Origin of the sequence: Streptomyces curacoi, assembly GCF_001513975.1 — a bacterium.
GTDB lineage: Bacteria > Actinomycetota > Actinomycetes > Streptomycetales > Streptomycetaceae > Streptomyces > Streptomyces curacoi.
In genome coordinates, this window is the sequence record NZ_KQ947997.1 from 1 (window position 1) to 57,671 (window position 57,671).

A 57,671-nucleotide genomic window follows, 5' to 3' on the forward strand; every position below is an offset into this window, starting at 1 on the left:
CCCTGTCGTTCGGATCAGATAGGGCCTACTTCTCCGCCGGTACCGCGAGGGCCGCTTCGGACTCGGTGTCCGTGGCGGCCCTTTCGCCTGCCGGGGCGGAGTCACCGATCGTCAGCAGCGTGTACAGGACGCCTCCCACCAGCCCCGACAGCAGGAAGCTGCAGTCCACCCCGCCGGTCAGGCTCAGCAGCGGCCCCTCGTACGACGGCAGTGCCACCGCCAGCACGCCGACCGTCGCGCCCAGCGTCCACGAGACCGTCGCCTGGATGTTCCAGCCGCCGCGGAACCAGTAGATCCCGCCCCGCGCACGCCGGTTGAACACCTGGAGCGCCTCCGGGTCGTACACCCCGCGGCAGCGCGCGAAGCCGATGAGGGTGATGACCGCCCAGGGGGTGCCGATCGCCGTCAGCAGCAGGACGAACGACGTCATCGCGTCCTGCGCCGTCGAGGCGTAGTGGCCGACGAAGACGCAGATCGTGGCGACGACCGCGACCGCGTACGTGGCCTTCGCGCGGGAGGCGCGCGGCAGGATGGCGTCCAGGTCCAGGCCCATGGAGTAGAGCATCAGGCCCGCGTTGCCGACCGAGCCGGCGGAGGCGGCCAGGAGCAGCGGCAGCAGGTACCAGGTGGGGGAGGCGTCGACCAGCGGGCCCGCGTAGTCGAGGGCCGCCCGCGCCGCGTACGCCGTGAAGGTGCCGAACAGCTGCGGGACCAGCAGGCCGAGGATCAGGCCGAGCCAGGTCGCGTGCAGGACCCGGCGGGAGGAGTGGCGGGCCGGGGAGATGTAGCGGGTGTAGTCGCCGAGCAGGGTGATGAAGGCGATGGGGCCGGACAGTCCGGCCGCCACCATGGCCAGCAGCCACGTCGGCCAGAACCCGCCCAGCAGATAGCCGCCCGCCTCGGGCAGCGCGGCGGTGGTGAAGTGGGGGGCGTAGGCGATCACGCCCAGGACCAGCAGTGCCGTCATGCCGATCGCCAGGACGCGGGACATGGCGAGCAGTACGCGATAGCCGTACACCGCGCCGGCCACGGTCGCGGCGGCGAGGAGCGCGTAGACGACGCCGTACGACACGTCGTTCGCCGGTATGCCGAACATGCGGCCCAGCACGCTCACCATCACATCGCCGCCGATCCACACCGTCAGCGCGGAGTAGCCCAGCGCCAGCAGCAGGCCGACGACCGAGCCGACCAGGCGGCCCCGGACGCCGAACTGGGCGCCGGAGGACGTGGACAGGTTCGTCGCGGTGCGCAGGGAGATCAGGGCGAGCGGTGCGGTGAGGGCCGTGCCGACCAGGGTGCCCACGACGATCGAGGTGACCGACGCCCACCAGTCCAGTCCGAACGACGGGGGCAGCCAGCCGAAGACGATCACTCCGAGACAGAGGTTGGACCCCAGCAGGATCGAGACGAGGTCCCGTGGGCCACTTGTGCGTTCCTCCTCGGGGATGGTGTCGACTCCGCGCTGTTCCATCGGCATGGCAGGTCTCCTTCGATCGGCCGCCAGAGTTAGAGCGACGTTCAATGTGTGGGATGGTTGTGGCCGAGTCAACACTTCGGAACCGGCGATTTCGTTTTTAGAGTGATGCTCTAATGTGGGGGAGGCAAGGAGGTGCCCACGGCATGAGACTGACTCCCACGGAACGTGACCGGCTGCTGCTCTTCGGAGCCGCGGAGCTGGCCCGCGCGCGCCGCGCCCGCGGCCTGCGGCTCAACGTGCCGGAGGCGACCGCGCTGATCGCGGACACCGTCTGCGAGGCCGCCCGCGACGGCGCCCGGCTCGCGGAGGCCATCGAGCGCGCCCGGTCGGTGCTCGGCCCGGACGACGTGCTGCCGGGTGTCGCGGACGTCGTGACCGAGGTGCATGTCGAGGCGGTCTTCGACGACGGTTCGCGGCTCGCGGTCGTCACCGACCCGATCGGCCAGGGCCTCGGGGACCGTGCCCCGGGTGCGCTGCTGCCGGGACCCGAGCACGCCGAGCCCGAGGCGGTCGTACGGCTGACGGTCACCAACACCGCCACCGTGCCGGTCTCCGTCACCTCCCACTTCCACTTCTTCGAGGCCAACCCGCGCCTCGACTTCGTACGGGAGCGGGCCTACGGGATGCGGCTCGCCGTGCCCGCCGGGTCGTCCGTGCGCTTCGGACCGGGGGAGAGCGCCGAGGTCGGGCTCGTACCCATCGGCGGTCACCGGATCGCGATCGGTTTCGCGGGGCTCGTCGACGGGGCGCTGGACGCCCCCGGCGCCCGCGAGGAGGCACTGCGCCGCGCCGCCGCCTGCGGCTACCTCGGCGTACCGGAAACACCTGAGCAGGAGGTCGAGCGATGAGCCGCCCAGGAGGCCACCCCGCCGAGGCCCGCCGCCTCACCCCCCACGAGTACGCGGCCACCCACGGCCCCCGCGCCGGCGACCGGATACGCCTGGGCGACTCCGGCCTGACCATCCGCGTCGAGTCCGACTCCCAGCGCTACGGCGACGAGTTCCTCGCCGGGTTCGGCAAGACCGCGCGGGACGGGCTGCACCTCAAGGCCGCGGCCGTCCGGGAGACCTGTGACGTCGTGATCAGCAATGTGGTGGTGATCGACGCGGCGCTCGGGATCCGGAAGGTCTCGATCGGGATCAGGGAGGGCCGGATCTGCTCGATCGGGCGGGCCGGGAATCCCGACACCCTCGACGGGGTCGACGTCGTGGTCGGCACGGGCACGTCGATCGTGTCCGGCGAGGGGCTCATCGCCACCGCCGGAGCCGTCGACACCCACGTCCACCTGCTGTCGCCGCGCGTCATGGAGGCCTCGCTCGCCTCCGGGGTGACCACGATCATCGGGCAGGAGTTCGGACCGGTGTGGGGCGTCGGGGTCAACTCGCCCTGGGCGCTGCGGCACGCGTTCAACGCCTTCGACGCCTGGCCGGTCAACATCGGCTTCCTGGGGCGCGGTTCGTCGTCCTCGCCGGCGCCCCTGGTCGAGGCCCTCGCCGAGGGCGGGGCGAGCGGGTTCAAGGTGCACGAGGACATGGGCGCCCACACCCGGGCGCTGGACACCGCCCTGCGGGTCGCCGAGGAACAGGACGTCCAAGTGGCCCTGCACAGCGACGGGCTGAACGAATGCCTGTCCGTCGAGGACACCCTCCGCGTCCTGGAGGGCCGCACCATCCACGCCTTCCACATCGAGGGCTGCGGCGGCGGACATGTGCCGAACGTCCTGAAGATGGCCGGCGTCCCGAACGTCATCGGCTCCTCCACCAACCCCACCCTGCCCTTCGGCCGGGACGCGGTCGCCGAGCACTACGGCATGATCGTCTCCGTCCACGACCTGAAGACCGACCTGCCCGGCGACGCCGCCATGGCCCGCGACCGCATCCGCGCCGGGACCATGGGCGCCGAGGACGTCCTGCACGACCTGGGCGCGATCGGCATCACCTCGTCCGACGCGCAGGGCATGGGACGCGCCGGCGAGACGGTCCGCCGTACCTTCGCGATGGCCGGGAAGATGAAGGCCGAGTTCGGCGCCCCGGACGACCACGACAACGAGCGCGTCCTGCGCTACATGGCCAAGCTGACCATCAACCCGGCCATCGCCCACGGCCTCGCGCACGAGGTGGGGTCGCTGGAGGTCGGCAAGCTCGCCGACATCGTGCTGTGGCGGCCGGAGTACTTCGGGGCCAAGCCGCAGCTCGTGCTGAAGGCGGGCTTCCCGGCGTACGGCGTGGTCGGGGACCCCAACGCCGCGACCGACACCTGCGAACCCCTCGTCCTCGGCCCGCAGTTCGGTGCGTACGGCGCCACACCGGCCGACATCTCGGTCGCCTTCGTCGCCCGGGCCGCCGTCGAGCAGGGCCATGACTCGATGCCGACGCGCAGAAGAAGGGTCGCCGTCCGGGGCACCCGCGGCATCGGACCCGCCGACCTGCGCCTCAACTCCCGTACCGGAGCGGTCGACGTCGACCAGCGCACCGGTCTGGTCACCCTCGACGGCGAGCCGCTGCGGTCCGAGCCGGCCGAGTCCGTCTCCCTCAACCGCCTGTACTTCCTATAAATGTCACAGCCTGTAAGGATCACTCATGTCTGCTGCCGACGACGGCTTCCGTATGCCCGCCGAGTGGACCCCGCACGAGCGCACCTGGATGGCGTGGCCGGGCCCGAACGCGACCTTCGACGACGCCGAGGACCTCGCCGCCGCACGCATCGCCTGGGCCGCGGTCGCCCGCGCGGTGCGCCGCTTCGAGCCGGTGACCGTGGTGTGCGGACCCGGCCAGTCGGCGCAGGCGCGGACGCTGCTCGGCGACGGCATCGAGACGGTCGAGCGGGAACTCGACGACGCCTGGATGCGGGACATCGGCCCCACCTTCCTGACCAACGGCAAGGGTGAACTCGCCGCCGTCGACTGGACGTTCAACGGCTGGGGCGCCCAGGACTGGGCCCGCTGGGAGCACGACGCGAAGATCGCCGCCCATGTCTCCGACCTCGCGGGCTCGGTGAAGACGTACGCCTCGGAACTCGTCAACGAGGGCGGTGCCATCCATGTGGACGGCGAGGGGACCGTCCTGCTCACCGAGACGGTCCAGCTCGGCCCGGAGCGCAACCCGCACTGGACCCGCGAGCGGGTGGAGGCCGAGATCCACGCGCACCTCGGCACCCGCAAGGCGATCTGGCTGCCGCGCGGCCTCACCGGCGACTACCCCCCGAACGGCTTCGGCACCCTCGGCCACGTCGACATCGTCGCCGCCTTCGCCCGCCCCGGCGTGGTCGTCGCGCACCACCAGCCGGACCCGGCCCACCCCGACCACGAGGTGACCAAGGAGGTCATCGGCCTCCTGAAGTCGGCGACGGACGCCCGCGGCCGCCGCCTGGAGGTCGTCGAGGTGCCCGCCCCGACCGTCCTGGAGGCGGACGGCAACTGGGCCGACTACTCCTACATCAACCACTACCTCTGCAACGGCGGCGTGGTGCTGTGCGGCTTCGACGACCCGCGCGACGAGATCGCGGCCGGGATCTTCCGGCGGCTGTTCCCCGAGCGGACGGTGACCCTCGTCGACGCGCGGACGATCTTCGCGGGCGGCGGCGGGATCCACTGCATCACCCAGCAGCAGCCGAGGGCGACCGTCAGGTAGAACGTACGGGTGGATGTACTGACCTGCGTCACCTGCGGAACACGGCTGACCGAGCCGCTGGACCTCCCGCCGGAGCTGCCGCCCCGCCCGGCGTACGACGGCCGCGAGAACCCCGACGGCTCCCTGCACGCCCCGGCGACCGTGCCGCGCGGGAGGTACGCGGTGGACCCGGAGGCGTGCGGGGCGCCGTATGTGCCGCATCCCGACCCGGAGTGGGTCGGGGCCGCCCACCCGGGCAACGGGGCCATGGGAGACCCCGACGGGCAGGGCTTCCTGATGTCCGCCGGCCCGCGCGACACCCTGGTGGTGCACCCCGAGGACACCCGCGGGTGGCTCTCCGCCAACCCGGCCGTGCGGGAGATCGGTTGCCGCGGGGTGCCCGGGCGCGAGGGGCCCAACGAGGTGTGCGCGGAATGCGGGGCGGTGGTGGCGACCCTGTTCGCCGAGTGCTCCGGCCCCTACGAGACGCATTTCCTGCCCGACGCCGTACGGGCGGAGTCCGCGTGAGCGCGCCGGGCGCCCGCCGCCGCACCCCCGCCCCGCCCCGCGAGGACGTCCTCGCCGCCGCCATGACGATGATCGCCGAGCGCGGCCTGGAGAAGCTCACCATGGCGGCGCTCGGCCGAGCGGTCGGCATGAGCAGCGGCCACCTCCTCTACTACTTCCACTCCAAGGACGAACTGCTGCTGCGGACCCTGGAGTGGAGCGAGGGCCGGCTCGGCGCCGAGCGCGGCCGGCTGCTGACCCGGGGCTCGGCGACGGTCCGCGAACGGATCGACGCCTACGTCGACCTGTATGTCCCCGACGGCCACCGCGACCCGCATTGGACCCTGTGGCTGGAGGTCTGGAACCGCTCGCAGAACGCCGACGACGACGCCCGTGACCGCCAGGCCGCCATCGAGGGCGCCTGGCACCGGGACCTGGTGGCGCTGCTCGCGGAGGGGGTGTCGAGGGGCGAGTTCCGGGCGGTCGACCCGGACCGTTTCGCCGCCCGGCTGCGGGCGCTGCTGGACGGCTTCGCCATCCATGTGGCGATCGGGCTGCGCGGGACCGACCGTGGCCAGATCCTGTCGCACGTACGGGAGTTCCTCGACGAGTCACTGGGGCGGCCGGGGCTCGCGGACGCATGACCGGCCGCCCGGGTTGTACGTAAACGAGCGGATTGACCCGGGGTTCCTGATGCGATTGCATCCGTGTGAGCCCTCGGCGCGGGGGCGGGGGGAACGACAAGGTTTCGGGGGACCGTGTCCAGCGCCGCGCGCGAGGAGCACACAGGGGGAACTTCCATGCGTCACGCACACCGCACCGTCCTGAGCGACCACCGGATCACCGTCCTCTTACCGGAAGCGAGGTGACCCGGTGCGACGCCTGACCACCGGCGCGATCCTCGCCGCCGCCCTCGTCCTCACCGCCCTGCCGACCGCCGCAGCCGACGCCGACGCCGGCGTCCAGCGCATCAGCACCGGCTCCGACGGCACCCAACTGCCGGTCCCCGCGTCCGGCGGCACGGTCAGCGCCGACGGGCGCCACGCCGCCTTCACGGCCGCCGACCCCTCGGGCGGCCTCGACAACAACCGCGTGTACGTCAAGGACCTGCGCACCGGCACGCTGACGGCGGTGCCCGAGGAACTGCAGTACACCCGGAACGCGATGATCAGCGCGGACGGCCGCCGCGTGGTGTACGACAACGGCAACCGCTACTCCAAGCCGTACGTCCATGACCGCGTGACCGGAGAGACCCGCCAACTGTGGCCCGCGCAGCCGCCCGACGACGGCTTCTACGAACTGGGCGGCGCCAAGGCGCTCAGCGCCGACGGCCGGCACGTGGCGTACACCGTCGGCAACCGGCACGGCTTCCAGTACGCCCGCGTGCTCTACGTCCACGATCTGGCCACCGGCACCGACGAGCCGGTCTCGCCGCTCCCGCCCGAGGGCGCGATCGACGGCGCCGCCCTCGACGCGCACGGCCGCACCGTCGCGTACACCGTGTTCCTGCGCCTCGACCAGACCTCGGTGCACCGCGTCCACGTCCTGGACCGCGAGACCGGCGAGCGCCGCCTCATCGCCGAGGGACCCGCCGGCACCGCCACCGGCACCGTCCATCTCTCCGCCGACGGCCGCCGCCTGCTCCACCACGTCCGCACCGCCGACGGCACCACCCAGGCCCGCCTCCACGACCTGCGCACCGGCCGGTCCACCCCGGTCGGCCCCGCGGGCGCCACCGCCGTCGCGGCCGACCGCACCGCCCGCCATGTCCTGCTGGCCCGGGACGACGCCCTGACGCTGCTCGACCTGCGCACCGGCAGGGAGCACCCGGTGGCCGCCGACGGCACCGCGCGGGCCGGTTCCGTCACCCGCCACGGCCGCTCCGTCGTCTTCACCTCCACGGCCGCCGACCTGGTCCGGGACGACACCAACGGGATGCCGGACGTGTTCATCGACCACATCCACTGACCGACAACCAGCACCGCAACAGGGGGAACAGATCTTGTACGCCAGCACACGCACCACGCTCGCCGCCGCCCTCGTCGCCGCCACGGTGGCACTGACGGGGACGTCGGCGAACGCCGCGCCGCGCGTCCCGTCCACCGAGCGGGTCACGCTGTCGCCGACGGGGGAGCAGGGCGACGCCGACTCGTACGGGCCGCAGCTCAGCGCCGACGGCAGGTTCGCGGCCTTCACGGCCAACGCGGCCAACCTGGTGCCCGGCGACACCAACGGCCACGCGGACGTCTTCGTGCGCGACCTGCGCAAGGGGACCGTCGAGCGGGTCAGCGTCAGCTCGGACGGCGCCCAGGCCGACAACCCCTCGTCCCTGCAGGCCATCAGCGCCGACGGGCGGTACGTCCTGTTCCGCTCCAACGCCCGAAACCTCGTCCACTGGGACACCCCGCCCGCGAACGCCGCGGCCGACGACATCTACCTCCACGACCGGCGCACCGGCAGCACGAAGCGGATCAGCGTCGCCTTCGACGGGGGCTCCGCCCACGCGGCCGGCGCCCATATGTCGGCGAACGCCCGCTACATCGCCTTCAACGCCAAGGCCGACCGGATGGAGGAGGGCGCGCGCGACCTCTTCGGAGCCGTGTACGTCTTCGACCGCCGCACCGGCAGGACGGAGCGGATCAGCAACCCGGACCGCCCGGACAACCCCGCGCTCTTCCAGGACATGAGCGCCGACGGCCGCTATGTGCTGTACACACAGCTGGTGCCGCGCAGCTCGTTCGGGGTCACATGGGTCCACGACCGCCGCACCGGCACCGAGGAGCGGGTGAACGTCAAGGCCGACGGCTCCCCGGCCCAGCGGTACGCGCTGCCCGCCTCGCTCTCCGCGGACGGCCGCACCGTCGCCTTCGAGAACTGGGACGAGGACCTGGTCCCCGGCGGCACCCCCGAGGGCGCGTCCGACATCTATGTCCGCGATCTGCGCACCGACGTCACCCGGCGGGTCGACACCGGCTCCGACGGCGAGACCATGCCCGGCCGCCCCGTACTCAGCCCCGATGGCCGCCACCTGGGCTACGAGGCCACCCCGCGGCTGCCGGACGGAAGGCCCGGCCCGGCCAACATCTACCTGCGCGACCTGCGCACCGGCACCACCCGCCTGGCGGGCGAGTCGGTCACCGGCGGACCCGTGACGGACGCCTCCGTCGCGCTGTCCTCGCTGAGCGCGGGCGCCGAGCGCATCGGCCTCGGCAGCAGCTCGTCCCAGCTCGTGCCCGGCGACACCAACGGCAGCAACGACGGCTTCGTACGCCGCCTGCGTTGATCAGCACAGTGTTCGCATCCTGAGACGGACGGTGAGCACGGGGCGGGACTGTGCCAGACTGCCTCCGTGCTCTCGTTCGCCATGATTATTGGCAGCAGGCGCGCCGGTCCGCAGTGACCGCCACGTACGACCAGGTACGGGCGGACACCGTCGTCCTCGACCCGCGCGCAGACCTCTCGCACCCGCGAGGGGTTTTTCTGTTTCCCGGCCCACCCGCAGCCGGGCGGAGAGCGCGAGGGACCATAGGTGGGGGCGGTGGAGCCGGTCATTCCGGTAGACCGAGATCCGACACAGGAGCCTTACGACCATGACGGTAACCAGCGAGCTCGACGACTCGTTCCACGTCTTCGACACCACCCTGCGCGACGGCGCCCAGCGGGAGGGCATCAACCTCACCGTCGCCGACAAGCTGGCCATCGCCCGTCATCTGGACGACTTCGGCGTGGGCTTCATCGAGGGCGGCTGGCCCGGCGCCAACCCGAGGGACACCGAGTTCTTCGCCCGCGCCCAGCAGGAGATCGACTTCAAACACGCCCAGCTGGTCGCCTTCGGCGCGACCCGCCGCGCGGGCGCCAAAGCCGCCGACGACCCGCAGGTCAAGGCACTCCTGGACTCCGGTGCCCCGGTGATCACCCTCGTCGCCAAGTCCCACGACCGCCATGTCGAGCTCGCCCTGCGCACCACGCTGGACGAGAACCTGGAGATGGTCCGCGACACGGTGTCGTATCTGCGCCAGCAGGGCCGCCGCGTCTTCGTCGACTGCGAGCACTTCTTCGACGGCTACCGCGCCAACCCCGAGTACGCGAAGTCCGTCGTCCGTACGGCGTCGGAGGCCGGCGCGGACGTCGTCATCCTCTGCGACACCAACGGCGGCATGCTCCCCGCCCAGGTCCAGGCCGTCGTCTCCACCGTCCTCGCCGACACCGGTGCCCGGCTCGGCATCCACGCCCAGGACGACACCGGCTGCGCGGTCGCCAACACCCTCGCCGCGGTCGACGCGGGCGCGACCCACGTCCAGTGCACGGCCAACGGCTACGGCGAGCGCGTGGGCAACGCCAACCTCTTCCCGGTGGTGGCGGCCCTGGAGCTGAAGTACGGCAAGAAGGTCCTCCCCGAGGGCCACCTGCGCGAAATGACCCGCATCAGCCACGCCATCGCGGAGGTCGTGAACCTCACCCCGTCCACCCACCAGCCCTACGTCGGCGTCTCCGCCTTCGCGCACAAGGCCGGCCTGCACGCCTCCGCGATCAAGGTCGACCCGGACCTGTACCAGCACATCGACCCCGAGCAGGTCGGCAACACCATGCGGATGCTGGTCTCCGACATGGCCGGCCGCGCCTCCGTCGAGCTCAAGGGCAAGGAACTCGGCATCGACCTCGGCGGCGACCGGGAACTGGTCGGCCGGGTGGTCGAGCGGGTCAAGGAGCGCGAGCTCAAGGGCTACACCTACGAGGCCGCCGACGCCTCCTTCGAACTCCTCCTCCGCGCCGAGGTCGAGGGCAAGCCGCTGAAGTACTTCGACGTCGAGTCCTGGCGCGCGATCGTCGAGGACCGCCCCGACGGCACCCACGCCAACGAGGCCACGGTCAAGCTGTGGGCCAAGAGCGAGCGCATCGTCGCCACGGCGGAGGGCAACGGCCCGGTCAACGCCCTCGACCGCGCCCTCCGGGTCGCCCTGGAGAAGATCTACCCCCAGCTCGCCAAGCTCGACCTCGTCGACTACAAGGTCCGCATCCTGGAGGGCGTCCACGGCACCCAGTCCACGACCCGCGTCCTGATCTCCACGTCCGACGGGGCGGGGGAGTGGTCGACGGTAGGCGTCGCCGAGAACGTCATCGCGGCCTCCTGGCAGGCCCTGGAGGACGCCTACACCTACGGCCTGCTGCGGGCCGGGGTGTCGCCGGCGGAGTAGCCGCACGGGCCGCCCGGGGGTGGGTCGCGCGGCCCAGCGCGACGGGGTGCCCGCAGCTACGGACGCTGTGCCGACGCGTGGATGGGGCGCGTACCCCCGCGGTGCCGCAGTCGCCGACGGCGGGAAGGGGACGTGTCGGGGGGTGTCCGCCCGCAGTGACCGGCGTCAACACGCGGCACCTCTTGGCCCAAGGGGGCCGCCGGTCCGAGGACGGACACCCCCCGGCGCGGCCCCGACCCACAACCGCACCGCAGGCGCTACGCGCACCCCCACCCAACCCCCACAGGCCGCCGCAGGCATCACACGCGAACCCCCGCCCACCCGCAGGGGCTATTGCAACCGCCGCATCTCACTGCGTGCCCGACCAGGTGAACGTCGCCGACGTCTTGCCCGGCAGTGAGTAAGTGGCGTGCTGCGAACCCCAGTTGATCGTCACCGTCCTCGCGGTGGAGGCGTCGTTGTAGGCGATCAGCGCCTTCGAACCGTCGGGGTTGCGCCACGCCACGTTGGGCACGGACGACGACGCCGTGGAGGCGATCCGCTGCGCACCCGGCCGTACGAACTTCGTCAGGTGGCCCATCGTGTAGTACTCGACGGTGTAGTCGACCTGGCCATGCCGGGAGTCCCCGTTGTGGACCGTGATCAGGCCGTCGCAGACCCCGCAGCCGCCGTTGTGCGGCCCCCGGTTCTGGTCCACCGCCAGCGACCACTTCGTCACCGACTTCGCCCAGTTCCGGGTGTAGTCGATGATGTTCATCATGTCCTCGCGCTGCTGGTTGGCGATCCAGGTGCCGCCCGAGTGCTCGGTGCCGAAGGCGTCCAGCTGCGGGTACCGGTCGTGCACCTGCGTCTGCTTGGCCACGTCGCCGCCGTAGCCGTGCCAGGCGATCCCGCCGAAGTTCGGGTGGGAGCGGATCGCGCCGTCGTCGACGGTCTGGGCGGCGTACGCGTCGTAGGTGTCCCAGTTCCAGTCGTGCGCCAGCACCTTCGTCGACAGCCTGGCGCTGCGCAGCTTCGGCAGGAGCTCGTTCTTCGTGAAGTACGCCAGCCCGCTCGCGTTCCAGCTCATCGACGGATAGCCCGAGCAGCAGGTCGGCTCGTTCTGGGCGGTGACGTACGAGACCGGGATGCCCTGGGCCTGGTAGGCCTGCACGTACTTCACGAAGTACGAGGCGTACGCCCCGTAGTACTCCGCCTTCAGCCAGCCCCCGTTGAGCTGCCCGCTGTCCTTCATCCAGGCGGGGGCCGTCCACGGCGAGGCCATCACGGTGAGCGAGGGATTGAGCTGAAGCGCCTGCTTCGTCAGCGGCACGACGTCCTGCAGATCGTGGGCGATCGAGAACTCGGACAGATCCGGATCGGTCTGCCCGGCCGGCATGTCGTCGTAGGTGTACCCGAAGCGGGCGAGGTCCGACCCGCCCATGGGATTGCGCAGGAAGGACAGCCCGATGCCGTCCGTCGGGGAGAACAGCTTGCGCATGGTGGCGTCCCGCGTGGCCTGGGACAACGCGCCGCTGCCGTCCATGAGCCAGGCCGCGGTGTCCGTGAACGACGCGCCGCCGCCGGTGAAGGTCTGGTAGCGGGTGTTCTCGTCGACGGTGATGTTCTCGCCGCTGCCGCCGGAGCCCGCCTGGAAGGCGAAGGGCGTCTGCGGCTGGAGTCCGCGGACGACATGGCGTCCGCCGGTGTCGTCCGTCGTGGTGAGCCAGGGGGTGATCTGTTCGCCCGCGGCCTGCGCGGGTGTGGCCGCCGAGAGGCCGGCCGTGGTGAGGAGCCCGGCGAGGAGCAGCCCGAGCGTCCGAGTGGATCTCCTCATGGAGCGCCGCCCTTCTGAGGTGGGGGATGGGAGGCGTGCGAGGCGTGAGTAAATGGCGGCTTCGTCACCGCGTCAAGGGGTCGCGCGTTCATTAGCTGAAAGGACAACACGGCTGATCCGGCCAGGAGTTGAGTGCGCACCGGCCCTGACGTGAAGTCTTGACGCCAACGCGGGCCGCCAGTTAACTCAAGGCGTGAGGTAAGTCATAAGTGGACCATGAGAGTCGAGGGACGTTCCATGCGAAGAACCGCCCTGCTCGCCTCCGCCGCCCTACTCACCACCCTGCTGCCGCTCACCGCCGCCGCCCCCGCGTCCGGCGCCCCCGCGTCCGGCGCCGACGACCCCGCCCCGGTCCCCGTCGACCGCTTCGAGGGCGAGGTCCCCTTCGCGAGCCCGCCCGCCGAGGGCATCTTCACCTGGGGCAGCGACAACGACGATCCGCCCGCCCTCCGGCTGACCGCCCGTGACGACGCGCCCGAGGGCGAGAAGGTCCTCTCCGGCACCTACGACATCAGCGGCTACGGCGGCTTCACCCACGACTTCGCCTTCGCCGAGCCCGCCCACGACTGGTCCGCCCACAAGGGCATCCGCTTCTGGTGGGACGGCCGGAACAACGGCAGGAAGATCGCCTTCGAACTCAAGGACGGCGGCGCCGACGGCGAGGCGTCCGAGCTGTGGACGACCTCCTTCACCGATGACTTCACCGGCTGGAAACAGATCGAACTGCCCTTCACCGACTTCACCTACCGCACGGACTACCAGCCCGTCGGCGGCATCGACCACATCCTCGGCCTCACCGAGACCTGGGGGTACGCCATCACCCTCCCGGTCGGCGTCAAGGGCGAGTTCGCCATGGACGACGTCGAACTGTACGGAAAGGCCGACCAGTCGCTGAAGGCATCCCTGCGCACCGACTCCGCCGTGTACCCCACCGGCGAGGGCGGCACGGCGACCGCGCGGCTCACCGTCGCCACCACCGGCTCCGCCCCCCTCGCCGAACCCGTCACCGTCACCTACGAGACGGCCGCGACCGGCACCGCCGACCCCGGCGAGGACTACACCCCGGTCCAGGGAACCGTCACCTTCCCGGCCGGCACCGCCTCCGGCGCCACCCGAGAGATCCGCGTCCCCACCCGCGAGGACAGGTCCGCCGAGCCCGCCGAGACGATCCCGCTGAAGCTGACCGTCACCGGCGCCAAGCCCCCTGCCGAGACCCCGCAGGTCGTCGTCGACGCCCATGGACTGCCGTATCTGGACAGCAAGTTGCCCGTGCGGAAGCGCGTCGCCGATCTTCTCTCCCGCATGTCCCTGGAGGAGAAGGCCGGCCAGATGACCCAGGCCGAGCGCGGCGCCCTCACGGCATCCGGTGACATCGCCACCTACGCCCTTGGCTCGCTGCTCTCCGGCGGCGGCTCCACTCCGACGCCCAACACCGCCGAGGCCTGGGCGAAGATGATCGACGGCTTCCAGCTCCGGGCGCAGGCGACCCGCTTCCAGATCCCGCTGATCTACGGCGTCGACGCGGTGCACGGCCACAACAACCTGGCCGGCGCGACGATCATGCCGCACAACATCGGACTCGGGGCGTCCCGCAACCCGGGGCTCGCCCGCCAGGCGGGCGCGGTGACGGCCGCCGAGACGCGGGCCACCGGCATCCCCTGGGACTTCGCGCCCTGCCTGTGCGTCACGCGGGACGACCGGTGGGGACGGGCGTACGAGTCCTTCGGCGAGGACCCGGCGCTGGTGGAGTCCATGGCGACCGTCATCCAGGGCCTCCAGGGCAGGCCCGACGGCCGGGACCTGGACCGCGCCGACAAGGTCCTCGCCACCGCCAAGCACTTCGTCGGCGACGGCGGCACCGAGTACGGCTCCTCCACCACGGGCACGTACACCATCGACCAGGGCGTCACCAAGGTCACCCGGCGGCAGCTGGAGGCCGTCCACCTCGCCCCGTACGAGACGGCCGTCGAGCGTGGCGTCGGCACGGTCATGCCGTCGTACTCCTCCCTCGACCTCGTCGGAGACGGCCGGGGACCGGTGAAGATGCACGCCCGTGCCGACATGATCAACGGCGTCCTCAAGGACCGTATGGGCTTCGGCGGCTTCGTGATCAGCGACTGGCAGGCCATCGACCAGATCCCCGGCGACCAGGCCTCCGACGTCCGGACCTCGGTCAACGCGGGCCTCGACATGATCATGGTGCCGTACGCGTACAAGGACTTCCACGCGACGCTGGTCGACGAGGTGAGGGCCGGCCGGATCGGCGAGCGGCGGATCGACGACGCCGTGTCCCGCATCCTCACGCAGAAGTTCCGGCTCGGGCTCTTCGAGAAGCCGTACGCCGACACCAGCCGGGCCGCGCAAATCGGCTCCGCCGAGCACCGGGCCGTGGCGCGGCGGGCGGCGGCCGAGTCGCAGGTGCTGCTGAAGATACGCCCGCAGCTGATCGACGACGAGCGGCTGGCCGCGATCGACGCGCTGGTCGCCTCGTGGCTGCCGGGCACGGAGGGCGACGGAGTGGCGGATGTGCTCTACGGGAAGCGGCCCTTCACCGGGCAGCTCCCCGTCACCTGGCCGAAGAGCGAGGCGCAGCTGCCGATCAACGTCGGGGACGCGGCGTACGACCCGCGCTTCCCGTACGGCTGGGGCCTGACCACGCTGACCAGGGTGCCCGAAGGCGGTGCCGCGACCCTGAAGGCACTCGGCATCGCGGCCGCGGCCGCCGAGAAGGCCGGGGCGCGGGAGGCGGGGCGCGCGCTCGTCACCAAGGCCCGGTTGATCGTCCAGCAGAGGGCGGGCACGATGATCGCCGAGGCGGTGGCCAAGCCCTTCGCCGAGGCCGACCGGCTGCTGCTGACGGGCCGGTACGGGGCGGCGGTGGAGAAGCTGAGCGCGGCCTACCAGGCCGCCTGAGCCGTCGCACGGCGCCCGGACGCCGTAGGACGCCGGTCCCGGTGGGATTTCCGCCCACCGGGACCGACGCTTTTGCCCCGCCCATCAGGTAGCGTCGAAGGTATGAGGACTCCGTTGTTCCGGGGCCTCATGCGCTTGCTGATCGTGCCGGTCACCGCGACGCTGGCGGTGCTCATGGCCGGCGCGCCCGGCGCACATGCGGCCACGGACCTTTCCCAGGTCGCCGAGGCGCTGCGCGACGGTCCTGTGTACGTGGACCCCGCCGCCTCGGACCAGCTGTCGTCGGCCGACGCCGAAGCGCTCGCCGACAAGATCGAGGACGCCGACAAGCCCGTCTTCATAGCGGTTCTCCCGGCCGATCAGCCGACCGAGAACCTCCTGATGAACCTCCGTACCGAGACCGGTGTCACGGGCCTGTACGGCATCCGCGTCGGCGAGCGCTTCGACGCGGGAGCCGACCCCTCCGTGCTCTCCGTGCAGGCGGTGAACAACCTGGTCAGGTCGGTACAGACCGCCGGTGACCCCAAGGCCCAGCTGAACGACTTCGTCGACTCCGCACTGCGCAACGTGCGCGGCACGGCACCCGCCGGCTGGAGCGACGGCGGGGGCGGCGGCGTGGACGTCGGCGGACTGATCGCCGCCGGCGCCGTGCTGGCGGCGGGCGGCGCGGGCGCCTACGCGCTGGTCCGGCGCAACCGGCGCCGCCACGAGGAGGAGCAGCGGGCGGCGCTGGAGCGGCTGAGGGTCGTGGTCGACGAGGACATCACCGCCTTCGGCGAGGAACTGGACCGACTGGACTTCCACCCGGCGGAAGCCGGCGCCGACGACGCGATGCGCGCGGACTACGAACACGCCCTGGACGCCTACGAGAAGGCGAAACGGCTGATGGACTCCGCCCGCAGGCCGGAGGAGGTCAAAGCCGTCACCCAGGCCCTGGCGGACGGCCGCTTCTCCCTCACCCAGCTGGCCGCCCGCCGGGAGCACCGGCCCCTTCCGGAACGCCGGCCGCCGTGCTTCTTCGACCCGCGCCACGGTCCGTCCGTCACCGACGCCACCTGGACGCCGCCGGGCGGAGCCCCGCGTGACGTCCCGGTCTGCGCGGCGGACCAGACCCGCCTCGCCGACGGCCGCGACCCCGTGGTCCGCGAGGTGGACACCGAGTACGGCCGCCGCCCGTACTGGGAGGCCGGCCCGGCCTACGGCCCCTGGGCCGGCGGCTACTTCGGCGGCGGCCTCCTCCCGGGCCTGCTCATCGGCACGATGCTGGGCAGCATGATGGCCACCCCGGCCTACGCGGCCGACTACGGCGCGGGCTACGGCTACGGCGCCGACGGCTACGAGGGCGGCGACGTCTCGGGCGCGGACTTCGACGCCGGGGGCTTCGGCGGTGGGGACTTCGTAGGCGGCGACTTCGGCGGGGGAGGGTTCGACGGCGGAGGCTTCTGAACGAGCGCGGCGCTCCGACGGGCCTCGGCGGCCTCCGCGGGGGCGTCGGCGCGCTCGTAGGCATCCGCGGCGGCGCTCCAGGCGGCCTGCGCCTCGCCGGGCCGGCCGGTGCGGGACAGAAGCCGCGCGATGTTGGTGTGGGTGCCGGCGGCTCGGTACCAGTCGTCCGCCTTGACGAGCAGGGCGATGGCCCGCCGGAAGGCCTTGAGCGCGGCACCGGTGTGTCCCAGCTCCTCCAGGGCGCCGCCGAGGTTGTTCCAGACCATGCCCTCCGCCGGGACGTTGCCCTCGTCGGCGTGGATCGCACGAGCCTGGAGATACGCCCTCTTCGCTTCACGGTGACGGCCCAAGGCGCCCAGGACCATGCCCTCGCCGTTCCAGCCGCCGGCGGCGGCGTCCCGGTCGCCCATCACGGTGAACATCTCCCGGGCCCGAACGAAGGCGTCGAGGGCCACGTCGAACCTTTCGAGCTCGTACGAGACACTGCCGATGGCGTTCCAGGCCATGGCCGCCCCATGAGGGACGCCCAGCTCACGGTAGATCGCGAGGGCCTGCAGCGACGCGTCGACCGACTCCGCGAGCCTGCCCAGCACTCTGAGGGCGTTGGCGTGGTGCGTCCAGGCCGACCCCTCGTGCATCCGGTCCCCGCACGCGGCGGCCGCTTCGCGCGCCGCCCGCGTCACCGTCACCGCCTCCTCGAAGTGGCGGCGTCGATGCAGGTAGTCGGTCAGGCTCAGGCCCAGCAGCACGACGTGTTCCGCGCAACCGGGCTCCCGTGCCCAGGCGGTGGCGGCCACCAGACCCGGGCGCTCGGCGTCCAGCCACGCCAGCGCTTCGCCGCGGTCGCGGAACAACTCGCGGGCGGAGTCCGCCCGCTTCCGCGCACTCCTGGACTCGTGCCGTGCGGGGTCGGCGGACTGGGTGAGCAGCGCGAAGTGGGCGAGCAGCCGGGCACGTGCGGCGGCGATCTCCCGCTGGGCCTTCGGCTCCCCCTGCCCGACACCGCTCGCATACGCCCGAACCAGATCATGCATCCGCCACCGCGTCCCGTCCGGCGACGCGGTGACCAGCGAGGCGGCCTCCAGGTCCTCCAGCAGTCGCAGCACGGCGGACTCGGTGCCGTCCATCAGCACGGCCGCGGTCCGCGTGCTCACGTCGTTTCCCGGGGCCTGACCTAGCAGCCGGAACAGCCGGGCCTGATCCGGCCCGAGGCGCGCGAAGCTGACGTCGAACACGGGACGCAGCCCGCGCTCGCTGCCGCCGCCGTGACTGAGCGCCCCCAGCAGGTCCTGGGCCGCACGCAACTCTGCGACGAGCGCGGACACCGGCCGGCGCCTGCGGCGGCGCAGCTGGGCCGCGGTGATCAGCAGGGCGAGGGGCAGATGGCCGCAGAGCGCACACAGCGCGCGCAGGGCGTCGGGCTCGGCGGCGGCCCGGTCGTCCTCGGGGTCGGTGCCCCGCAGCAGCCGCTCGACCAGCGCGGCCGCCGCGTCCGGCGCCAGCTCGCCGAGCCGGACCAGCCGGGTGGGCAGCCAGTCGAGGGTGTCGCGCGAGGTCAGCAGGGTGCGATGGTCGCCCTCGCCCGGCAGGAGCGGTTCGACCTGCGCCGGGTCCGAGGCGTTGTCGAGGACGAGGAGCACCGGCTCACGCCGGGCGAGCTGTGAGCGGTACAGGGCGTACTGGTCGGCGGGCGCGGAGGGCACGTCCGTGTCCCGTACGCCGAGGGCCCGCAGCAGCGACCGTACGGCCCGGTCGGCGGTGACCGGCGTGCTGTCGTAGCCGCGCAGGTCGACGAAGAGGGTGCCGCCCGGGAACCAGCCCCGTTCACGCGCCACGTGGGCCGCGTACACCGCGAGCGCCGTCTTGCCGATACCGCCGAGCCCGGCCACGGCGGAGACGAGCACGGGTTCGCCGTCGTGCCCCGCGCCCGGGGCGAGCGCGGCCAGCAGCCGTTCGACGTCCGCGTCGCGGCCGGTGAAGGCGGCCGGTCTGGCCGGCAGCGCGGCGGTCGCGGTGGGCGCGGAACCGTAGTGGTGGTGCTCCTCCTTGCCGGTGACGGGGCCGTGGTAGGTGCCCCCGCTGAACTCGACGTGATCACCGCTCCTCACGCCTGGCACCAACCCCCGTGTCCGTACCGCCACTTGACCGTTCCGGACGCTATCTCATCGGGCGGCGAGGCTCCCGGCAAACGCAGGCGCCGCAGGAACAGCAGGAACAGCAGGAACAGCACGGCGGGCCCGGCATCCGAAGACACCGGGCCCGCCGTGCTGACGGTCAGAGGTGCTGACGGGTCAGCAGTACTGACGGGTCACAAGCGCTGACAGGTCAGCGTGGGAGACGTCAGAGGGAGGACGCCGCCGAGGCGATCGCGGAGGCGAAGGTAGAGACCTCGGTGTAGACGCCGGGGGCGTTCGGCCGGGCGCAGCCTATGCCCCAGCTGACGATGCCGACCTGGATCCAGGCGTTGTTCGCGTCCCGGCGGAACATCGGGCCGCCGGAGTCGCCCTGGCAGGTGTCGACGCCGCCCGACGGGAAGCCGGCGCAGATCTCCTCGTTCGCGATGAGGCCGCTGTAGCCGCTGTAGGAGCGGCACTGGGCGTCGCTGACGAACGGCACGTTGGCCTTGAGCATGTAGCGCTGCTGGGCACCGCCCTCACGGGCCGCGCCCCAGCCGGCGACGGTGAAGGTGCCGGTGTTGTACTGCGTGGTGGTGGCGATCTTCAGCGTGGGCAGGTTGATCGGCTGGGCGAGCTTGATGAGCGCCCAGTCCTTGCCGCTGCCGTTGTAGCCGGGGGCGCGGTACACGTACGTGGAGCGGACCTGGACCCGGCCGCTGGTGGACTGCAGGTCCACGACGCCGGCGGTGGCCGTGATGCCGGTGTTGGGGCCGGTCGAGCCCACGCAGTGCGCGGCGGTGAGCACGATCTGCTGGGTGTAGAGCGCACCGCCACAGCCCATGGAGAGCCGGACCATGAACGGGAACTCGCCCTGGGTGGCACGGGTGCCGCCGACGACGCGCGAATCGGCGGCCTCCGCGGCCGAGACGGGCTGCAGGCTGACGATCGCGAGGGCGGCTGCGCCGAGGGCCGCGCATCTCTTGAGCGCGGTGAGAAGCTTCTTCAACGTGATGCCTTCCGTGGGGGGTTGGACATGCGAACGTGGAGAGCGCTGAAACCTCAGGGGCGTGCCACACCGGGCGAGAAGGTAAGGGGATCGCCTTTTGTGTGACATGCGCCGGTCAAATCCGTTGCTGGATTATGGGAATTCGGGGAGCGCCCGGGCAAGGGGCCAAAACCGGCCACGCCGTTCAGGGCGTGGGCCTGACGGCCCGGCACCGCCGGGCGTACCGCTCCCCGGCCGCATGCCACCAGCCAGGTGGCGAGGGGCAGTTGACGACGGCGGTCGGCTGAGCCGGATGCAGGCCCAGCCGCCACAGGGCACCGGCGTCGACATGGACCGTGATCCACGCACGCCGACGCCCATCGGGCCCGGGCCCGCACACGCGATCCCAGCGGACCTCGCCCGCGTCGAAGGGCATCCCGTAGATGCCGCGTTCACGCAGTCAGGCGCGAACGGCGGCCAGGGGCTCAGGGCACCCCTGCGCGATCTCGTACGAGGCGGCGCGCGGCCGTGAGACCGGCCCCCGCGTCCCAGCCGGCGACGACGACCCATGCGGAAGACGCCGGGACAGTGCGGTCATGCCGACGACGATGCCCGAGTACGACGCCTGCCCGCGCCCCGATGGCGCCGCGCGGCCAGCCCGCCCGCCAGGCCCGCCGTCACCAGGGCCAGCGCGACCAGCGCGGCACTGACCCACAGGGGCGACCGGTACCCGAGTCCCGCGCCGATGGCCGTACCCCCGACCCACGGCCCCAGCGCCGCGCCCACATTGAACGCGGCGGTCGCGAAACCGCCGGCCAGCGTCGGCGCGCCCGGTGCGGCGTACAGCACCTGGGAGATGAGCGTGGACCCGACCCCGAAGGACAGGGCGCCCTGCACGAAGACGAGGCCGAGCGCGGCGGCCGGATGCGAGGCGCCGAGCGCGAGGGCGCCCCACCCGAGGCACAGGGCGAACCCCCCGGCGGTCAGCAGGAGCCCGGGCCGCCGGTCGGCGAGCCGGCCCCCGACACCGACCCCCACGAACGATCCGGCACCGAACACCGCGAGCACGACGGGCACCCACCCGCTCGCGAGCCGGGTCACGTCCGTGACGAGAGGCGCGAGATAGGTGAAGGAGCAGAAGGTCCCCGCGTTCACGAGTGCGCCGAGCAGCAAGGTCACCAGCAGCCGGGGCCGGCGCAGCGACCGCAGCTCGCCCCGCAGCGAGGCCGGGGCGGAGTCACCGGTGCCGCCCGGCACCGACCTCGCCACAGCCACCACCGCCGGCACGGACACCAGCGCCACGGCCCAGAACGCCGAACGCCAGCCCCAGAGTTGACCGAGCACCGCCCCGGCGGGCACCCCGACCACACAGGCGAGCGTGACCCCGCCCAACAGCACGGACGTCGCCCGGCCCTTGGCGTCCGGCGCGACCATCCCCACGGCGGTCACGAGGCCGACGGCCAGGAACCCGGCGTTGGCCAGCGCCCCGACGACCCGGGTGACGACGAGGACCGCGAAACTCCCGGTGACCGCCCCGACGACATGGACGACGAGGAACGCGACGAGGAACCCCAGCAAGGCCCACCGCCGGGACCACTTCCTGGCCAGCACCGCCATGAGCGGTGCGCCGACCACCATTCCCACGGCGAAGGCAGAGGTGAGCGCCCCGGCCGCGGGCACCGAGACCCCCAGATCCCGCGCGATGTCCGGAACCAGCCCGGACAGCATGAACTCGGACGTGCCCTGGGCGAAGACGGCAAGGCCCAGCAGATGTAGAGCGAACGGCATGAAGAAACTCCGCAACCCGAAGTCGGCGTCAAGAACGGCAGCTTGGGACGGCCGTCCGGCAGCGGTGACGACTACGACGGCTTACGGAGTACGCGGAGCGGAGAACCGGAACGCGAGCCCGTCAGCCCGACATCACAGGCAGCCACCGGAGAGCCGGTGGCCGGAGTCTGGAGGCTTCGGGACTGGACACGGAGGCAGATTACGGGGACCGGGCGGACCGACTCCACCGCTTTTCTCCCCACGGGGAACAGGGGCCGGCCCCGGCGCTCGTGCAGACCGGACACAGGCCTTCATATGGCCAGCCCCTCACAGGACCCCATCTGATCTCCATCCAGCCCCGCACAGGACCGGATCTGACGTCCGTCCAGCCCTCATATAGGACCGGATCTGACCTCCATCCCGCCTACCGTGCCCGTATGACCCCCTCCGACGGCACCGAACCCCTCGCCTTCGCCTCCCCGGCGGCTCTGGACACCTGGCTGACCGCCCACCCCGCCCCCCAGCACACCGGTCTCTGGGTCAAGGTCGCCAAGAAGGGCTCGGGCATTCCCTCCGTCACGGCCGCCGACGTCAATGACGTGGCCCTCTGCCACGGCTGGATCACCGGTCAGCGCAAGGGGCTCGACGCCGCGTACTTCCTGCAGAGGATCACCCCGCGCCGGCCGGGCAGCCTTTGGTCGATGGTCAATGTGCGGCGGGTCGAGGAGCTGACGGCCGCCGGCCGGATGCGGCCCGCCGGCCTCGCGGAGGTGGACGCCGCGCAGGCGGACGGCCGCTGGGCGGCGGCGTACGAGTCGCAGAGGAACGCCACCGTCCCCGACGACCTCGCGACCGCACTGGAACGGAACCCGCGGGCGCGGGCCGCCTTCGACGGGCTCGGCAGGACCGATCGGTACCTCGTCATCGTCGACCTGCTGAGGGCGCGTACGCCACAGAACCGGGCCGCTCGGCTCGCCGGGGCGATCGAGAGGCTGGCCGGCAACGGGTGACGGTCAACTCACCTGCCGGAACCGGCCGTTGAGGTGCGGGACCGAAGTGAGTGAAGCGTGCCCATGACATGATCGGCCCTGAATCGATCCGGAACCGGGTGGGGGGCCGAGCGTGTGGGAGACGTCGGTGTACGGGCCGCTCGGCTGGGGGCTCGGCGCGGTGAGCGCGCTGGTCGTGTTCCTCGTGGCGCGGGCCGCGCTGCGCCATGCGGCCGCGCGTCCGCCCCGGCCGGTGAGTGCTCTGGCCGACCGTCTCGTCCGGCCCCGGCCCCGGGCCGCCGTCCGGATGCACCGCGCCGCGCTGGCGGTCCGCCGTCGGTACGCCCCCTCCGCGCTCCCCGGCCGGCCCGAACGCGCCGCCCGGCGTGACGCGTTGGTCGAGGCCGAGCGGGCGGCGCGGGCACTGCGGGCCGCCTGCGCGGCATCGCTGGTGATCCTGCTGCTCGGACTGGTGCCGGCGGCGGCGGTTCTCGCGGTGTGGGCGGTCTGGCTGGCGTGGGTCCCGTGGGCTCCCTCTCCGGCAGAGGTCTCGGCGACACTCATCACCTTCCGGGACGCCATGCTCTCCGCCGCCGCCCTGGGTGCGGCCACGGGGCTGGTGTGCGCCGGGCTCGTCGCGCTGACGAGGGACCTTCGGCGGATCACCGTACGGCGTCCCGGGCCCCCGGTGGTGCCCGCCGTGGCGGCCCTCGTCGCCGTGGACGACGGTCTGCGGACGCCGCCCTTCCGACTCGCCCGGGCGGTCGGCGAGTTGTGCCGGGCGCTGGAGGCGTATGCCGAGCGCGGCGGCCATGCGCCGCATCACGAACGGTGGGTGGACCTGACCGTCCACGCGCGAGCCGTCGGGCGGGCCCTGCACGAGGCCGAGGGAGCCGTCTGGAAGGACCCCGACGACGCGCTGCCGCGTCTGGTCCTGCTGCTCGGGACCGTCAACGACCGCATCCACGACCGGCGCTGGCTGACGCTGCTGGACGACGCCGATCTCCCCGTGGCGCCACCCGAGCCGGAGGCGCCCGCGTCCGCGGGGGAGCCCGGGACGCGCCCCGGCAGGTGGTCCGGCGTCGTCCAGCAGGCCGCGGTCGTCCTGCCGGCCGTGGCCGCGGTGGGCGCCCTCGTCTTCTCGACCATCACGGTGCAGCAGACCAACGACAACCTGCGGATCGCCGAACAGGACACGGTCGCCAACCGTTTCAACACGGCGGCGGGCAATCTGGCCCACCGATCACCCAATGTCCGCCTCGCGGGCCTGTTCCTGCTGGAGCGGATCATCCAGGACTCGCCCCGGGACCAGACCACCATCCTCCAGCTGCTGTGCTCCTACGTCCGTGACCATGCCCCGGCCGATCCGTCGCGGCCCGCCGTCGGCCGGCGCTGGGAGGACGTGGCGGAGGATGTGCGGCAGGCCGTCATCATCATCGACACCTACGGTGACAACGGCGTCGCCTACGACCTCAGCGGGGTGCGGCTGCCCGGGCTGTCGCTCCTCATCGACCTCGGCGGGTTCGACTTCAGCGGAGCGCAACTGCCGGGCGCGGACTTCATGCATGCCAACCTCTCCCAGGCCGTCCTGACCGACGCCGATCTGCGCGGTGCGGACCTGAGAGGCGCGGATCTGAGCTATGCCTTCCTGGACGGCGCCGATCTGCGCGGCGCCCTCCTGGACGGCGCCGTCCTGACCGACATCACGTACTCCTCAAAGACCCGGTGGCCGGAAGGCTTCAAGATTCCCAAGACCACCGGCCTGCTCGGTTCATGACCGAGCACCCGCCCTCCTGAGACGGGGGGCGGGTGTGCTCAGCCGGGGGGCGGGGGAGGCGGCGGTGTCGCCGAGGGATCACGCGTTCCTGATCGCCGAGATGTCGAAGTTCAGCTTGATCTTGTCGGAGACCAGCACCCCGCCCGTCTCCAGCGCCGCGTTCCAGGTGAGGCCCCACTCGGAGCGCAGCAGCTGCGCCTTGCCCTCGAAGCCGACGCGCTCGTTGCCGAAGGGGTCCTTCGCGGCGCCGTTGAACTCCAGGTCGATGGTGATCGGCTTGGTCGTGCCGAGGATCGTCAGGTCACCGGTGATGCGGTAGTCGTCGCCACCGAGGGCCTCCGCCCTGGTGGAGCGGAACGTCATCGTCGGGAACTCGTCCGTCTTGAAGAAGTCCGCGCTCTTCAGGTGACCGTCGCGGTCCGCGGAGCCGGTGTCGATGCTGTCCATCTTGACGTCGATGGACGCCGTGGACGCGGACGGGTCGGCGCCGTCCAGGTGCAGCGAGCCGCTGAAGTCGAGGAACTTGCCCTTGACGTTGGTGACCATGGCGTGGCGGACGGTGAAGCCGATGGTGGAGTGGGCCGCGTCGATCGTGTAGTCGCCGGTCAGGGCGGTCAGGTCGGTGTGCGCCATGACGTGCTCCTTCGATTGATGTTGAATCTTTAACTACCTCAACGCGACCCACCGTAGACCTATTCCGTTCAATGTTCAACATCATCCGGGGTGTGTCCGTGGTGTCACGCTTCGTATGGGGTATGGGCATGAGCATGACCCTTACGCGCCGTGCCTTCCTGTACGCCGCCGCCCTCACCGCGACCCTGGCCGGAGGGGCCGGGACCCCTGCCCGAGCGGCAGCCGCCCCGGATCCCTACGACACCCTCCGCCTGCGCTGGCTCGACATCGCCCTCGGCACCGGCTACGACCCCACCGCGCAGCCGTACGCCTCCCGCCTCACCGAGACCGGCACCCTCGCCCGCGGCTTCCAGGCCACCATGGCCCCCACGCCCACCTCCCTGTGGCCCGGCCACCCCTACGACCCGCCCGCCGGTATCACCCAGAGCTACAGCCGCCTGTGGCGGATGGCCCAGGCCTACGTCCAGCCGGGCACCGGCTCCACCGGCGACCCGGCCCTCCTCGCCGACGTCCTGCGCGGCCTCGACCACCTCTCCGCCACCGTCTACAACCCCTCCACCACCCGCTACGGCAACTGGTGGGAGTGGCAGATCGGCAGCCCCCGCCTGCTGATGGACCTCACGGCCGCCCTGTACGACCACCTCACCGACGCACAGCGAGCCGCCGCCTGCGCCGCCGTCGACCACTTCGTCCCGGACTCGATGCTCACCGACTACTCCGGCACCTCCACCGGAGCCAACCGCGTCGACCTGTGCCGCAGCGTCGCCCTGCGCGGCATCCTCGGCCGCGCCCCGGCCAAGATCGCGCTCGCCCGTGACGCGCTCTCCCCGGTCTTCCCGTACGTCACGAAGGGCGACGGCCTCTACGCCGACGGCTCGTTCGTCCAGCACACCTGGGTCGCCTACTCCGGCACCTACGGCCAGGTCCTCCTCGACGGCCTCGGCCGCCTCTTCGCCCTGCTCGCCGGATCCGAGTGGGAGGTGACCGACCCGAACAAGCAGATCGTCCTGGACGGCGTCGAGCGGGCCTTCGCCCCGCTCATCCACGACGGCTTGATGATGGACAGCGTCAACGGCCGCGCCATCAGCCGGGGTTACCTCAAGAGCGACGACCGCCGCGTGATGCGCAGCGACCACTTCCACGGCCAGGGCGTCATCGCCGCCATGGCCCTCCTCGCGGGCGGCGCGAGCGCGGCGGAACGCGAGCGCTGGTACGGCCGTATCAAGGGATGGATCGAACGGGACACGGTTACCCCGATCCTGGCGGCACGTCAGTTCGGCGTCGCGGACCTCGCGCGCCTGCACGCCGTCGCCGAGTCACCCGTCCCGGCCGCCCCCGACCCCGCCGGCCACCACCTCTTCGCCGCCATGGACCGGGCCGTGCACCGCCGCCCGGGCTTCGTCGCGAACATCGCCATGGCCAGCGACCGCATCGCGTACTACGAGTGCGGCAACGGCGAGAACCCGCGCGGCTGGCACACCGGCGCCGGGATGCTCTCCTGGTGGGCGAAGGACCTCGGCGACCAGTACACGGACTGGTACTGGCCGACCGTCGACTGGTACCGCCTCCCCGGCACGACCGTCTCCACCAAGCGCCTTCCCGACCGGGCGGGCGGCGAGTGGGGCGAGCCCAAGCCGGCCGTACGGTGGGTCGGCGGCACGACCGACGGCGAGTACGCGGCGATCGGGCAGCATCTGAAGGGTCTGGGCTCGACGCTGGAGGCCCGCAAGTCGTGGTTCTGCGTCGCGGACGCGGTGATCTGCCTCGGAGCGGGGATCACCTGCGCCGACGGAGTCCCCGTCGAGACGGTCGTCGACAACCGCAACCTGGGGGAGAACGGCACCCAGGCGCTCGTTCGCGGACCCGGCTGGGCCCACCTGGAAGGCCACGGCGGCTGGGTGGTGCCGTACGGCGATCTGCGCACCCTCCGCGAGGACCGGACCGGCGCCTGGGCCGACATCAACACCGGCGGTACGACCGAGCGCCGCACCCGCCGCTGGCAGACCCTCTGGCTGGACCACGGCACGGACCCGACGGACGCGAGGTACGTCTACCTGCTCATGCCCGGCGCCGGGCGACGCGAGGTCGCGGCCCGCGCCGCGGCCGGGAGCCGCTGGCTGTCCGTCCTCGCCAACGACGCCACGTGCCAGGCGGTCCGCGTCCCCTCCCCGGGCCTGACCGCCGCCACCTTCTGGCAGCCGGGCACGGCGGGCCCGCTCACCGCCTCCTCCGGTGCGAGCGTGCTGCTCCGCCGCAGGGGCCGCACCGCTACCCTCTGCGTGAGCGAGCCGCCGCGCACCGGCGAGCCGGTGGAGATCACCTGGGACCACCCCGTACGCCGGGTCGTGCGGGCCGACGACTCGGTCGAGGTCCTGTCGACAGGCCGCCGGCTGAGCGTCCGTGTCACTCCGGGGATGGTATGCGCGACCCACTTGTGTGAGGTGGCTCTCGGCTGACGACTTTGTGCGACCTCTACAAGGGGCACGCCCTCTGAGCAGTCGGAACGCCTGCATGCCGTCTTGGTTCTGTTCAGGGGTACCAGGAAAACGCTCCGGAGACTGTACGGAGTCAACGGCTCGCTTTCCTTGGTGTCCTTCGTAAGGTCGCTACATGACCGTTTTGGATGAGGCACCGGGTGAGCCGATCGACGCCCGCGGGCGTACGGCGGAGCTGCACGAGATCCGTGCGCAGGCGCTGGCCGGCCCGAGCGAGAAGGCGACCGCGGCGCAGCACGCCAAGGGCAAGCTGACCGCCCGGGAGCGGATCGAGCTGCTGCTGGACCCGGGCTCCTTCCGGGAGGTCGAGCAGCTGCGCCGGCACCGCGCCCAGGGCTTCGGCCTGGAGGCCAAGAAGCCGTACACCGACGGTGTCATCACCGGCTGGGGCACGGTGGAGGGCCGTACGGTCTTCGTCTACGCCCATGACTTCCGCGTCTTCGGCGGCGCGCTGGGCGAGGCCCACGCCACGAAGATCCACAAGATCATGGACATGGCCATCGCGGCCGGTGCCCCGCTGGTCTCCCTGAACGACGGCGCGGGCGCCCGCATCCAGGAGGGCGTCTCCGCCCTCGCCGGCTACGGCGGTATCTTCCAGCGCAACACCAAGGCGAGCGGTGTCATCCCGCAGATCTCGGTCATGCTCGGCCCCTGCGCGGGCGGCGCGGCGTACTCGCCCGCCCTGACGGACTTCGTCTTCATGGTCCGCGAGACGTCCCAGATGTTCATCACGGGTCCGGACGTGGTCAAGGCGGTGACGGGCGAGGAGATCACCCAGAACGGCCTGGGCGGCGCGGACGTGCACGCGGAGACCTCCGGCGTCTGCCACTTCGCGTACGACGACGAGGAGACGTGCATCGCGGAGGTCCGCTACCTCCTGTCGCTGCTCCCGCAGAACAACCGCGAGAACCCGCCACGGGTGGAGTGCGCGGACGCCGCCGACCGCCGGTCGGACGTCCTGCTGGACCTGGTCCCGGCGGACGGCAACCGGCCGTACGACATGGCCAAGGTCATCGAGGAGATCGTCGACGACGGCGAGTACCTGGAGGTCCACGAGCGCTGGGCGCGGAACATCATCTGTGCGCTGGCCCGACTGGACGGCCAGGTGGTCGGCATCATCGCCAACCAGCCGCAGGTGCTCGCCGGTGTACTGGACATCGAGGCGTCGGAAAAAGCTGCGCGCTTTGTCCAGATGTGTGACGCTTTTAACATTCCGATCGTCACCTTCCTGGACGTCCCCGGGTTCCTCCCGGGCGTCGACCAGGAACACGGCGGAATCATCCGGCACGGCGCGAAGCTCCTCTACGCCTACTGCAACGCGACCGTCCCCCGGATCTCGCTGATCCTGCGCAAGGCGTACGGAGGTGCGTACATCGTCATGGACAGCCAGTCCATCGGCGCGGACCTCACCTATGCCTGGCCGACGAACGAGATCGCCGTGATGGGTGCGGAGGGTGCGGCCAACGTCATCTTCCGCCGCCAGATCGCCGAGGCCGAGGACCCCGAGGCCATGCGGGCCCGCATGGTCAAGGAGTACAAGTCCGAGCTCATGCACCCCTACTACGCGGCCGAACGCGGCCTGGTGGACGACGTGATCGACCCCGCGGAAACCCGCGAGGTGCTCATCCGCTCCCTGGCCATGCTGCACACGAAGCACGCCGACCTGCCGTCCCGCAAGCACGGCAACCCGCCGCAGTAACCTCTCTCACGGAGACTGTGACCTATGAACTCCCCTGACATTCGCGTCGAGAAGGGCCACGCCGAGCCCGAGGAAGTCGCGGCCATCACCGCGATCCTCCTGGCCCGCGCCGCCGCCCGGCCCGCCACCCCGACTCCGGCCCGGGGCCGCGCGAAGGCGGGCTGGCGCCGCCTGGAGCGCGAGCCCGGCTTCCGCGCACCGCACAGCTGGCGCTGAGTTTCCGAGTGCGGTCACGGCCCCGTCCTCCTTCGGGAGGACGGGGCCGTGGTGCGTTCAGCACCCGGCGGGAGCCGCGCAGGACGGCCTCCACACGCATCCCGCCCCGCGCTCGTCCCCGTACCCCCTCCGACAAACGACTTGCGGCCCCCATCCCTCCCACAGGAGGAACGAGGGCCGCAAGTGAAACGTGCCGGAGGCCGACCGTGGAATGCCGCTACCGCAGCCGCGCCATCAGCGCGTGCTCGACCAGCGTGATCAGCGTCGACTTGGCGTCCGACCGGTGCCGGGCGTCGGTCGTGATGATCGGCGTGTCGGGGCCGATCTGGAGCGCCTCGCGGACCTCGTCCGGCGAGTAGGGCTGGTTGCCGTCGAAGCCGTTGAGGGCGATGACGAACGGCAGGCCGCTGTTCTCGAAGTAGTCGACGGCCGGGAAGCAGTCGGCGAGGCGGCGGGTGTCGACCAGGACGACGGCGCCGATGGCACCGCGCACCAGGTCGTCCCACATGAACCAGAAGCGGTCCTGGCCGGGTGTACCGAAGAGGTACAGGATCAGGTCCTGGTCCAGGGTGATACGGCCGAAGTCCATGGCGACCGTCGTGGTCGTCTTGTCTCCGGTGTGGGTGAGGTCGTCGATGCCCGCCGAAGCTGACGTCATGACGGCCTCGGTGCGCAGCGGGTTGATCTCCGAGACGGCGCCGACGAACGTGGTCTTGCCCACGCCGAAGCCGCCAGCCACCACGATCTTCGCGGACGTGGTGGAGCGGGAAGGCCCTCCGCTAGAGCTTGCGAAGTCCACTGAGCACCCTTTCGAGCAGTGTCACGTCTGGCTGGCCGCCGGCGTTCTCGTCGCCGCCGGGCTGATGGATGGCGACCAGGCCCGCCTCCGCCAAGTCGGCGACGAGGATCCTGGCCACGCCGAGGGGGATGGTCAGCAACGCCGAGATTTCGGCTACCGACTTGATCTCTCGGCAGAGGTTGCAGATCCGCTGATGCTCGGGCAGCTGGCCCTGCATCTGGTGCGGCTGCGCGGTGGTGTGCACCAGTGCCTCGATGGCGAGCTGGTAGCGCGGGCGCGTCCGGCCGCCGGTCATGGCGTACGGGCGCACCAGGGGGTTGTTCGACGCCCCGGCGGGCGCCGGCTCAGGGGTGCGTCGCTGCGGCTGCACGGGCTGGATGCGCGGCGCCGGCGGCTGGTCGTACGGCGAGGGCCCGGGGCCCTGCGGCGCGTACGGCTGCCGCTGGCTCGGCGAGGAGGGGAAGTTGTACCGGTTCTGGGAACCGTCGTTGTGACCCTGACCGGGGCCGTACGACCAGTTGCCCGATGACGAACCGTCTGGGGGTGTTGCCACTTTCTCTCCTCCTCCGACTGTGCCTGGCACCCATCATGTGGAGCCGCGTCCCGAAACCTTACGGCCCCGGGACGCCAAAACGCACCGACTGTCTGTTAGTTGAGCAGGCTCCCTTGGAGCTCCGCCCGCAGATCCGGTGTCAGGACCGTACCGGCACGGTCGACCAGAAGCGCCATCTCGTACCCAATGAGGCCGATGTCCGCCTCCGGGTGTGCCAGAACCGCAAGCGACGAACCATCCGAGATGGACATGATGAAGAGGAATCCCCGCTCCATCTCCACAACCGTCTGGTTCACACTGCCGCCCTCGAAGATGCGGGAGGCGCCTGCCGTCAGAGACGTCAGACCGGAGGCGACGGCCGCGAGCTGATCGGCGCGGTCGCGGGGGAAGCCTTCGGACATCGCCAGAAGGAGTCCGTCGGCGGAGACCACCACCGTGTGCGACACCCCGGGGGTGTTGTCCACGAAGTTGGTGATCAACCAGTTCAGGTTCTGTGCCGCCTGGCTCATCGGGCTCACACTAACGCTCCTGGTTGTAGGTGCTGTCAGGACCGAAGCCCTGGCCGTTCGTTTCACTTCCCGCACTGCGACCCCGCTGGACACCCCGGCGCAGGTTGCTCAGCCTGCCCCGGACGTCCTCGGGAGCGCGGGAGACCTGTGGGCCGCCCTGTGGGGTGGCTGCGGCGGCTCCCTCGACCAGGTTGGCCTTGGGTACCCGCCGCGGCAGGCCGGAGGAGGTCACCCCGCCTGCCTTGGGCTTCCGGAGCTGGGCGGCCTGCTGCCAGCGGTCGTCGTTCTGCGAACGCCAGCTGCTGTCGCCGTTGCTGTCCGGTGTGGGGGCCGGCGCTTCCTGCCGCACGGGCCGTGCGCCGTTCGTGCCGCTCGCGGGGGAACCGCGGCGCGGAAGCCCGGCGTCGGTCAGCTCGTGGGCGGCGGAGGGGGCCGGTCCCGGACGGTCGAAGCCTACGCGGTCGCGCTCGTTTGCGTCATCGGCCTGCGCAGATTCCGTTTCCGGAGCGTACTGGTCCGGGTACCCGTTGCGGTAGCCGTTCGACTGCGGCCAGTCGTCCTGCTGACGCCGCTGTTCGAAGGCCGGGAAGGTCTCCGGGGCAGAGGCGCTCGCGGCCGCGGGCTCCTCGCGGACGGGCTCCGCATAGGAGGGCTCGGGGTAGCCGCCGCCGGACTGGAAGGCGTCGTTCTGCGGCAGGCCGCCGTTCGGGGCGTAGTACGTGTCGTCGTACGACGGACGCTGCTGCTCCTCGTACGCCGCCTGCTGTTCCTCGTACGACGGCCGCGGGTCGTAGCCGCCGGACTGCTCGGGGAAGCCGTTCTGGCCGCCGTCGTAGGCCGGCTGACCGGTGAACTCGTCGTACCCGGGCGCCTCAGAGGCCTCCTGGCCGGGCTGCTGGCCGTGGGACTGGGCCTCCAGGGCCGCGCGGCGCTCCTCGCGCATCAGGGAGCGGCCGACGGGGTCCAGCTCGCGGATGTCGTCGGGGATCTCGGTGTACCGGCTGTCGTCGAAGCCGAGCTCGGCGGCCGTGCGCAGCGGCTGGCTGAAGTTCTCACCCTGGAAGTTCTGCTCCGGGATGATCTGCGAGACGGTGAACTCGTCCTGGACCGGCTGCTGCTCGCCGCCACCGCCGTGGGTGATCGCGTCCGGCAGCATGACCAGCGAGGTGGTGCCGGCCTGCTCTCCGGAGGGGCGCAGCTGGACGCGGATGCCGTGCCGGTCGGACAGCCGGCCGACCACGAACAGACCCATGCGCTGGGATATCGCCGCGTCGACGGTGGGCGGGTTCGCGAGCTTGTGGTTGATGTCCGCGAAGTCCTCGGCGGTGAGGCCGATGCCCTTGTCGTGGATCTCGATCATGATGCGGCCGTCGGGGAGACGGGTCGCGGTGACGCGGACCTTGGTCTGCGGGGAGGAGAACGTCGTCGCGTTCTCCAGCAGCTCGGCCAGCAGGTGCACGAGGTCGGTGACCGCGCGGCCGTGGATCTCGGCCTCCGGGACGCCCGACAGCTCGATGCGCTCGTACTGCTCCACCTCGGAGGAGGCGGCGCGCAGGACGTCGACCAGCGGGACCGGCTGGTCCCAGCGGCGGCCGGGCTCCTCGCCGGCGAGGACCAGGAGGTTCTCGCCGTTGCGGCGCATACGGGTCGCCAGGTGGTCCAGCTTGAAGAGGTTCTCCAGCTGGTCCGGGTCGGCCTCGTTGTTCTCCAGGTCGGTGATCAGGGTCAGTTGGCCCTCGATCAGCGACTGGTTGCGGCGCGACAGGTTGGTGAAGATCGCGTTGATGTTGCCCCGCAGCAGGGCCTGCTCGGCGGCGAGCCGGACCGCCTCGCGGTGGACCTGGTCGAAGGCGCGGGCGACCTCGCCGATCTCGTCGCGGGTGTTGATCGGGATGGGCGCGACACGGGTGTCCACGCGGCCGGGGTCGGTGCGCGAGAGCTGGTCGACCAGCATCGGCAGACGCTGCTCGGCGATGCCGAAGGCGGCGTTGCGCAGCTGGCGCATCGAGCGGCTCATCTGGCGGGCGACCATGCCGGCCAGGATGAACGCGGCGAGCAGGGCGACCACGACGGCGGCACCGGTGACGAGCGCGTCGCGCTTGGCGCCGTCGGCGATGTCGGAGGCCTCGTTCACCGCGGTGTCGGCCAGGTCGGACTCGATCTGGCGGTAGGCGTTGAACTTGAGGGTGTTGACCGCCCACCAGTTCTGGGCGGAGACGCCCTTCTGGGCGAGCAGGGCGCGCTCGGAGGCGTCCGTGGTCTTCAGACCGGCGATGGCCTTGACCATGTCGGTGGGCTTGGCCGGCGGCGGCACGTAGTCCGGGTTCTTGGCCGCGGCCTCCTTGGCCAGGGCCGCACCCTGGGCCCGGATGTCCACCTCGGCGTCCTTGAGCTTCTGCGCGTCGGCCTCGGTGCCACCGCCCTTGTACTCCTCGATGGCGATGCCTTCGAGGTAGGCGTACGAGGTCAGGGCCACCCGCTGGCTGGCGAAGCTGGTCGGCGTCGGGCCGGGCTTGATCAGCAGGTGCATGCCGATGGAGCGCTGCAGCGACAGGGCCGCCTTGGTGAGCTCGATGGCGTAGACGGTACGGCCGTAGGAGGTGATGTTGCCGGTGCCCAGACCGAGCTCGTTGGCGAACTCCGTCAGGGGGTGCGCGACCTCGACGTAGCCCTCTTCGGTCTGCACACCGGTGAGCTTGCTGCCGTAGGCCTGCGCGCGCAGGTCGGTGAGCCCTGGCTCGGCCTCGCGGAACAGCCTCAGGCGGCGCTCCAGGCCCGCCTTCCCCGGCATGCTCTGCGCCGCCTCGTCGAACTCGTCGGCCGCCTTGTCGGTGAGGTCGCGGGCCTTGGTGACCGTGGGGTCGTCCTCGCCCTTGCCCTGCAGCAGCGGGGCGGCCGTCACATCACGTTCGTTGTAGAGGGCGTCGGCGTAGTTGAGAGCGGCGCGCACCAGACGCGCGGTGTTCTCCGCGTCCTCGGCCTCCTGCCAGGTGTCGATCGAGCTCTTCACCTGGAAGCCGCCCATGACGAGGCCGACCAGCACGGGTATGAGCAGGATCGCGTTCAGCCTGGTCGGCACGCGCCAGTTGCGCGGGGAGAGACGGCCGCCGCTCGGCGCAGGTGCGGCCGTTGGTTCCGATCCGGGCACAGGGGCGGGCGCCGCTCCGCGCGGCGGCGGGGTGAAGTTGCCCCGGGCCGACGGCTCGGGACTGTTCTTGCTTCGCCTCACTCGACCAACAACCTTCCGGCGGGGTCGGCACCTACGTTGTGCCGCAGTGTCTCAGAGCCCAGTTCGCCATCGAGTACGCAGTACTGCTGAGTACGTCTTTGACTATTGGGCAGTTCAGGCATTCCAGCACGTCGGCCTGCGCTCTTCCAAACAGTGGAAGCGGCGGATTCGGAGTGATGTAAGCCCCAGATAAAACGGTCATAAAGAGCGAGCCCCGCCAAAAGGCGGGGCCTTTGTGCGCGCAGCGACACCGGTTGACCGCGACGAGTGGCCATACCACCCGATTCCTCTGCCGAAACGTTATGAACAACGAAGCCGACCGTGTCAAAGGCCACAGTCGGCTCCGCGGCATCTACGACAACTGCCGTACGACGCTGCCGACTTGCCCTACCGCAGCCGGGCCATCAGCGCGTGCTCCACCAGCGTGATCAGCGCACTCTTGGCATCCGAGCGGTGCCGGGCGTCCGTCGTGATGATCGGGGTGTCCGGACCGATCTGCAGCGCCTCGCGCACTTCCTCGGGCTGGTACGGCTGGTGCCCGTCGAAGCCGTTGAGGGCGACGACGAAGGGAAGGCCGCTGTTCTCGAAGTAGTCGACGGCCGGGAAGCAGTCGGCGAGGCGGCGGGTGTCGACCAGGACGACGGCGCCGATGGCACCGCGCACCAGGTCGTCCCACATGAACCAGAAGCGGTCCTGGCCGGGTGTACCGAAGAGGTACAGGATCAGGTCCTGGTCCAGGGTGATACGGCCGAAGTCCATGGCGACCGTGGTGGTGGTCTTGTCCCCGGTGTGCGTGAGGTCGTCGATGCCCGCGCTCGCGGACGTCATCACGGCCTCCGTGCGCAGCGGGTTGATCTCCGAGACGGCGCCCACGAACGTGGTCTTGCCCACGCCGAAGCCACCCGCCACCACTATCTTGGCGGAGGTGGTCGAACGGCCCGGTTCAGAGCTTGCGAAGTCCACTGAGCACCCTTTCGAGCAGCGTCACATCCGGAGCGCCGCCGTTGTTCTCGTCGCCACCCGGCTGGTGAATGGCGACCAGGCCGGCCTCCGCGAGGTCCGCGACCAGGATCCTGGCCACGCCCAGCGGCATGGACAGCAGCGCGGAGACCTCGGCGACCGACTTCACCTCACGGCACAGATGGCAGATGCGCTGGTGCTCCGGGAGGAGCCCCATGAGCGCTGCCGGGTCGGCCGTGGTGCTGATCAGGGCCTCGATGGCCAGCTGGTAGCGCGGCCGGGTCCGGCCGCCGGTCATCGCGTACGGCCGTACCAGCGGCTGGTCGCCCTCATCCTCGTACGGCTCCGCGTACGGATCATGAGAGGCGGTGGGCGGGGTCATGGATCCTCCGGGCGGGGACAGCAAGTTGGTCAGTCAAGCCGTCGGGTGAGGGCCAGTAAGGGGATTGTGGCGGCCGGACGGTGATTTGGTGAGACGGGTGGATCAGGCGGTGATCAGTGGAGCAGACTGCCTTGGAGCTCGGCGCGCAGGTCGGGCGTGAGTACCGCGCCCGCGCGGTCGACCAGCAGCGCCATCTCGTAGCCGACGAGGCCGATGTCGCATTCGGGGTGGGCCAGGACGGCGAGCGACGAACCGTCCGAGACGGACATGAGGAAGAGAAAACCCCGTTCCATCTCGACGACGGTCTGCGCCACCGTGCCGCCCTCGAAGATTCGGGAGGCTCCGGCCGTCAGTGAGGTCAGACCCGACGCGACGGCCGCCAGCTGGTCGGCACGGTCGCGCGGGAAGCCCTCCGACATCGCCAGCAGAAGACCGTCGGCGGAGACGACGACGGTGTGGGACACCCCGGGGGTGTTGTCCACGAAGTTGGTGATCAACCAGTTGAGGTTCTGTGCTGCCTGGCTCATCTGGCTCAACTAACGCTCCTGCTGGTGAGTGGGGCTCGGGAAGCTGCCGGTCTGACCGGTACCAGTACCAGCCTGGCGACCCTGCGCGATACCCCGACGGAGATTGGTCAGCCGGCCACGTACGTCGTCAGGCGCACGCGAGACCTGCGGACCGGTTTGGTGCTGTTGCTGCTGAGCCGTACCCGGGACGAGGTTCGCCCTGGGCACCCGGCGCGGCAGGCCGGAGGTGGTGACTCCGCCCGCGGCCGGCTGCCGTACGCGCTCCGCCTGCCGGACGAGGTCGTCGTTCGGCGAGCTGCGCCAGCCGGTCGATGCGGTCCGCTGGGGAGCGGAGGACGGCTGCGGCCGCTCCGCGGGAGCCTGCGGCTCCTGCTGCGGGGCGGCGGCCGGAGCCGAGTCGCCCGCGCCGGGCTGACGTCCCTGCGGGCCGCCGTGGAACCAGTTGGTCTCCAGCGTGTCGTACAGCGGGGTACGACCGTCACCGGGACCCGTCGCGGGCGGCAGGGCCTCGGGCTCCTGCCGGGCGGGCCGCTGCTGGGGCCGGGGCGCCACCGGGGGCTGCCCGGCGCCGTAGCCGGAACCGCCGCCGTACGTGCCGTTGACCTGGGACCGGTCGAACTGAACGGTGGACTCGGGGCTCTGGTGGCCGGGCAGGGAGTGCTGCCCGGTCGAGCTGCTGTCGTAGCCCTGCGGGGCGGCGAACTGGCCCGTCTGCGACGAGTTGTTCTCCCCGCCCGGGGTGCCGAAGACGTCCGAGCGGACGAACTGGCCGGTGTTCTGCGGGCCGCTCTCATCGGGACGGGCGAACTGGCCGGTGCTCTGCGGGTTGTAGGCACCGGGCGCCGGGGCGTCGAAGTCCGGACGGGCGAACTCCGAGGTGGAGCCGGGGCCCTGGCGGTCGTCGATCCGCGGCATCCGGGAGGTCTGCGCGGGGTCCTCGTCGTGCCCGCGCGGGGCGTCGAGCGAGGCGCGCGGCACCGGCGGCTGCGCGTTCTCGTCGCTCCAGCTGGGGCGGGAGGGCTGGTTGCCGCCCGGCAGCTCGGCACGCGCGCCACCGCGCGGCGGCAGCTGCGGCTGGCGGCCCCGACGGCCCTGCTCGGACTGCGGCGCCGAAGGACCAGCCGACCGGGACTGATCGCGGCCGGAGGAGGCGCCATGGGTGCCGCCGAAGGGGTCCTGGCCCGAGCCGAAGGCGTCCTGACCGGTACCCGCGGCCTGCAGACCCTGCGGAGCACCCGGAGCCTGGCCACCGAACCCGGCACTGGCACCGGCGGGAGCACCCCGGCCCTGCGACGGGGCGCCCGGACCCTGCGGTCCACGCGGCGCACCCGGCCCGCCCGGAAGGCCACCGCCGTCCCGGCCCGGCAGCGCGGCCCGCGGCCCCTGACCGGCACCGAGCCGGCCACCGGAGCCCGCACCGGCACCGAGCGCACCACCCGGCGCACCCGCGCCGAGGGAGCCGCCACCGGCCTGGGCCTGGCGCCGGGCGGCGGCCGCACCGGCGGCGGCCTGCGCGGCGGCGGGACCACCGGAGGAACCGGGACCGTTCGGACCGGGCTTGCCCGGAGCGGGCTTCTTGCCGCCCTGGGCGACGTCGACGGGGAGCATGACCAGCGCGGTCGTACCACCGGAGTCGGAGGGGCGCAGCTGGATGCGGATGCCGTGGCGCTGCGACAGCCGGCCGACCACGAACAGACCCATGCGGCGGGAGACGGAGACGTCCACGGTGGGCGGCGAGGCGAGCCGCTCGTTGATCGCGGCGAGGTCCTCGGGGGAGAGGCCGATGCCGGTGTCGTGGATCTCGATCAGCACGCGGCCGTCGGGCAGCGCGTGACCGGTGACCTTGACCTTGGTCTGCGGGGAGGAGAACGAGGTCGCGTTCTCCAGCAGCTCGGCGAGCAGGTGCACGAGGTCGTTGACCACGCGGCCGGCGACCTCGGTGGTCGGCACGGAGGACAGCTCGATGCGCTCGTACTGCTCCACCTCGGACGCGGCGGCGCGGAGCACGTCGACCAGCGGGACCGGGCGGGTCCAGCGGCGGCCGGGCTCCTCACCCGCGAGGACGAGGAGGTTCTCACCGTTACGGCGCATACGCGTCGCGAGGTGGTCGAGCTTGAACAGCGAGGACAGCTGGTCCGGGTCGGCCTCGCGGGACTCCAGTTCGGAGATGAGCGACAGCTGACGCTGGATGAGGCCCTGGGAGCGGCGCGAGAGGTTGGTGAACATCGCGTTGACGTTGCCCCGCAGCAGGGCCTGCTCGGCGGCGAGGCGGACCGCCTCGCGGTGCACGTCGTCGAAGGCCGCGGCCACCTGGCCGATCTCGTCCCGGGAGTGCACACCGACGGACTCGACGGAGGTGTCGACGTCCTGCGGGTCGGACTCCGACAGCTGCTTGACCAGCTCGGGCAGCCGGTCCTGGGCGACCTTGGTGGCGGTCTCCTCCAGGCGGCGCAGCGAGCGGATCATGGACCGGGCCACGACGAACGCGCCGACCAGCGAGACACCGAGCACGAGCAGGATCAGCGCACCGGAGATGATCGCCTCGCGCTCCGACTCGTTGCGCAGCTCGCGGGCCTTCTGCTCCATGTCCTCCAGCAGCGTGGTCTCGATGGCCCGCATCTGCTGGATCTTGGTGGTGCTGTCGTCCACCCAGTCCTTGTAGGAACGCTTCTCCAGGTCGTTGAGGGCGTTCGGGTTGCCGAGCGCACGGTTGGCGTACTTGTCGCTGGCCGTGATCGTCGGGTTGTTCTGCTCGATCGACTTCAGCAGGTCGGCGGCGCGCTGCGTGCCGTAGATGTTGCGGAAGGCCTTGATCTCGGACCGCTGGCTCGTCAGGGCCGACTCGGCGTACAGCCGGTCGTTCTCGGAGAGATCGCCGACGGTGTCGTCGTTCGCGGGCAGCGCCGCCGCGAGGACGGCACGCTGGATCGACGCGTACTCCTTGGCGTTGGAGAAGGCCGCCAGGGCACGGGTGCTCTGGATCATCTCCGGGTTGCTGGTGGCCTCCGCCATGTCCTGGGAGAGGCCCAGCAGGTTGGTGATCAGGCGGTGGTAGGCCTCCACGGTCTGGGTGGAGTTCTCCTGGGCCTCGTAGGCGCTGTTGCGGATCTTCGCGATGCCGCCCAGGTCGCCGACGAGCTGGACGAGGTTGTCGCGGACGCCCTTGAGGTTGCCGTCCTTGCTGTTGTCGTCGATCTCCTCGGAGGCCTCGATGAAGCTGGTCATGGCCCGGTCGGTCTTGTCCCGGTAGCCCTTGACCGTGTAGTCGGTCGCCCTGGCGCCGTGTGCGAGGGGGCCGGCGGACTGGTCGCGCTCCTCCTGGAGCGCCGCGGCGAGCTCGGTGGCCCGCTTGGTCATGTCCGTCAGCAGCTTCATGTTGTCGAGCTGCTGGATGTCGTCCATGTTGTCGCTGATGCGCAGGGCACCCAGCGAGGTGGCCGCGACCACGGGGAGTGTCAGCAGCGCCACCAGACGGGTGGAGATACGCCAGTTGCGCAGGGCTATTCGCGAGCCGGGGCCCGGCGAGCCCTTCGGCGGCTTCTTCGCGGATGGCGCGGAGGGGTTCGCCGCCCCCGAGGACGCCGACACGGCGGGGCGCCCGGGGCGCTCACCGCCTTCGACGGACGGGGCCGGGCCCGGGTTCTGGGCGTGCTGGGGCGAGGGACCTCGGTCGGTCCCGCCGTGCTCCGGCTCCGCCGAAGCGCTGCCATCCCTCTTGAAACGTCCCTGCACTAGCGTCGCAACCTCTGGACCAGGCGCCCCTCCGCGTGAACGGAAGGACGGGTGTCGGCGTAGTAGAGAGCGTCCTGAACACGCTCTCCGGTGGTCTTGGGTGACCGGCGCTGGCTCCCCCTTCTCGCCGCCACTAGGCGCTCGGTGCGCCCCCTGTGCGCCGGCTCGATCCTGCGGCGGTCCGTGGAATTCCAGCACAGTGCAGGATCTCCAACAAGGCCCGTAGGTCGAGCCGTGACATACATGACACGGCGTGAGTGCGAGGTTACCTGCCGTAGAAACCAATCTCGACCATAACGGACTTATGCCCGCGAGCCGCTCGGGTGGGGTAGGTGTCCCAGTCGCCATGATCAGGAGCGGAATGATGGGTTCAGGTGGGCAATGTCCGTTTCGATGGGGTGGATCGCGGGCCTGAATTGACCGATTTGCCCGCGGATCCGTGAGCAAACTCACATGCGGATCTAGGGGTCTTCACGGCTTCCCGGGGGAATCGCATGTTTAGCCTGACGCTTTACAAGAGGGAAGTTTCTGCCAACCCGCGCCCGGACGCAGGCCCCCAGGGCCCGCCCCGGCGCCTTGTCACGACAGGGCTCAGTACAACCGTGAAGACGACGATGATGTTCCGCACGATAGCCAACCCGCGGCGCACGACGCTGGCGCACCTCGACGACGCCGACGAACTGCAGACCCCGGAGCGTCCGGAGCACTCCGTCGACCTCCCCGCGCAGACCGCCAACCCGCGGCGCACGGTCCTGGTGGAGGTCCCGGTCGGCGCGTCGGCCGTCGCGGAGTAGTCGGTGAGGCTCCCTGGCCGGCCAGGGAGCCTCGTCTTCGTGCGGCTTATGCCTCGGCGAGTATTTTTCTGGCCGCCCTCAGCTTTTTCCCATGCAGCTCGTCGAGCTTGCGGAGCAGCGTCACATCTTTCTTGATCATGTCTTTCTGGATCGCCGACTCGGTCTCGAACCACGTTTCCAGAAGGCCGGTGCTCCGCTTGCACGCGACGTCGGCCGCCGCTGTTTCTCTTTCTTTGGCCGAGACCTTTCCCTTGAGGAAGGACGGCGACTGGATCGCGTCCACCGGAGAGGGGTAGTCGTACCCCTTCTGCTTCATGCAGGTGGACCATTCCTTGAACGCGGCCTGGACCTTCGGCGCCGAAAGCGAGGCCTCGTAGCTGTCCCCGGCGATACGGCTCGCCGCCGCGGATCCCTCCCGGTATTCATACGGTTTGCGGAAGTCGAGGATCGCTTTCCCCAGGCAGCCGTTGTCCGGCACTTCCTTCCCCCGGTACTCCAGCTTCGCCCGGTCGTCCGCGCCGTTCTCCAGGGACCTTTTTCCGTAGAGGACCGTGATCTGGTCCTTGGTGAGCTTCGCTTTCGGTGCGGCCGGCAGCGGCGGCATCCGGTATCCGTAGCGCCGCGCGCTGTCCAGGTCCGTTATCCCGTACCGGCGATCCTGCGCCGCCACGGGAGCGGAACTCTCCGGCGGCCGGTAGGTCAGACCGAAGCCTTTCATGCAGTCACGGGCCAGTACCTGTTCCGCCGAGCGGATCACCTCGTACTCGGCATCGGTGTAGCTGTACTCGGCGATGGGCAGCCGGAACGTGTAGTCGTACCTCCCCGGCGACGTCCCAGGTGACGAGGGGTCCGGGCTCGGCTCGGGGGCGGCGGCGGAGGTCCTGGCGGGGCTCGGGCCGGACGCCTCCTGCGAGGCGCAGCCGACCAGCAGCGACAGGGAGAGGGCGGGGATCGCCAAACGCGCCAAACGTCTCATGAGTCCAAACGTCTCTGGGGAAAACATGACCCTGGATTTCCCGGATACGGCGGAGCCCCGCACAGGACCGGATGGCCCTGCACGGGGTCATGTGCCGTTTTCTACGGGTGGCGTCCTAGTCCCACTTGTAGCAGTTGTCGCCACGCCGGTCGAAGTCGAACGAGGCGTTCTCGTTGTACGTCTTGGCAAGCCGGTCGGTGTCCGCGAGCGGCGCGAACGTGTCGCAGGCGCCGTCGTAGTTGCTGTGATAGAAGACCGTGGCGATGCTGTCGACGCTCGCGTTCCAGAACGAGGCCGCGTTGTTCTTCACGGGCAGGCCCTTGCCGGCACCGGACGACAGGAACGTGTAGCCGGCGAGGTTGGACACACCGTCATGCGTGAAAGCGGTGCGCGAGCCCTGCTTGTTGCTGTTGTAGTAGAAGACGGCGCAGTCCTTCTCCCAGTCCGGGCACGTGGCTCGCGCCTCGGCGTGCGCCATGGGCGCCATCCCCAGCACGGCTACGGCCGCGGCGGGAATGGCGATAGCCGCGGACAGGACCTTGCGCGATGCTTTCATGAGATCCCCCTCGCTTCTGGACCCGGCAATCGGCGGTCAATCCGATGATCCGTGGTCGATTTCGTGAAGAGCCTATGTGGATGACCGGATCACGACAATCGATTTCCGGCCACTCGCCGCGGGCCACGGCTCCGGCCGGCCGCTCGCCACGCCGACCGATGATCAAGCCGCCCGACCGGTTAGCCTGGAGCGTCCAGCGTCGGCTCGCGGGCCGGTTGGTCCACCGACACGCACACCAGATCTCAGTGAGGGGCGCAAGGATCCCGTGCGCATCGCCAGATTCTCCATCGACGGGAACGTCGCCTTCGGCGCGGTCGAGGGTGACAAGCCGGACGAGCTCGTCCTCGACATCATCAAGGGCATCCCGTTCGCGGACTTCGAGCTCTCCGGTACGAAGGTGCCGCTGAGCAAGGTCAGGCTGCTGCCGCCGGTGCTCCCCAACAAGGTCGTGGCCTTCGGCCGCAACTACGCCGAGCACGCGCGCGAACTCGGCAACGAGGTGCCGGACGCCCCGTTCGCCTTCTTCAAGCCGTCCACCGCGGTGATCGGACCCGGTGACGAGATCCAGTACCCGTCCTTCTCCGAGGACCTCCACCACGAGGCCGAACTGGCCGTCGTCATCGGCCGTATGTGCCGTGAGGTCCCGCGCGAGCGCGTCAAGGACGTGATCTTCGGCTACACCTGCGCCAACGACATCACCGCCCGCGACGTCCAGAAGCGCGAAAAGCAGTGGGCACGGGCGAAGGGCTTCGACACGTCCTGCCCGCTGGGCCCCTGGGTGGAGACGGACCTGGCCCTGGAGACCGCGTCCGACCTGACCATCCAGCTCACGGTCAACGGCGAACAGCGCCAGCTCGGCCGCACCAGCGAGATGATCCACCCGATCGAGGACCTGATCGTCAACATCTCCGAGGCCATGACGCTGCTCCCCGGCGACGTGATCCTCACGGGCACCCCGGCAGGGGTCGGCCCCCTCAACGTCGGCGACGAGGTCGCCGTCACCATCGAAGGCATCGGCACTCTCACCAACAAGGTTGTCAAGCGTGGCTAGCGCACCCGTCCGCGTACGTTTCTGCCCCTCGCCCACCGGTAACCCGCATGTGGGTCTGGTCCGCACCGCCCTGTTCAACTGGGCGTTCGCCCGGCACCACCAGGGCACCCTGGTCTTCCGCATCGAGGACACCGACGCGGCCCGCGACTCGGAGGAGTCCTACAACCAGCTGCTCGACTCGATGCGCTGGCTCGGCTTCGACTGGGACGAGGGCCCCGAGGTCGGCGGCCCGCACGCGCCGTACCGCCAGTCGCAGCGCATGGACCTCTACAAGGAGGTCGCGCAGAAGCTGCTCGACGGCGGCTACGCCTACCACTGCTACTGCTCCCAGGAGGAGCTGGACACCCGCCGCGAGGCCGCCCGCGCCGCCGGCAAGCCCTCGGGCTACGACGGCCACTGCCGCGAGCTGAGCGAGGCGCAGGTCGAGGAGTACAAGGCCCAGGGCCGCGAGCCGATCGTCCGCTTCCGCATGCCCGACGAGACGATCACCTTCACGGACCTGGTCCGCGGCGAGCTGACGTTCACGCCGGAGAACGTCCCGGACTACGGCATCGTCCGCGCCAACGGCGCCCCGCTCTACACCCTCGTCAACCCGGTCGACGACGCCCTGATGGAGATCACCCACGTCCTGCGCGGCGAGGACCTGCTCTCCTCGACGCCCCGTCAGATCGCCCTGTACAAGGCGCTGATGGAGCTGGGCATCGCCAAGGGCATCCCCGAGTTCGGCCACCTGCCGTACGTGATGGGCGAGGGCAACAAGAAGCTCTCCAAGCGTGACCCGCAGTCCTCGCTGAACCTCTACCGCGAGCGCGGCTTCCTCCCCGAGGGCCTGCTCAACTACCTCTCCCTGCTCGGCTGGTCGCTCTCCGCCGACCAGGACATCTTCACGATGGACGAGATGGTCGCGGCCTTCGACATCGCGGACGTCAACCCCAACCCGGCCCGCTTCGACCTGAAGAAGTGCGAGTCGATCAACGGCGACCACATCCGCCTGCTCGATGTGAAGGACTTCACGGAGCGCTGCCGCCCGTGGCTCCAGGCCCCGTTCGCCCCGTGGGCCCCGGAGGCCTTCGACGAGGTGAAGTGGCAGGCGATCGCCCCGCACGCGCAGACCCGCCTCAAGGTCCTGTCGGAGATCACGGACAACGTCGACTTCCTGTTCCTGCCGGAGCCGGTGGAGGACGAGGCCAGCTGGATGAAGGCCATGAAGGAGGGCTCCGACGCCCTCCTGCGCACCGCCCGCGAGAAGCTGGAGGCGGCCGACTGGACGTCCCCGGACTCCCTGAAGGACGCCGTCCTGGCGGCGGGCGAGGCCCACGGCCTGAAGCTCGGCAAGGCCCAGGCCCCGGTCCGCGTCGCCGTCACCGGCCGCACGGTCGGTCTGCCCCTCTTCGAGTCCCTGGAGGTCCTGGGCAAGGAGAAGACCCTGGCCCGGATCGACGCGGCACTGGCGAAGCTGGCCGCCTAGCACGTGCACAGCGGGGCGGCGTCCGGTTCGGGCGCCGCCCTTCGTGTGTCCTCAGGCGTCGTTCTCGTCCACCAGGCAGTGGCTCTCGTCGAAGATCTCCAGCACCACGATGACCATGATCGCGCCGGCCACCATGTACTCCAGCACGACACCGGGAGCCACGTACGCCTTGCGCAGGTGCTCGCCCGGTCATGGCTCTGGGTCGGTCTTTCGCTCGTCGGTCCCACCACGCTGCGGCACCCGCCCTCCACCCAGCTCCAGCACCCGCAACCTGAGCTGCCCCTTCGCGGCAGCTGGGCCGCACCGCTCCACCGTCACGATTCCGACTGGCTGGAGCGTGCTGACCCAGGACACCGGCGGAGCCCTGGAAGGTGATCCGCGTCGACGCCGAGCCCGGCACCGAGCCCACCACGGTCGCCGGGCTGCCCGGCCGGCTCGAAGCCGTCGCGGGCGGCCAAGTCCTCGCCGCAAACCCGGACTTCGTCCAGGGCGGCACCCAGCCCGCCCTCAGCGCCCGCTCCCTCGTGACCGGTGCCGCGACCACCGCGCTCAGCTCATCCTTCGGGCGGCATCGGCCCGCCCCAGGCACGGACCGGCCCCACACCGGGCGGCCCGACGACGATGACCCCCTGGCGGCCCGCAGCACGAAGCGCGCCGCCGTCCGCGCCGCCTGGGACGGCCACTGGGGCGACGGCCGCCGCGTCCTCGACGCCGCGCTTTTCGGCGGACAACCCCCGAACCCCCAGCCGTCCGGCAGTACCGTCGGTGTCATGCCGATCAAAGCTGTGGTCTGGGACGTGGACGACACCCTCTTCGACTACACGGGTGCCGACCGCGCCGGCATGCGTCTGCACCTGGTGGCCGAGGGCCTGCTGGACGCGTACGACAGCGTCGAGCAGGCCATCGTCCGCTGGCGGGAGATCACCGACATGCAGTGGGCGCGGTTCTCGGCGGGTGAGGTGTCCTTCGAGGGGCAGCGCCGGGACCGGGTACGGGTGTTCCTGGGCGAGGAACTGAGCGACGCCGAGGCCGACGCGTGGTTCCAGCGATACGTCGCGCACTACGAGACCGTCTGGAACCTCTTCCCGGACGTCCTGCCCGTCCTGGACGCCCTCGCCGCCAGCCACCGGCACGCGGTGCTGTCCAACTCCAGCATCCATGTCCAGGACCGCAAGCTCCGCGCGCTCGGCGTCCACGAGCGCTTCGAGGCCATCCTGTGCGCGGCCGAGCTCGGCGTCTCCAAGCCGGACGCCGGCGCCTTCCACGCCGCCTGCGCCGCCCTGGACCTCGCCCCGCACCACGTCGCGTACGTCGGCGATCACCCGGAGATCGACGGGCGCGGCGCCGCGGACGCCGGGCTGCTGTCGGTCTGGATCAACCGTGACGGCGTGTACACCAGCGATGACGCACTCGTCCTGGCGAACGGCGGACCGCACCGGATCGCCTCGCTCGCCGAACTCCCCGCGCTCCTCGGCTCGGATACTCGTTTTGGAGCCCCGTCCACCTTCGGGTAATGTTCTTCCTGCGCCGCCGGGGAGCGGGCCGAAAGGCCGGAAACCCGGGGGAGCGAACTAGAACAAGATCCCCCTCCGGGGCTTGCGTTCCAGTGGCCTATGGTGTAATTGGCAGCACGACTGATTCTGGTTCAGTTAGTCTTGGTTCGAGTCCAGGTAGGCCAGCTCGCAGAGCTCATCTGCAAAGCCCCCGTTGTGTAGCGGCCTAGCACGCTGCCCTCTCAAGGCAGTAGCGCCGGTTCGAATCCGGTCGGGGGTACTGATTCCGATCTTCTCGGGATCGCTAGGGCCCCCGTTGTGTAGCGGCCTAGCACGCCGCCCTCTCAAGGCGGTAGCGCCGGTTCGAATCCGGTCGGGGGTACTGCTGGTCTAAACCACATTGGTCTATGGTGTAATTGGCAGCACGACTGATTCTGGTTCAGTTAGTCTTGGTTCGAGTCCAGGTAGACCAGCTCGGACCTGCGGAAACGTAGAGTCCACGCCCCCGTTGTGTAGCGGCCTAGCACGCCGCCCTCTCAAGGCGGTAGCGCCGGTTCGAATCCGGTCGGGGGTACGCACAGGGAAGGCCCTCCACTTCGGTGGAGGGCCTTCGTCGTTCCCGGTCGCCGTCATTCCTGATCGCCGAAGCCGTACCGCCGTGCCGACTCCTCCTCCTGTGCGAGCCGGTGCAGGGCCTGCAGCATCGGCTCGACGAGGATCGCCCCCAGGACCGCCGTCTCGACCTTCTCGGCCTCCGACGCATGGGTCTCCACGAAGTCCAGGTCCAGGACGGCCGCCCCGTGCATCAATCGCGCGTACGCCAGCAGCAGTTGAGGGTCCCAGTCGTAACCGAGCCGCCGGAGCGCGGCCATCGCCACCACCAGCGAACGGTAGGAGGGCGAGATGGTGACCAGTGCCTGCGCGTTCGACCAGCCCAGGGACTCCAGCAGTTGATCCGCCACCTCGTGCGCGCCCCGGACGTACTCGTCCTCCTCGTCCGGCTCGGGGACCTGTGGCAAGGCCCATAGCGCCGCGCCCAGCCGGATCGTGCGGGGGAGGGAGTCGTCGTCGACGTGCCCGAGCACCTCCCGGACCGTCGCCACCGGCACCCGGCCGACCTGGATCATCGCGCGGACCAGGCGCAGCCGGCGCAGATGGTCCTCGTCGTACTCGGCGGTGCGGGCGTTGATCTGGCGGCCGGGCGTCAACAGGCCTTCACGCAGGTAGTACTTGATCGTCGCGATCGGCACCCCGCTGCGCTCGCTGAGCTCCGCCAGTCGCATCTCTTGCGCCCTTCGTTGGACAGTGCCACTATCCAAGCATCGACCAGAAGGATAGTGCCGCTATCCCGTGTGGGAGCCAGGGGGTCGCCATGTTCGCTGAACCGGTGCTGGGTCGTACGACCGCGGACGCCGAGGGCGATGTGGTGGTCCTGCTCATCGGGATGCGGATCAACCACTTCTGGGCGGCGCACCAGTGGCTGCCGGTCGCGCTGTCGATGTTCCGCATGCTGGGGGAGCTTGCGCGGGACGGCGACCGGGGGCTGCTGGGGCGCGTGCTGCTGACGGCGTCGCCGCGGACGTACTACGTCGTCCAGTACTGGGAGTCCAAGGAGAAGCTCTACGCGTACGCGACGGCGCCCGACATGTTCCACCACCGGGTGTGGGGGATCATCAACCGCAAGGAGCGGGCGGGGAAGACGCGCGGGCACGTGGGGATCTGGCACGAGGCCTACGTCGTGCCGGAGGGGGCGTACGAGTCGGTCTACGCGGACATGCCGGCGTTCGGGCTCGCCGCGGCGCACGGGCAGGTGCCCGTCGAGAGGCGGGGCCGCTACGCGAGGGACCGGTTCGCGCACCGGTCGGCGGCAGGGGTGGCCGAAGAGGCCGGGTGACCGGGGGGATCGGGGGAACGAGGGGGCCTGCCGCGGCGTTGAGGCAGGTCCCCTCGTCGATGTGTCCGATGTCTCCGGAGGTCAGCCGGAGCGGCGCAGGGCCTCGGAGAGGCGGGCCGCGGCGTCGATGACCGCCTGGGCGTGCATACGGCCCGGGTGGCGGGTGAGGCGCTCGATGGGGCCGGAGACCGACACGGCGGCCACCACGCGGTTCGACGGGCCGCGTACGGGCGCGGAGACGGACGCGACACCCGGCTCGCGCTCGCCGATCGACTGGGCCCAGCCACGGCGTCGTACGCCCGAGAGCGCGGTGGCCGTGAAGCGGGCGCCCTGCAGGCCGCGGTGCAGGCGCTCCGGTTCCTCCCAGGCCATGAGGATCTGGGCCGAGGAACCCGCCTTCATCGTGAGCGTCGAGCCGACCGGGACCGTGTCCCGCAGGCCGGACAGACGCTCGGCCGCGGCGACGCAGATGCGCATGTCGCCCTGGCGGCGGTAGAGCTGTGCACTCTCGCCCGTGACGTCACGGAGGTGGGTGAGGACCGGGCCGGCCGTGGCGAGGAGACGGTCCTCACCGGCCGCCGCGGCCAGCTCCGCGAGGCGAGGGCCGAGAATGAAACGGCCCTGCATGTCACGCGCCACCATGCGGTGGTGCTCAAGGGCCACGGCCAGTCGATGGGCCGTGGGTCGTGCCAGTCCGGTGGCTGAGACGAGCCCCGCGAGGGTGGCCGGACCGGACTCCAGGGCGCTCAGGACAAGGGCTGCCTTGTCCAGAACGCCGACGCCGCTACTGTTGTCCATGAAACGATACTCGCGTCTCACTCTGTGAAACGCAAGTTCAATTTTCCGTGGAACACGCCACTCTGGAAGAACGAAGGCAGAGCGGCCCGTAAACCTGAACGGGCCTGGCGGCGGACGCCCGGAAGCGGGGGCACCGAGTGAGCCGAAGGGGCGCGCCGGTGTCGAGAGGTCGAGCGCGCGGAGGCCCGAAGGGCTGAGCACGGTCGACCTCTCGACACCGGCTGAGAGCGCCCCGGAGGCGAACGAGCCAATGAAAGAGGGCGGTGGCCGCCTTCTCAAGATCTCTAGTTGGGCCGGTGGACCGTATGCCGGCCGGAGGGAAAGCGATGGGTAGGACACTCGCGGAGAAGGTCTGGGACGACCATGTCGTCCGGCGCGCCGAGGGCGAGCCCGACCTCCTCTTCATCGATCTCCACCTGCTGCACGAGGTGACCAGCCCGCAGGCCTTCGACGGCCTCCGCAAGAGCGGTCGCAGGGTGCGCCGGCTCGACCTGACCATCGCCACCGAGGACCACAACACCCCGACCCTCGACATCGACAAGCCCATCGCCGACCCGGTCTCCCGGATCCAGCTGGAGACGCTGCGCAAGAACGCCGCCGAGTTCGGGGTGCGCCTGCACCCGCTGGGCGACGTCGAGCAGGGTGTCGTGCATGTGGTGGGTCCGCAGCTCGGGCTGACCCAGCCGGGCATGACCGTCGTCTGCGGTGACTCGCACACCTCCACGCACGGCGCCTTCGGCGGTCTGGCGTTCGGCATCGGCACCTCCCAGGTGGAGCACGTGCTGGCCACCCAGACGCTGCCCATGGCCCGCCCGAAGACCATGGCCATCACCGTCAACGGCGAACTGCCCGAGGGCGTCACCGCCAAGGACCTGATCCTGGCGATCATCGCCAAGATCGGTACGGGCGGCGGCCAGGGCTATGTCCTGGAGTACCGCGGCGAGGCCATCGAGAAGCTCTCGATGGAGGCCCGGATGACCATCTGCAACATGTCGATCGAGGCCGGCGCCCGCGCGGGCATGATCGCCCCCGACGAGACCACCTTCGAGTACCTCAAGGGCCGCCCGCACGCGCCCGAGGGCGAGGACTGGGACGCCGCGGTCGCGTACTGGAAGACGCTGAAAACGGACGAGGACGCCGAGTTCGACGCCGAGGTGGTCATCGAGGCCGCCGAGCTGTCGCCGTTCGTCACCTGGGGCACCAACCCGGGCCAGGGCGCTCCGCTTTCGGCGTCCGTCCCCGACCCGGCTTCGTACGAAGACGCTTCGGAGCGCCTCGCCGCCGAAAAGGCCCTGGAATACATGGGGTTGGAGGCCGGCCAGTCGCTGCGCTCCATCAAGGTGGACACCGTCTTCGTAGGTTCCTGCACCAACGGCCGCATCGAGGACCTGCGCGCCGCCGCCGAGCTGCTGAAGGGCCGCAAAGTCGCCGACGGCGTACGGATGCTGGTCGTGCCGGGCTCCGCGCGGGTCGGTCTGCAGGCCGTCTCCGAGGGCCTGGACGTCGTCTTCAAGGAGGCCGGCGCCGAGTGGCGGCACGCGGGCTGCTCGATGTGCCTGGGCATGAACCCGGACCAGCTCGCCCCCGGCGAGCGCTCCGCGTCCACCTCCAACCGCAACTTCGAGGGCCGGCAGGGCAAGGGCGGTCGTACGCACCTGGTGTCGCCGCAGGTCGCGGCGGCCACCGCGGTCCTGGGCCACCTGGCCTCCCCGGCCGACCTGTCCGACGCCGAGACCCGTACGCCCGCTGGAGTCTGAGAAGTCATGGAAGCATTCACCACGCACACCGGCCGGGCCGTCCCGCTGCGCCGCTCCAACGTCGACACCGACCAGATCATCCCTGCTCACTGGCTCAAGAAGGTGACCCGGGACGGGTTCGAGGACGGGCTGTTCGAGGCCTGGCGCAAGGACCCGGAGTTCGTGCTCAACCGCCCCGAGCGGCAGGGCGCCACAGTGCTGGTCGCCGGTCCCGACTTCGGCACCGGTTCCTCCCGTGAGCACGCCGTGTGGGCGCTGCAGAACTACGGCTTCAAGGCCGTCATCTCCTCGCGCTTCGCGGACATCTTCCGCGGCAACTCGCTCAAGAACGGCCTGCTCACGGTGGTTCTGGAGCAGAAGATCGTGGACGCGCTGTGGGAGCTCGTCGAGAAGGACGCGACCGCTGAGGTCACTGTGGACCTTGAGGCTCGTGAGGTGCGGGCCGAGGGCATCACCGCCTCCTTCGAGCTGGACGAGAACTCCCGCTGGCGGCTGCTGAACGGCCTCGACGACATCTCGATCACCCTGCAGAACGAGGCCGACATCGCCGCGTACGAGGCGAAGCGGCCGTCGTTCAAGCCGCGCACGCTCCAGATCTGAGCCGAAGAGTCTTCCGGTTCGGGCCGAAGCGCTTTCCGAGCCGAACCGAAGCTTCCGCACAAGGCCACTTTCGGCCACCAAAACACCCGCGCAGTACCCCCGATCAGCTCCGATCGGGGGTACTGCCATGTCTGCACCCGAACGGCCCTGCCCCGCTCGCGGCCGAACCCAACTTCCCACGTTAAACGGGGTGTTGTTGGGGTACGCGAGCCTTGTAGCGGTGGCTGCCAGGTGAGCCCACAAGGCCGTTTGCGGCCCGAGTTGCGACCCCGAGCAGGCGACAACTCGCCCCAGATGGCACAATCTGTGCATGGAACACGACGGCCAACTCGAGCTCTATGCGGCAGTCGCGGACCAACTCAAGGAAGCGCACGCAAGGGTGCGCGCACTGCAAGTCCCGGAGGGCGTACGGATGGCGCTGACCCGGAAGCTGCTGGTCATTACGGCCGCGGCCAAGCACGACGTCGCCGAAGCGACAAGGCGTCTGGAGCGGTTCATCGCGGACCTCGACGCGGGGCGATTCCCCGAAGAGGAACGCTGAACACCTTCGAGATCGCCGAGTCCGTTGCGGCACAAGGGTGATTAGCCCGTTTCGTGTTTGATTTGCGGTATATATCTGCCTAACGTGCGAAAAAGCTTGAACACTTTCGTTCTGGCGATGTCTCCGAAGGGGAAGACGTGAACAAGGCGCAGCTCGTAGAAGCGATTGCCGACAAGATGGGCGGCCGCCAGCAGGCCGCCGATGCTGTCGACCATGTACTGGACGCCATCGTCCGCGCGGTCGTCGCCGGTGAGCGGGTCTCGGTCACCGGCTTCGGTTCGTTCGAGAAGGTCGACCGTCCGGCTCGTTACGCCCGTAACCCCCAGACGGGCGAGCGGGTTCGGGTCAAGAAGACCTCCGTTCCGCGTTTCCGCGCGGGTCAGGGCTTCAAGGACCTGGTGAGCGGCTCGAAGAAGCTCCCGCGGGGCGGCGAGGTCGCCGTCAAGAAGGCGCCCAAGGGCAGCCTGACCGGTGGTGCCGCGGCTACGGTCAAGAAGGCCGCCGCGAAGAAGACCACCAAGGCGGCCGCGAAGAAGACGACGGCGAAGAAGGCGGCGCCGACGGCGAAGAAGGCCGCCACCGCCAAGAAGACCACGGCGAAGAAGGCGCCCGCCAAGAAGACCACGACGGCCGCCAAGACCACCGCGGCGAAGAAGACCACCGCGAAGAAGGCGACGGCCAAGAAGGCCCCGGCGAAGAAGGCGCCCGCCAAGAAGGCGCCCGCCAAGAAGTCGACGGCGCGCAAGTCCACCGCCAAGAGGACCAGCACCCGCAGCAGGTAGGACCGCACAGGGCACTCACGCGCCGGGCCGGACTCCGTAGGGAGCCCGGCCCGCGGCGTGTTCGGGGATCGGCGCAGTTCAGAAGGTCTGCAGCGTCACCAGCGTGATGCGCCTGGACTCGCCCTCGCCCTCCGTCTCGATGCGCACCCGCTGGCCGGGGCGCAGCAGCCTCAGGCCGCCCGCGTCGAACGCCGGGGCGTCGAAGGGGACGGGGGTGCCGTCGTCCAGCAGCACGCTGCCGCTGCGGGTGTCGGCGTCGTAGGTGTAAGCGGTGGCCTGCATGGCGGCCAGCCTAATGTCCGCCGGGCGAGAGGGCGCGCTGAGGGGCTTTCGGCTCACTGCCGGGCGCGGGCCGTCGTGGCTGGTCCTGCCCGCGCGGCGGGGCCGCATATCGGTACAGCCCCGGGCCCCTTCGGGGCGCGTCGGTCACTTGCCCTCGATCAGTAGCCGTGCCGCCATCGCCGCCGTACGGGGGCCCACCCCCAGGGCCAGGGCCGCGCGCAGGTCATCGCCGGTGTCCACGTCCTGGCGTACGGAGTCCACCTCGTCGAGACGGAGCTCCACCGCCCCCGAGGCGCCATGACGAGCCCGGGAATCCGCGCCGAATGCCGGACGCAATTCCCGGCCGGGAGCGGCGGCCAGCAAGGTCGTGCCGATTGCCGCGGCGTCGGAGAGAAAAGCGCGGGGGAATTCCGCCGCCGAGTCCAGGACCCGGGCCAATTCCAGCGGGCGCAGGGCGGGGAGATCGGCGTTCAGGGCCGCCACGGCACTGTCCGGGCGGGACGACCGTACGACCGCCGCCGCGTGCGCCAGCGCCGCGTTCAGGCCGCCGCCCGGCTCGTCGGCGACGATGTGGGCGCCAAGTGCGCCCAGCTCGCGGCCGGCCAGGGTGTCGTCCGTGACGACCGCCACATCCTTCACCGCCGCACAGGCCAGCGCCGCCGCCACCGTGTCCTGGGCGAACGCGAGGGCCAGGCCGGGGCGCAGCCCGTCCGCGGCGGTGTCCGAGAGCCTGCTCTTCGCCCGCGCCAAGGGCTTCAGGGGTATGACCAAGGTCCACTGCACCAGCGTTTCGTCCCTCTCTAGTCGCGGCCATTCTCACTCAGGCGTCACCATGGGCATCCGGCAGTTACGGCGGCGAGGCGTACGGTGTTCTCGACAGACCGGCGGCCTGGGGCGACACTTGTGCGGCCCCCCGGCCCGATGTCCTTGATCCCTAGAGGAAGGTGTCCGCGTGCCCCGCCGCAGAATCGGCTTCTGGTATCGCTTCGCCGCGGTGCTCTGCAAACCGCCGCTGGTGGTTCTGATCAAGCGGGACTGGCGTGGAATGGAGCACATTCCGGCCGAGGGCGGATTTATCACCGCGGTGAACCACAATTCGCACATCGATCCCTTCGCATACGCGCACTTTCAGTACAACACCGGCCGGGTTCCGCGATTCCTGGCGAAGAGCGGGCTTTTCAAGAAGGGATTCGTCGGCGCCGCGATGCGCGGCACCGGGCAGATCCCCGTCTACCGGGAGACCACGGACGCGCTGAGCGCCTTCCGGGCCGCGATCGCCGCCGTGGAGCGGGGCGAGTGCGTCGCGTTCTACCCCGAGGGAACCCTCACGCGCGACCCGGACCAGTGGCCCATGACCGGCAAGACCGGCGCCGCACGCGTCGCCCTGCAGACCAAGTGCCCGGTGATCCCGGTCGCCCAGTGGGGCGCCAACGAATTGCTGCCGCCCTACGCCAAGAAGCCCAACCTCCTTCCGCGCAAGACCCACCGGGTGCTCGCGGGCCCGCCCGTGGACCTCTCGCGCTTCTACGACAAGGAGATGACCCCGGAGCTCCTCAAGGAGGCGACCGAGGTCATCATGGCCGCCATCACCCGCCAGCTGGAGGAGATCCGCGGCGAGAAGGCGCCCGAGACGCCGTACGACCCGCGCCGGGAGCGCATCGAGCAGCGGCGCAGGACCGCGGCGCAGAACCGGCAGACGCAGACGCAGACACAGCAGAAGGCCGAGCAGGAAGAGGGGCAGGGCACGTGAGCAACCCCGTCAAGGCGGCCGTCATGGGCACCGGGTCGTGGGGCACCGCCTTCGGCATGGTCCTCGCCGACGCCGGCTGCGAGGTGACCCTCTGGGCGCGCCGCGCCGAACTCGCGGAAGCGGTCAACTCCACGCGTACGAACCCCGACTACCTCCCCGGTGTGGAGCTCCCGGAGAACCTGCGGGCCACGCCGGACGCCGCCGAGGCCCTGCACGACGCCGACTTCACCGTGCTCGCCATCCCCTCCCAGACGCTGCGCGGCAACCTCGCCGAATGGACGCCGCTGCTCACGCCCGGCACCGTCCTCGTCTCGCTGATGAAGGGCGTCGAACTCGGCTCCGCGATGCGGATGAGCGAGGTCATCGAGGATGTCGCCAAGGTCGGCCAGGACCGGATCGCCGTGGTCACCGGGCCCAACCTCGCCCGCGAGATCGCAGCCCGCATGCCGGCCGCCGCGGTGGTCGCCTGCACGGACGAGTCCGTCGCCCAGCGGCTCCAGTCCGCCTGCCATACGCCGTACTTCCGGCCGTACACCGAGACGGACGTCGTCGGCTGCGAGCTGGGCGGTGCCGTGAAGAACGTCATCGGCCTCGCCGTCGGCATCGCGGACGGCATGGGGCTCGGCGACAATGCCAAGGGCTCGCTCATCACGCGCGGGCTCGCCGAGACCGCCCGGCTGGGTGTCGTGCTGGGCGCCAACCCGCTGACCTTCTCCGGACTGGCGGGCCTGGGCGACCTGGTGGCGACCTGCTCCTCGCCGCTGTCCCGCAACCACACCTTCGGCACCAACCTCGGCAAGGGCATGACCCTGGAGGAGACCATCGCGGTCACCAAGCAGACCGCCGAGGGCGTCAAGTCCTGTGAGTCCGTGCTGGATCTGGCCCGCAGGCACGGCGTCGACATGCCCATCACGGAGACGGTCGTCGGGATCGTGCACGAGGGCAAGCCGCCGGTGGTCGCGCTGAAGGAGCTGATGTCGCGTAGCGCGAAGCCGGAGCGACGCTGAGCGAACGCACCCTCCGGACGCTGACTGGGACCCTACGGGCGGGTACGCTCAACGCGATATGAGCACCGAGAACCTCCCCCAGAGCCCTGACCAGCCGCCCCGCAAGCCGCGTGTGGCCGTCGTGTTCGGCGGTCGCAGCTCCGAGCACGGGATCTCCATGGTGACCGCCGGCGCCGTACTGCGTGCGATCGACCGGACGAAGTACGACGTCCTGCCGATCGGCATCACGCGCGAAGGCCGCTGGGTGCTCACGGCCGACGAACCGGAACGGATGGCGATCACCGATCGCCGTACGCCCGAGGTCGAGGATCTCGCCGACTCCGGCGAGGGCGGCGTGGTGCTCTCCGTGGACCCGGCCAACCGCGAAGTCGTCTACAGCGAGCCCGGATCGGTGCCCAAGGCCCTCGGTGAGATCGACGTGGTGTTTCCGGTGCTCCACGGCCCGTACGGCGAGGACGGCACCCTCCAGGGCCTCCTGGAGCTCTCCGGCGTGCCGTACGTGGGTTCGGGCGTGCTCGCCTCGGCCGTCGGCCAGGACAAGGAGTACATGAAGCGGGTGTTCACCTCGTTCGGGCTGAAGGTGGGCCCGTACGTGGTGATCCGGCCGCGTGAGTGGGAGCGGGACGAGTCCGCCGCCCGCAAGAAGATCATCGACCTCGCCGGCGACCATGGCTGGCCGCTCTTCGTGAAGCCCGCGCGCGCGGGCTCGTCGATCGGCATCACCAAGGTCGACGACCTGTCCGGCCTGGACGACGCCATCGCCGAGGCCCAGCGGCACGACCCGAAGATCCTCGTCGAGACGGCGCTGCGCGGCCGTGAGATCGAGTGCGGGGTGCTTGAGTTCGAGGACGGCCCGCGTGCCTCCGCCCCCGCCGAGATCCCGCCGCCGGACGCCCACGCGTACTACGACTTCGAGGCCAAGTACATCGACTCGACGCCCGGGATCGTGCCGGCGCCCCTGACGCCGGAGGAGACGGCCGAGGTGCAGCGCCTGGCGGTGGACGCCTTCGAGGCGGCCTCGTGCGAGGGCCTGGTGCGCGCGGACTTCTTCCTCACGGAGGAGGGCGAGTTCGTGATCAACGAGATCAACACGATGCCCGGTTTCACGCCGATCTCGATGTATCCGCAGATGTGGCAGGCGAGCGGGATCAGCTACCCGGACCTGGTCGACAAGCTGATCCAGGCGGCGTTGCGGCGGTCCACCGGGCTCAGGTAGCAGGTGTGACCTTCAGATTGGCGATCCCCTCGGGGATCGCCTTCTTGATGGCCGGGGCCAGGTCGATCAGCACACCCGAGTTGTCCGGGCCCTTCTCCACGGTGACCTCGACATACGCGCGACGGCTCGCGGTCGTGAACCGGTACCCACCGCCGTCCTGCTTCTCCATCAGCCACCGGACGCCTTCCACGCCACCGGCCACCGCGTCCGGGTCACGGCCCTCGGCCACCTTCGGATCGATCATCTTCGGCGGCCGGGGCACACCGCACCGCAGTATGATCGCCGAGTCCCCCCAGCCCGCCGTCAGCGCGGACGCGGGCGAGGGATCCTCCCGGCTCTCACCGTCCACCTTGGCCGGCAGCACCTCGTCCAGGC

Annotated in this window: 47 protein-coding genes, 5 tRNA genes and 1 pseudogene (1 of these 53 running past the window's edge); 32 read left to right on the top strand and 21 right to left on the bottom strand. The window is 70.7% G+C overall.

Features of this window, described 5'->3' with window-relative positions; all coding sequences use genetic code 11:
• Positions 1-25: 25 nt before the first annotated feature.
• Complete coding sequence (locus tag AQI70_RS34305) at positions 26-1,477, bottom strand: cytosine permease (protein WP_062156366.1); 1,452 nt, start codon at positions 1,475-1,477, stop codon at positions 26-28.
• A 143-nt stretch (positions 1,478-1,620) separates the two neighbouring features.
• Here AQI70_RS34305 and ureA point away from each other — a divergent pair, with 143 nt between their 5' ends.
• From ureA to cimA, 8 genes are all read left to right on the top strand, one after another.
• A complete protein-coding gene (gene ureA, locus AQI70_RS34310; RefSeq protein ID WP_062156367.1) occupies positions 1,621-2,325 on the top strand; it encodes an urease subunit gamma in 705 nt (234 codons plus the stop codon).
• Complete coding sequence (locus AQI70_RS34315) at positions 2,322-4,031, top strand: urease subunit alpha (protein WP_062156368.1); 1,710 nt, start codon at positions 2,322-2,324, stop codon at positions 4,029-4,031. The genes ureA and AQI70_RS34315 overlap by 4 nt, the downstream gene beginning before the upstream one ends.
• A gap of 25 nt (positions 4,032-4,056) precedes the next feature.
• Positions 4,057-5,106, top strand: coding sequence for an agmatine deiminase family protein (locus tag AQI70_RS34320; RefSeq protein ID WP_062156369.1), 1,050 nt, complete (start codon positions 4,057-4,059; stop codon positions 5,104-5,106).
• Positions 5,107-5,115: 9 nt separating this feature from the next.
• Complete coding sequence (locus AQI70_RS34325; protein ID WP_062156370.1) at positions 5,116-5,613, top strand: hypothetical protein; 498 nt, start codon at positions 5,116-5,118, stop codon at positions 5,611-5,613.
• A 62-nt stretch (positions 5,614-5,675) separates the two neighbouring features.
• Positions 5,676-6,236 carry a TetR/AcrR family transcriptional regulator gene (locus tag AQI70_RS34330; protein ID WP_052032387.1) on the top strand — a complete coding sequence of 187 codons (561 nt, stop codon included), beginning with the start codon at positions 5,676-5,678 and terminating at the stop codon, positions 6,234-6,236.
• A 229-nt stretch (positions 6,237-6,465) separates the two neighbouring features.
• Positions 6,466-7,560 (top strand): hypothetical protein, encoded by a 1,095-nt coding sequence (locus AQI70_RS34335; RefSeq protein WP_062156371.1) that lies wholly within the window; start codon positions 6,466-6,468, stop codon positions 7,558-7,560.
• 34 nt (positions 7,561-7,594) lie between these two features.
• A complete protein-coding gene (locus AQI70_RS34340) occupies positions 7,595-8,875 on the top strand; it encodes a TolB family protein (RefSeq protein WP_062156372.1) in 1,281 nt (426 codons plus the stop codon).
• A 307-nt stretch (positions 8,876-9,182) separates the two neighbouring features.
• Entirely contained in the window at positions 9,183-10,787 is a 1,605-nt protein-coding gene (gene cimA, locus AQI70_RS34345) for a citramalate synthase (RefSeq protein ID WP_062156373.1), read from the top strand.
• A 352-nt stretch (positions 10,788-11,139) separates the two neighbouring features.
• Here cimA and AQI70_RS34350 read toward each other — a convergent pair.
• A pseudogene (locus AQI70_RS34350) lies at positions 11,140-12,603 on the bottom strand (glycoside hydrolase family 30 protein); the annotation flags it as partial.
• Positions 12,604-12,840: 237 nt separating this feature from the next.
• Between AQI70_RS34350 and AQI70_RS34355 the strand changes: the two are divergent.
• Positions 12,841-15,516, top strand: coding sequence for a glycoside hydrolase family 3 N-terminal domain-containing protein (locus AQI70_RS34355; protein WP_062156374.1), 2,676 nt, complete (start codon positions 12,841-12,843; stop codon positions 15,514-15,516).
• Positions 15,517-15,618: 102 nt separating this feature from the next.
• A complete protein-coding gene (locus tag AQI70_RS34360; RefSeq protein WP_062156375.1) occupies positions 15,619-16,962 on the top strand; it encodes a hypothetical protein in 1,344 nt (447 codons plus the stop codon).
• On the opposite strand, the gene AQI70_RS34365 is transcribed toward AQI70_RS34360, so the two are convergent.
• The 3 genes from AQI70_RS34365 to AQI70_RS34375 all read right to left on the bottom strand — a co-directional run bounded on the left by AQI70_RS34365 (position 16,851) and on the right by AQI70_RS34375 (position 21,852).
• The gene (locus AQI70_RS34365) at positions 16,851-19,070 is read right to left on the bottom strand and encodes an ATP-binding protein (protein ID WP_062156376.1); all 2,220 of its coding nucleotides are present in this window, start codon (positions 19,068-19,070) and stop codon (positions 16,851-16,853) included. The genes AQI70_RS34360 and AQI70_RS34365 overlap by 112 nt on opposite strands.
• Positions 19,071-19,302: 232 nt before the next feature.
• Positions 19,303-20,085, bottom strand: a complete 783-nt coding sequence (locus AQI70_RS34370) for a S1 family peptidase (protein ID WP_062156377.1) — start codon at positions 20,083-20,085, stop codon at positions 19,303-19,305.
• Positions 20,086-20,658: 573 nt separating this feature from the next.
• Positions 20,659-21,852 carry a Cmx/CmrA family chloramphenicol efflux MFS transporter gene (locus AQI70_RS34375; protein WP_062156378.1) on the bottom strand — a complete coding sequence of 398 codons (1,194 nt, stop codon included), beginning with the start codon at positions 21,850-21,852 and terminating at the stop codon, positions 20,659-20,661.
• 416 nt (positions 21,853-22,268) lie between these two features.
• Here AQI70_RS34375 and AQI70_RS34380 point away from each other — a divergent pair, with 416 nt between their 5' ends.
• Both AQI70_RS34380 and AQI70_RS40490 read left to right on the top strand, forming a co-directional pair.
• Positions 22,269-22,841: a YdeI/OmpD-associated family protein gene (locus AQI70_RS34380; RefSeq protein ID WP_062156379.1), complete on the top strand. Its 573-nt coding sequence runs from the start codon at positions 22,269-22,271 to the stop codon at positions 22,839-22,841.
• 112 nt (positions 22,842-22,953) lie between these two features.
• Positions 22,954-24,597, top strand: coding sequence for a pentapeptide repeat-containing protein (locus tag AQI70_RS40490; RefSeq protein WP_062156380.1), 1,644 nt, complete (start codon positions 22,954-22,956; stop codon positions 24,595-24,597).
• Between the two features lie 78 nt (positions 24,598-24,675).
• On the opposite strand, the gene AQI70_RS34390 is transcribed toward AQI70_RS40490, so the two are convergent.
• Complete coding sequence (locus AQI70_RS34390) at positions 24,676-25,230, bottom strand: YceI family protein (protein ID WP_062156381.1); 555 nt, start codon at positions 25,228-25,230, stop codon at positions 24,676-24,678.
• Positions 25,231-25,358: 128 nt separating this feature from the next.
• Here AQI70_RS34390 and AQI70_RS34395 point away from each other — a divergent pair, with 128 nt between their 5' ends.
• The 3 genes from AQI70_RS34395 to AQI70_RS34405 all read left to right on the top strand — a co-directional run bounded on the left by AQI70_RS34395 (position 25,359) and on the right by AQI70_RS34405 (position 29,640).
• Positions 25,359-27,686, top strand: a complete 2,328-nt coding sequence (locus AQI70_RS34395) for a polysaccharide lyase 8 family protein (RefSeq protein ID WP_425264654.1) — start codon at positions 25,359-25,361, stop codon at positions 27,684-27,686.
• 154 nt (positions 27,687-27,840) lie between these two features.
• Positions 27,841-29,424, top strand: a complete 1,584-nt coding sequence (locus tag AQI70_RS34400) for an acyl-CoA carboxylase subunit beta (RefSeq protein WP_062156382.1) — start codon at positions 27,841-27,843, stop codon at positions 29,422-29,424.
• A gap of 24 nt (positions 29,425-29,448) precedes the next feature.
• Complete coding sequence (locus AQI70_RS34405; protein ID WP_062156383.1) at positions 29,449-29,640, top strand: acyl-CoA carboxylase subunit epsilon; 192 nt, start codon at positions 29,449-29,451, stop codon at positions 29,638-29,640.
• Positions 29,641-29,857: 217 nt separating this feature from the next.
• Here AQI70_RS34405 and AQI70_RS34410 read toward each other — a convergent pair whose 3' ends face one another.
• The 8 genes from AQI70_RS34410 to AQI70_RS34445 all read right to left on the bottom strand — a co-directional run bounded on the left by AQI70_RS34410 (position 29,858) and on the right by AQI70_RS34445 (position 40,331).
• On the bottom strand, positions 29,858-30,439 hold the full coding sequence (locus AQI70_RS34410) for a GTP-binding protein (RefSeq protein WP_062156384.1): 582 nt from the start codon (positions 30,437-30,439) through the stop codon (positions 29,858-29,860).
• Positions 30,420-30,992: a DUF742 domain-containing protein gene (locus AQI70_RS34415; protein ID WP_062156385.1), complete on the bottom strand. Its 573-nt coding sequence runs from the start codon at positions 30,990-30,992 to the stop codon at positions 30,420-30,422. The genes AQI70_RS34410 and AQI70_RS34415 overlap by 20 nt, the downstream gene beginning before the upstream one ends.
• Positions 30,993-31,087: 95 nt before the next feature.
• Positions 31,088-31,501 (bottom strand): roadblock/LC7 domain-containing protein, encoded by a 414-nt coding sequence (locus AQI70_RS34420; protein WP_004983065.1) that lies wholly within the window; start codon positions 31,499-31,501, stop codon positions 31,088-31,090.
• Between the two features lie 10 nt (positions 31,502-31,511).
• Positions 31,512-34,730, bottom strand: a complete 3,219-nt coding sequence (locus AQI70_RS34425; protein WP_062156386.1) for a sensor histidine kinase — start codon at positions 34,728-34,730, stop codon at positions 31,512-31,514.
• Between the two features lie 387 nt (positions 34,731-35,117).
• Complete coding sequence (locus AQI70_RS34430; protein WP_063801653.1) at positions 35,118-35,693, bottom strand: GTP-binding protein; 576 nt, start codon at positions 35,691-35,693, stop codon at positions 35,118-35,120.
• Positions 35,674-36,072: a DUF742 domain-containing protein gene (locus tag AQI70_RS34435; RefSeq protein WP_003997626.1), complete on the bottom strand. Its 399-nt coding sequence runs from the start codon at positions 36,070-36,072 to the stop codon at positions 35,674-35,676. Before AQI70_RS34435 ends, AQI70_RS34430 begins: the two co-directional genes overlap by 20 nt.
• A gap of 113 nt (positions 36,073-36,185) precedes the next feature.
• Entirely contained in the window at positions 36,186-36,599 is a 414-nt protein-coding gene (locus AQI70_RS34440) for a roadblock/LC7 domain-containing protein (protein WP_023546525.1), read from the bottom strand.
• 9 nt (positions 36,600-36,608) lie between these two features.
• Entirely contained in the window at positions 36,609-40,331 is a 3,723-nt protein-coding gene (locus AQI70_RS34445) for a sensor histidine kinase (RefSeq protein ID WP_062156387.1), read from the bottom strand.
• Positions 40,332-40,933: 602 nt separating this feature from the next.
• Between AQI70_RS34445 and AQI70_RS34450 the strand changes: the two genes are divergently transcribed.
• Positions 40,934-41,125: a hypothetical protein gene (locus AQI70_RS34450; protein WP_003997622.1), complete on the top strand. Its 192-nt coding sequence runs from the start codon at positions 40,934-40,936 to the stop codon at positions 41,123-41,125.
• 46 nt (positions 41,126-41,171) lie between these two features.
• Here the strand turns inward: AQI70_RS34450 and AQI70_RS34455 are convergent, their stop codons facing one another.
• Together AQI70_RS34455 and AQI70_RS34460 are read right to left on the bottom strand one after the other, a co-directional pair.
• The gene (locus tag AQI70_RS34455) at positions 41,172-42,128 is read right to left on the bottom strand and encodes a hypothetical protein (protein ID WP_244181958.1); all 957 of its coding nucleotides are present in this window, start codon (positions 42,126-42,128) and stop codon (positions 41,172-41,174) included.
• Positions 42,129-42,216: 88 nt separating this feature from the next.
• A complete protein-coding gene (locus AQI70_RS34460; protein ID WP_062156389.1) occupies positions 42,217-42,657 on the bottom strand; it encodes a peptidase inhibitor family I36 protein in 441 nt (146 codons plus the stop codon).
• Between the two features lie 265 nt (positions 42,658-42,922).
• Between AQI70_RS34460 and AQI70_RS34465 the strand changes: the two genes are divergently transcribed.
• The 8 genes from AQI70_RS34465 (at position 42,923) to AQI70_RS34500 (ending at position 47,243) form a co-directional block, all read left to right on the top strand.
• Entirely contained in the window at positions 42,923-43,708 is a 786-nt protein-coding gene (locus AQI70_RS34465) for a fumarylacetoacetate hydrolase family protein (RefSeq protein ID WP_062156390.1), read from the top strand.
• A complete protein-coding gene (gene gltX / locus AQI70_RS34470; protein ID WP_079051600.1) occupies positions 43,692-45,176 on the top strand; it encodes a glutamate--tRNA ligase in 1,485 nt (494 codons plus the stop codon). Before AQI70_RS34465 ends, gltX begins: the two co-directional genes overlap by 17 nt.
• A 770-nt stretch (positions 45,177-45,946) precedes the next feature.
• Positions 45,947-46,690 (top strand): HAD family hydrolase, encoded by a 744-nt coding sequence (locus AQI70_RS34475; protein ID WP_062156465.1) that lies wholly within the window; start codon positions 45,947-45,949, stop codon positions 46,688-46,690.
• 93 nt (positions 46,691-46,783) lie between these two features.
• A tRNA-Gln gene (locus AQI70_RS34480) sits at positions 46,784-46,855 on the top strand.
• Positions 46,856-46,876: 21 nt separating this feature from the next.
• Positions 46,877-46,949, top strand: a tRNA-Glu gene (locus tag AQI70_RS34485).
• A 29-nt stretch (positions 46,950-46,978) separates the two neighbouring features.
• A tRNA-Glu gene (locus AQI70_RS34490) sits at positions 46,979-47,051 on the top strand.
• 19 nt (positions 47,052-47,070) lie between these two features.
• Positions 47,071-47,142, top strand: a tRNA-Gln gene (locus tag AQI70_RS34495).
• Positions 47,143-47,170: 28 nt separating this feature from the next.
• A tRNA-Glu gene (locus tag AQI70_RS34500) sits at positions 47,171-47,243 on the top strand.
• Positions 47,244-47,298: 55 nt separating this feature from the next.
• Here the strand turns inward: AQI70_RS34500 and AQI70_RS34505 are convergent.
• On the bottom strand, positions 47,299-47,952 hold the full coding sequence (locus AQI70_RS34505; RefSeq protein WP_062156392.1) for a MerR family transcriptional regulator: 654 nt from the start codon (positions 47,950-47,952) through the stop codon (positions 47,299-47,301).
• Between the two features lie 89 nt (positions 47,953-48,041).
• Here AQI70_RS34505 and AQI70_RS34510 point away from each other — a divergent pair, with 89 nt between their 5' ends.
• On the top strand, positions 48,042-48,563 hold the full coding sequence (locus AQI70_RS34510; protein ID WP_062156393.1) for a DUF4188 domain-containing protein: 522 nt from the start codon (positions 48,042-48,044) through the stop codon (positions 48,561-48,563).
• Between the two features lie 81 nt (positions 48,564-48,644).
• Here AQI70_RS34510 and ndgR read toward each other — a convergent pair whose 3' ends face one another.
• On the bottom strand, positions 48,645-49,361 hold the full coding sequence (gene ndgR, locus AQI70_RS34515; RefSeq protein WP_003997614.1) for an IclR family transcriptional regulator NdgR: 717 nt from the start codon (positions 49,359-49,361) through the stop codon (positions 48,645-48,647).
• A gap of 326 nt (positions 49,362-49,687) precedes the next feature.
• Here ndgR and leuC point away from each other — a divergent pair, with 326 nt between their 5' ends.
• The 4 genes from leuC to AQI70_RS34535 all read left to right on the top strand — a co-directional run bounded on the left by leuC (position 49,688) and on the right by AQI70_RS34535 (position 53,041).
• Positions 49,688-51,118 carry a 3-isopropylmalate dehydratase large subunit gene (leuC, locus tag AQI70_RS34520; protein WP_062156394.1) on the top strand — a complete coding sequence of 477 codons (1,431 nt, stop codon included), beginning with the start codon at positions 49,688-49,690 and terminating at the stop codon, positions 51,116-51,118.
• Between the two features lie 6 nt (positions 51,119-51,124).
• The gene (gene leuD / locus AQI70_RS34525; protein WP_003997612.1) at positions 51,125-51,718 is read left to right on the top strand and encodes a 3-isopropylmalate dehydratase small subunit; all 594 of its coding nucleotides are present in this window, start codon (positions 51,125-51,127) and stop codon (positions 51,716-51,718) included.
• Between the two features lie 310 nt (positions 51,719-52,028).
• Complete coding sequence (locus tag AQI70_RS34530; protein WP_003997611.1) at positions 52,029-52,259, top strand: SCO5555 family protein; 231 nt, start codon at positions 52,029-52,031, stop codon at positions 52,257-52,259.
• 137 nt (positions 52,260-52,396) lie between these two features.
• On the top strand, positions 52,397-53,041 hold the full coding sequence (locus AQI70_RS34535) for an HU family DNA-binding protein (protein ID WP_062156395.1): 645 nt from the start codon (positions 52,397-52,399) through the stop codon (positions 53,039-53,041).
• A gap of 78 nt (positions 53,042-53,119) precedes the next feature.
• Here AQI70_RS34535 and AQI70_RS34540 read toward each other — a convergent pair whose 3' ends face one another.
• Positions 53,120-53,323, bottom strand: a complete 204-nt coding sequence (locus tag AQI70_RS34540; RefSeq protein ID WP_062156396.1) for a hypothetical protein — start codon at positions 53,321-53,323, stop codon at positions 53,120-53,122.
• Positions 53,324-53,467: 144 nt separating this feature from the next.
• Positions 53,468-54,106 carry a 2-phospho-L-lactate guanylyltransferase gene (gene cofC / locus AQI70_RS34545; RefSeq protein ID WP_062156397.1) on the bottom strand — a complete coding sequence of 213 codons (639 nt, stop codon included), beginning with the start codon at positions 54,104-54,106 and terminating at the stop codon, positions 53,468-53,470.
• A gap of 169 nt (positions 54,107-54,275) precedes the next feature.
• On the opposite strand from cofC, the gene AQI70_RS34550 reads away from it, so the two are divergent.
• The 3 genes from AQI70_RS34550 to AQI70_RS34560 are packed head-to-tail and all read left to right on the top strand — an operon-like array spanning position 54,276 to position 57,296.
• Entirely contained in the window at positions 54,276-55,073 is a 798-nt protein-coding gene (locus AQI70_RS34550) for a lysophospholipid acyltransferase family protein (protein WP_062156398.1), read from the top strand.
• The gene (locus tag AQI70_RS34555) at positions 55,070-56,080 is read left to right on the top strand and encodes an NAD(P)H-dependent glycerol-3-phosphate dehydrogenase (protein WP_062156399.1); all 1,011 of its coding nucleotides are present in this window, start codon (positions 55,070-55,072) and stop codon (positions 56,078-56,080) included. The genes AQI70_RS34550 and AQI70_RS34555 overlap by 4 nt, the downstream gene beginning before the upstream one ends.
• Before the next feature lie 58 nt (positions 56,081-56,138).
• Positions 56,139-57,296, top strand: a complete 1,158-nt coding sequence (locus tag AQI70_RS34560; RefSeq protein WP_062156400.1) for a D-alanine--D-alanine ligase family protein — start codon at positions 56,139-56,141, stop codon at positions 57,294-57,296.
• Here AQI70_RS34560 and AQI70_RS34565 read toward each other — a convergent pair.
• A protein-coding gene (locus tag AQI70_RS34565) for a DUF3515 domain-containing protein (protein ID WP_062156401.1) crosses the window boundary here: on the bottom strand, positions 57,289-57,671 show its 3' portion. Its footprint extends 148 nt past the window's final position; the window shows 383 of its 531 coding nt (coding positions 149-531); its start codon lies off the right edge, out of view; the stop codon is at positions 57,289-57,291. The genes AQI70_RS34560 and AQI70_RS34565 overlap by 8 nt on opposite strands.

Excerpts from the sequence above, each read along its gene's own strand:
- AQI70_RS34395 (WP_425264654.1), top strand. The coding sequence starts at position 25,359 with ATGAGCATGACCCTTACGCGCCGTGCCTTCCTGTACGCCGCCGCCCTC.
- AQI70_RS34315 (WP_062156368.1), top strand. The coding sequence starts at position 2,322 with ATGAGCCGCCCAGGAGGCCACCCCGCCGAGGCCCGCCGCCTCACCCCC.
- AQI70_RS34360 (WP_062156375.1), top strand. The coding sequence starts at position 15,619 with ATGAGGACTCCGTTGTTCCGGGGCCTCATGCGCTTGCTGATCGTGCCG.
- AQI70_RS34305 (WP_062156366.1), bottom strand. The coding sequence starts at position 1,477 with ATGCCGATGGAACAGCGCGGAGTCGACACCATCCCCGAGGAGGAACGC.
- AQI70_RS34380 (WP_062156379.1), top strand. The coding sequence starts at position 22,269 with ATGACCCCCTCCGACGGCACCGAACCCCTCGCCTTCGCCTCCCCGGCG.
- AQI70_RS34320 (WP_062156369.1), top strand. The coding sequence starts at position 4,057 with ATGTCTGCTGCCGACGACGGCTTCCGTATGCCCGCCGAGTGGACCCCG.
- AQI70_RS34455 (WP_244181958.1), bottom strand. The coding sequence starts at position 42,128 with ATGTTTTCCCCAGAGACGTTTGGACTCATGAGACGTTTGGCGCGTTTG.
- ndgR (WP_003997614.1), bottom strand. The coding sequence starts at position 49,361 with ATGGACAACAGTAGCGGCGTCGGCGTTCTGGACAAGGCAGCCCTTGTC.
- AQI70_RS34510 (WP_062156393.1), top strand. The coding sequence starts at position 48,042 with ATGTTCGCTGAACCGGTGCTGGGTCGTACGACCGCGGACGCCGAGGGC.
- leuC (WP_062156394.1), top strand. The coding sequence starts at position 49,688 with ATGGGTAGGACACTCGCGGAGAAGGTCTGGGACGACCATGTCGTCCGG.
- AQI70_RS34540 (WP_062156396.1), bottom strand. The coding sequence starts at position 53,323 with ATGCAGGCCACCGCTTACACCTACGACGCCGACACCCGCAGCGGCAGC.
- leuD (WP_003997612.1), top strand. The coding sequence starts at position 51,125 with ATGGAAGCATTCACCACGCACACCGGCCGGGCCGTCCCGCTGCGCCGC.
- AQI70_RS34355 (WP_062156374.1), top strand. The coding sequence starts at position 12,841 with ATGCGAAGAACCGCCCTGCTCGCCTCCGCCGCCCTACTCACCACCCTG.
- AQI70_RS34405 (WP_062156383.1), top strand. The coding sequence starts at position 29,449 with ATGAACTCCCCTGACATTCGCGTCGAGAAGGGCCACGCCGAGCCCGAG.
- AQI70_RS34460 (WP_062156389.1), bottom strand. The coding sequence starts at position 42,657 with ATGAAAGCATCGCGCAAGGTCCTGTCCGCGGCTATCGCCATTCCCGCC.
- AQI70_RS34560 (WP_062156400.1), top strand. The coding sequence starts at position 56,139 with ATGAGCACCGAGAACCTCCCCCAGAGCCCTGACCAGCCGCCCCGCAAG.
- AQI70_RS34390 (WP_062156381.1), bottom strand. The coding sequence starts at position 25,230 with ATGGCGCACACCGACCTGACCGCCCTGACCGGCGACTACACGATCGAC.
- AQI70_RS34420 (WP_004983065.1), bottom strand. The coding sequence starts at position 31,501 with ATGAGCCAGGCGGCACAGAACCTGAACTGGTTGATCACCAACTTCGTG.
- cimA (WP_062156373.1), top strand. The coding sequence starts at position 9,183 with ATGACGGTAACCAGCGAGCTCGACGACTCGTTCCACGTCTTCGACACC.
- AQI70_RS34435 (WP_003997626.1), bottom strand. The coding sequence starts at position 36,072 with ATGACCCCGCCCACCGCCTCTCATGATCCGTACGCGGAGCCGTACGAG.
- AQI70_RS34530 (WP_003997611.1), top strand. The coding sequence starts at position 52,029 with ATGGAACACGACGGCCAACTCGAGCTCTATGCGGCAGTCGCGGACCAA.
- AQI70_RS34400 (WP_062156382.1), top strand. The coding sequence starts at position 27,841 with ATGACCGTTTTGGATGAGGCACCGGGTGAGCCGATCGACGCCCGCGGG.
- AQI70_RS34440 (WP_023546525.1), bottom strand. The coding sequence starts at position 36,599 with ATGAGCCAGGCAGCACAGAACCTCAACTGGTTGATCACCAACTTCGTG.
- AQI70_RS34505 (WP_062156392.1), bottom strand. The coding sequence starts at position 47,952 with ATGCGACTGGCGGAGCTCAGCGAGCGCAGCGGGGTGCCGATCGCGACG.
- AQI70_RS34475 (WP_062156465.1), top strand. The coding sequence starts at position 45,947 with ATGCCGATCAAAGCTGTGGTCTGGGACGTGGACGACACCCTCTTCGAC.
- AQI70_RS34375 (WP_062156378.1), bottom strand. The coding sequence starts at position 21,852 with ATGCCGTTCGCTCTACATCTGCTGGGCCTTGCCGTCTTCGCCCAGGGC.
- ureA (WP_062156367.1), top strand. The coding sequence starts at position 1,621 with ATGAGACTGACTCCCACGGAACGTGACCGGCTGCTGCTCTTCGGAGCC.
- AQI70_RS34330 (WP_052032387.1), top strand. The coding sequence starts at position 5,676 with ATGACGATGATCGCCGAGCGCGGCCTGGAGAAGCTCACCATGGCGGCG.